This window comes from Exiguobacterium sp. s70 (assembly GCF_018618315.1).
In the GTDB taxonomy this organism is placed as follows: Bacteria; Bacillota; Bacilli; order Exiguobacteriales; family Exiguobacteriaceae; genus Exiguobacterium; species Exiguobacterium chiriqhucha.
Genome location: NZ_JACSLV010000003.1, coordinates 112,655 through 169,107 on the forward strand (window position 1 = coordinate 112,655; position 56,453 = coordinate 169,107).

Below are 56,453 nucleotides of genomic sequence, written 5' to 3' on the forward strand. Positions count from 1 at the left end.
TATACGGAAAACCGAATCGAACAGACGACGTCATCGCTCGAGAACATTAGTGAACGTCGCACGAACGCGACCGAACTATTCGAGACGTGGCAGTCGATGCAATATGAAATGCGTGGCTATGTCATCCTCGGCGACGAGGCGATGCTCGCCCGCGTGAAAGAAAAACAAGACTTAATTGAGATTCAGACCGCATGGTTCGAGACGAACGCGGTCACTGAAAAAGAGAAGACGTATGCCAGCGACGCACGGACACTATTCTCGGCTTATCAACAACGCGTCATGCCGAGCCTAGAGCGATATGTCATCGCCAAACGCGAAGGGACGGTCACCGAACCGTTCTTGAAAATGCCGACACTTGGCAAAGTGACGCCGCAAGCGGAACCGCCTGCCGACCGCAAATTCAAAATCAACTCGAAAAGTGCCGCTGACATGAGCGCGAGCATCGTCGATATGGAGACGGTGTTCACCGAATACCGCAACTCGTTGAATGAAGAAGAGAATCAGTTGCGGGAGCAACTCGCCACTCATACAAAGTGGGCGCAAGTGCTCTGGCTCCTCTCCCTCCTCGCCGTGTTGCTCGTCCTCTTTATCGCTGCTCGCCCTTATGTGAAACGATTGACCGGTCAACTGCAGAACTTGATTATCAACAGTGATCGACTGGCGGATGAACGGATCATTCCGATTCCAGCGGCTGTCTCTTCGCGAAACGAGGTCGGACAATTGACGAACTCATTCCGTCAAATGGCCTCTTCGCTCGCGACACAACGCAACCAAGTCGAGGAAGAACGTGAGAAGACGGCGCGCCTCCTGCACTCGATTCGTGATGCGGTCATTTATGTCGAGCATACGACACATGAGAAGTTCGCCAACCAGGCCCTCTTCATCATGTTCAATCAAGCCGCCACGAAACGGAGCGAGATGGACTTGTATCGCTTGGATGCTGATTTAGAGGAACTCGGTCTTCAAGTCGATCAGAAAGACTCGTTCTTCTCATTCATGCGCCGTGCGTTTGATGGCGAGAGTATGGAAGAAAGTGTGACGTTCTCGATGAATCAAGAAGAACGCTTCATCCAGATGTATGCCGAGAAAATCCACTTGCGTGGCACCCGTCATGGCACGATGCTCGTCTTCCGGGATGTGACGCAAGAGACCGAAGTCGACCGCTTGAAAACGGAACTCGTGTCGACCGTCTCGCACGAACTGCGCACACCGCTCACGAGCATCATCGGCTTCACCGAGCTGCTTCGCTATCGGACGATGCCTGCTGAGCGAATCGATCAATATTTAGGGATGATTCACCAAGAGACGCTCCGTCTCGAGGACTTGATTTCCAACTTGCTCGACGTGCAACGGATGGAATCCGGTAAACAGACGTACCATAGCCGACCTGAGAGTTTGCATACGATTTTGAAAGAGACGATCGCCATCCATCAAGGCGCGAGCGAACATCATCAGCTCGCCCTCGAATGTGATACGAATCTGTATGTATACGGTGATCGGGATCGCCTGAGTCAACTGTTCACGAACTTGCTCCACAACGCGATCAAATATTCACCAGAAGGCGGAAAAGTCGCCGTCTGTGTCACGAATGACAAGTCCGATGTCATCGAGATTTCGATTCAGGACACCGGCATCGGCATTCCGACGTCGGCGCTGCCGAAACTGTTCGACAAGTTTTATCGCGTCGACAACTCGGCCAGTCGTAAAATCGGTGGCACGGGCCTCGGCCTCGCCATCTGTAAAGAAATTGCCGAAGGACACGGCGGAACGATTCGCGTCGATTCGAGCGTCGGCCACGGCTCGACATTCACCATCATCTTGCCGAAATACGCGGCGGAAGATCAACTAAGCAGTTAATAGACAAAGGGAGACGCCGCTTGACGCGGAGCCTCCCTTTTATCATTGCACTTTATTTTCAGGACCGAATGATGGATAGAGCGACAAGCCCCCGTCCGCGAAAATCGTCGCGCCGGTGACGTATGATGACTCGTCTGAAGCAAGCCATGCCGCAACGGCCGCAATCTGTTCCGGACGACCAATCTCATGAGTCGGGATGAGCGCCTCGAGCCCTTTCTTCTCTTCAGGGTCTTGCATCGTCTCTTCATTGATTGGTGTGTCGATGGCGCCTGGTGCGATGCCATTGACACGAATTTTGTTCGGTGCGTACTCGAGGGCGACCGATTTCGTGAACATCTTCACGCCACCTTTACTCGCCGCATAATGCGTATAGCCTGGACGTGGAATCACTTCGTGCACCGATGACATGTTGATGATGTTCCCTTGAATCTCATGGTCGACAAAGTATTTGAGGGCGGCACGTACACCGAGGAACGTTCCCGTCAAATTCGTGTCGATGATTTTCTTCCAGTTATCGAGTTCCATCTCGTGCGTCTTCGCCTCGACCTGTACGCCGGCATTGTTGACGAAAATGTCCATCTTCCCGAACTCCGATACGGCCGTTTCAATCATCTTCTCGGCGAGACCCTCTTCGGCGACGTCCCCTTTGACCGCGACCGCTTTCCCGCCAGCAGCCTCGATGCCTTCAATGACCTTGTTCATCTCGTCCTCGCTGCTACGATAATTCAAGACGACATGAACCCCTTCCTTCGCATATCGTTCCGCGATGGCGCGCCCGAGTCCTTTCGAACTCCCGGTGATGACCGCGACTTTTCCTTTTAGTTCTGGATAGTTAGCCATATCAATTCCTCCTTCGTCTCTTCTCGATTTGTAGTTCCCTCATTCCCCTCTTGTCGAAACCTTTCCGCCTGTTTTTTGAATATTTTTGGTAAATCCACTATACTGAAACAAACTATTCGTTTTCAGGGATTCTCCTGAACGACATACGACTTAACGTTAATGGAGGTGACTCCCCGATTTTTGGGGGAATTTTTGGACAGTCCCATGTTACTCAGCTTATTGATCGTCGCCTTGCTCATTTTTATGACCGCCTTTTTCGTGGCGGCTGAATTCTCCATCGTTAAAGTGCGCGGTGCCCGACTCGACCAACTCGTGCTCGAAGGGAACCGACGGGCCTCTGTCGCCAAGAAAGTGATTGAGAATCTCGATGACTCGCTATCGGCCTCACAGTTTGGCATCACACTCGCCGCCCTCGGGCTAGGCTGGATTGGTGCGGACCAAATCGAAGGGATGATTCAACCGCTCGTCGACCGCTTGAACGTCTCATCGTCGCTCGCGACCATCCTATCTTTCTTGATTGCCTTCTTGCTGATTGCCTTCTTACACGTCGTCATTGGGGAACTCGTCCCGAAAACGCTTGCTGTGCATGAAGCCGAACGCTTGACGTTACTCGTCGCCCGACCGCTCTATTTCTTCACGAAATTACTGTATCCGTTTATCCATGTGTTGAACGGGACGGCCCGGTTGACGTTGCGCTTGTTCGGCGTGCAGACGACCGCGCAAGAGACGGCGCACTCGGAAGAAGAACTTAAGATCATCATGACCGAGAGCTTCCGCAGCGGAGAAATTAACGAGAATGAGCTCGCCTACGTTCAAAACATCTTCTCCTTCGACGAACGGATCGCCAAGGACGCGATGGTCCCACGAATGAACATGGTGACCATCGACGAAGAAGACTCGATTGAGACGATTATCGCTACCGTCCAAGAACATCAATACACCCGTTATCCGGTCACGCGTGATGGCGACCGCGATGACGTGCTTGGTTTCATCAATGCCAAACAATTATTCACCGCTCAACTCGTCAAAAGCGATGCCCCGTTCGAGACGTTCATTCATCAGCTGCCGCTCGTGACGGAATTCACACCGCTCCAAGAAGCGATGGTGAAAATGCAGAACGCGCGGACGATGATGTGTCTCGTCATCGATGAGTACGGCGGTACGGCCGGTCTTCTCACGATCGAGGACATCCTCGAGGAAATCGTCGGAGAGATTCGTGACGAGTTCGACCGTGACGAACAGGCTGAAATCACCGAGGTCACACCCGGTCATTACCGCTTGTCCGGTCTCGTCTTGACGCAAGAGATTGAAGAACGGTTCGGCATCGAAATCGAAGATGACGTCGATACAATCGGCGGCTTCGTCTTATCGCAAAAAGCGAATGCCCGCACCGGTGAACGGTTCGTCTTACCGGGCGAACATGAACTGATCGTCCGTGAAATCGACAATCACCGCGTCGTTTTCGTCGATTTGATTTTAGCCCATAAAGACGAGATTCAACCTGAACTCGACTGACTCAATGGACCGCCCTCCCCGATTTTTCGGGGAGGGCTTTTCGTGGAGCGGTCGAACTGTCGCTATATTTTCATGTCTTGTCGTGATATACTGCACATATGTTGCTAATTTGAGTGCGTGTCACTCATTGACACAACATCACCGAACAGTTCATCAATGTTCGGTCCAACAACTACAGAAAGAAGGTTACGCATGGAACGTAAACTATTTTTAATTGACGGAAACTCCATGCTGGCCAGTGCCTACTATGGTGCCGCCGCGAGCCGAACGAAAAAAGGACGCGAGGTATCTAAAAACGATCGGAGTGCCGTCATCGGTATGACCGGCCTCATCCGGACGATTCTACGCAGACATCGTCCGACTCATTTCGTCGTCGTGTGGGACGTCTCACGTGAAACATTATGGCGCCGCGAGCTCTATCCAGGCTATAAACGCCGTCGCCGCCAGACACCACCCGAGTTGAAAGCACAAATGGAACTCATGCGCCAATTGCTTGAAGAGAGCGGCATTCCGCAATATCAAGTCGAAGGCTATGAAGGTGAAGATTTGATTGCTCATATCGCTCGGAAGTTCAGCTGTAGCGCCCCTGTCGTCATTATGACGAAAGACAAGGACTTGCTTCAGCTCGTGAGCCCACGCATCACCGTCTGGCTTCAAACGCAAGAGCTGCAACAAATGCAGGCTCGTTGCGACATCAAAGACAATCGCCCGCTCCCGCTCAAGCGACATCTCGAGATTCGCCCTGAGGAGATTGCGGCATTGTACGAGGGATTGAAGCCAAAACAGCTCTCAGCAGTCAAAGCATTGACAGGAGACCGTTCAGACGGGATTCCACCTGTGGCCGGATTAGATGAAAGTCAATCGGTCCAGTTAATCAAACGCTTCGGTTCGCTCGATAAGCTCTATACGGCGCTCAGCGTCAAAGGCGATAAACGACAATTGATCAATGAAACGATCGCGGCACTGACGTCAGAAGAAGTGCCCCGTAACTTGAGACGCACACGTAAAAAGGCCGAGCGCAACATGGAGCTCGTCCGTCTCGATGTCACGGTGCCAGAACTTGAACACTTGAAACTCGCTCATCTTGAGCTCAGTATCAATTCAAAACGTGTCGAACAAGCGTATCAAAAGCGCGGCATTCGCCTCTCGTTTGATTCAAGTCAAAAGAAAATTTCAGCACGCTAAAAAAGCGCGGACATTAGTCCACGCTTTTTATATTGACCGTGATGCCGTCGTCATCGGTGAGCGACCATTCCGATGTCGTCCCGCCGAGTTCGCGATTCGTGGCCGTATCGACCAAGAGCGTCCACGCCTCCAGACCGGCCTCTTGTCCCATCGGCTGGCTTGGTCGGGCCCAGACGTTCGCGCCAATGTGGTGATGATACCCGTCGGCCGCTAAAAATAAGGCGCCCGGATACGAATCGGTCGTCACCTTGAAACCGAGACGATTTTGATAGAATAATTTTGCCGCTTCTAGGGAACGTACTTTGAAGTGGACATGCCCCATCGTCGTCCCGTTCGGAAGACCCGTGAACGGACGGTCGGCCGCCGCCTCGAGCATCGATTCATATTCAACTGGGTCCGTCGACATCTTCACATGACCGTTCGCTTCATATTCCCACTGCTCGCGGGGACGATCGGCATAGAGCTCGATGCCGTTACCTTCCGGGTCGCTCAAATAGAACGCCTCACTGACCAAATGATCTCCTTGTCCGACTTCAATCCGTTGTTCAATCAAATGACGAAGGATCCGTCCGAGTTCGACGCGGTTTGGCAATAGGATCGCCATATGGAACAAGCCAGCTGTTCGTGGATTTGGACGCACGCCGCTCACTTCATGTAAGACGACGAGCGCCATTTCCTTCGTTCCGAGCGTGACGCGATGTTCTGACGTCTCGAGTACATCCATTCCGATGACGCGCTCATAATATGTTTTCATCGTTTCTAAATCGCTGACGCGCAATGTGACGGCGCCGAGTTTAATGTTTGTTAAGTTCATCCTTGATCACCTCTTTCTCAGTATACCCGCTAAGTAGAATCGACAGAAGACGGCACAAAAAGGTGGTATAGTTACCTCAAGGATACTGTAGAGAGGAGTGAGACTGATGCCATTGATTTCAAGTTGCGAAGTCGATACCGCGCTCGAGCTGATCACGGGGAAATGGAAACCGTCGATTTTACTCGCGCTCATTAATGGGGACACGTTACGGTTCAGCGAATTGAAACGCTCGCTCCCAAATATCAGTCAAAAGATTTTGACGGCACAGCTTCGCGATTTAGAGGAGCAAGACATCATCATCCGCACCGTCTATCCCGAAGTTCCGCCTCGTGTGGACTATCGCTTGAGCGAGTATGGGAAGACGTTGATTCCGGTGCTCGAGACGATGAACGATTGGGGCATCCAACACGCAGAACGCATGCGTCAAAAATAATTGTCCACATGTGGATAACCCGTTTCCGCATTCCCACCTATCACTTATCCACAGGAGGCTCACATGATTCGTTATCCACAATTGACCGGACATCACTTCGGTGTGACGGCCCCTTCGTCTGGCGTTCCCGCTGAATTACATGGACTGCTCCATGAGGCCGAGGCGACATTCACCCGCCACGGGTTCACGCTCCAATTCGAGCCATCGGTCTGGACGCAAGACAAAGCAAAATCGGCACCAGCAGAAGTCCGGGCCGATGAATTGACCCGGTTGTTCCACAATGATGCAATCGATTTGATTATCCCGCCATGGGGCGGCGTCCTCTTGATTGAGTTGCTAGACGCTATCGACTGGGACGCGCTCCCACCGAAATGGATGCTTGGCTATTCGGACGTCAGCTTATTCCTATTCGTGTACACGCTCAAGACCGGTATCGCTTCGGCCCACGGGACGAACCTTGTCGACCTACGCGGCGAAGAATGGGACGCGACAAGCTCGCGTTGGCTCGATGTCGTATCAGCAAAAGAAGGCGAGACGGTCATCCAGCTCGCCTCGGAACAGTTCCAAAAAGAGTGGCAGCATGAGAACCCAAGCCCGCACGTCTATCATTTGACCGAACCGACGGAGTGGAAATCATTCGGTGGGACAGAGGCGACCGGACGACTGCTTGGCGGCTGTATCGATGTCTTGTTGCATACCATCGGCACACCATATGGAGATGTCGCCACGTTCCAACAGACCCATTTGGACGGGGAGCCGATTCTTTGGTATTTCGAGAACGCCGAGCTCGATGTTACGGCACTCAAACGGACCCTGCTTCAAATGAAGTGGGCCGGTTGGTTTGATCATACGTCTGGCATTTTGTTCGGGCGCAGTGCGGCCCAACAGCCCGTCCAAGGCTACACGGCAGAAGACGTGTATGCGGAACTGCAGTACTTGCTCGACGTCCCTGTCATTTACGATATCGACTGCGGGCACGTCCCGCCGCAAATGACACTCATCAACGGTGCCCACGCCTCGATTCAAGTCGAGGACGGCAAAGGGACACTCATTCAAACGTTCAAGGGCTGACGCGTCAGCCCTTGATTTTTTTGATGAGCGACATCAGATGGCTGCGGAAACGACCTTCCGGGAACAGACCCACTTCTCGTTCGATCAACGGGACCCATTCATCCCCACACCCGTGACTCGTTCCAATTAATAACCCTTCGAAATAAATCGCTTGATCGACAAATCCATGCTTCGACCATTGATCATGATGCTCCAACAGTTTCAAAAACGATTGCCGGGCTGCCTCTGTCTCACCGGTCAAGGCGAAATAGACACCTTTACTCATCTCGAACGCCGCGATGAATTCTGTATTTCCGTCTAGCAGTTGGTTCATGACCACAATCTGTTGATGGAGCAGCTCCGTCTTCCGATATTCAATCGCATAGAGCGCTTCCGTCATCGCCAAGCGTATTTTCATCGTCACGTCGTCCGTGAAATTCGTGTATTGTTTCGCTTTTTGCAGCGCATCGACAATCGCCGCTTCATCTTTCAAATAGAGGGCACAAATCGCAATCGTTCGATACACATCGTCGACCCGATAATACATTTTCGTTCGTTTCATATAATCGAGCGTGTCCTCGAGACGACGAATCGCGCCCGGTAAATCGTCGTCATACAACATATTTCGGAACACCATCAACATGCTGAATTCGACGCGGGTCTTCGTCTTCATGCTTCTCGAATCAATCAATTCAATCGTATCGATCCGTTCAATTGCCTCATCAAACCGATTCCACATAAGCAGATAAAACGCTTGGCTGATGCGGGCCATAATCAATTCTTCTTTCTCCTCGAGCCGCTCAAACACCGCGATTGCCCGATCATACCACTCCAACAGTTGTTGTTGATTCCCACTATAAAATACACTGTCCGCGAGTAACGTGTACGCCTTCCCTTGCCATACCGAGTTCATCTCAACGTCCACGTAAGGGAGGAGCGCCTTCTGAACGGCCTCGTCTTCCCATGAGTGGAGACCTCCTTGCGTATATTCAATCTCCTCGACGATTTTCTGTAAGTCCTCCTCGCGAGGATCGACGAGCAATGACTGTACCGACACGTCGAGTCGTTTCGCGATTTCACGAAGACTGCGCATCGACGTCTCTGCTTTGCCGTTCTCAATCATACTGAGCATCGATTTCGTGATGATGCCTTCAGCGAGCTGGCTTTGCGTCAGTTTTTTTTCTTTGCGTAACGCTTTAATCCGTTGTCCAATCATAGAGCACCTCTTAAAAGTTAAATTTAATTGAACTTATTGTATACAAATCGAGTGTCATCGTTTACTATAAAGTTAAATCAGATTGAACTTAACTGTAAAGGAGAATCGATATGACGACCACTTCATCAAACTTGTATGTATTATTGCTCGGAAAATTCATGTCGTTGTTTGCATCCAGTCTCTTCACGTTCGTCGCGGGACTGACGGTTCTGACGACGTCCGGTTCGGGACTACAGTTCGCACTCGTCTTGCTTGCCGGCACAGTGCCACGTGTCTTATTATCTCCGTTTGCTGGGGCGTTTGCCGACAAACTGGATCGCAAGCGCGTGATCATTACGATGGAGTCCGTGAACGCCTTATTATTTTTAGCTGCCGGCATCGCGAGTCTCGTCTGGACGTTCGGCGTTCCTGCTTTCTTGATTATCACATGTCTGCTCTCTGTCGTCTCGACTTTCTTATCCGTCACATTATCGAGTTCGATTCCATTCTTGTTCGACGAAGACGGACTCCAACGCGCCAATTCCCTCATTCAAAGTACCATCTCCATCTCAAGCATCGGCACGCCGCTGCTCGCCGGGGCACTGTTCACGTTACTTCCGGTATCAGCGTTTCTCTTCAGCTCGTCTCTCTTATTTATGATCGCCGCTCTTGTCGCCTCTCGTCTCCACTTTAAAGCGTACGACCATGTCCCCAGCGAGCAATCGACTTGGTCCGAGGTCCGGTCTGGCTTCCGCTACTTGAAACGCCAGCGCGTACTTTGGACGTTGACCCTCTTGGCCGCCTTGCTCAATTTCTTTTTTGTTGCCACCGAAGTGCTGTTCCCGATTGCCGCCCTACAAGAAATCGGCGTCAGCCCGCTTCAATTCGGATTTTTAGAAAGCATGTTCGCCGTCGGATTTTTAGTCGCCTCGCTCGCCCATGCATTGCCGGTCTTTCAAATCAAACATCGGCTAGCCACGACCCGAACCGCGCTGATCATTATGAGTTGCCTCTTTATCGGACCGGCCGTCCCGCTCTATTTCGACTTCTCAGTCACACCAGCTATCGTCTTCTTCGCTGGTTTCGCCTTATTAAGCGGGTTCTTCATCATCCGTGTCAATATCCCCATCCAGCTCTATTTACAGACGAACACGGAACCGAGTTATCTCGGTCGCGTGATTGGTGTCCTCGAATCCCTCGCGATGGGCATCACACCGTTCGGCTTCATCGTGTTTGGCCTATTAAGCGAATGGATGCCGGTCGCTTCACTCTATACGATTTGCATGCTCTGCCTGCTCACCATCACGTTGTTCGCGATGTATCGGATCCGTCACGACATCACTGCCGAAAAAGCCGCTGTGTCAGCGCAAGCAGAGAGTGCATGAACGCAAAAAAGACATCGAACCTCAATTCGATGTCTTTTCTGTAGATGGTAGGACTCGTTTCTCTAACAAGAACGGTCCGAACGGGATAACGGATGCCATAACCGCGAGGACCAACACTTTGAAGCCCCAGTTGAAACGCCATGCCATATAGACGGCTGCCGCCACATAAGCGACGAACAAGAAACCGTGGGCCGCGCCGACGATGCTGACGGCAAGCGGCATGCCCGCCAAGTACTTGAGCGGCATCGCGATGAGCAACAAGAGTAAGAAAGACATCCCCTCTGTGTATCCGAGCCATTTATAACGTGTTGCGTTCATATTCGTTCTCCTTTTCAATCGTTGCTACGTCCATCGTAGCCGAAAGAGGTGATGTTTGTCACAGGAGAACGTCATAAAGTCGTTATGCTATTTGACGATTTGGTGAACGATGTAGCACTTTCGTTTCAACAAACTTGCGTAAGAACAATCCGTCGACGCCAAGTTTACCAGCATTATAGCCGGCGACAAGAATGAGGACCGAGACAATCAACATCGTCGGGTTCGTGCTGACCGTGCCTGAGAGCAAGAACGCCATGTTCATGACGAGACCGAAGAAGGCGGCGCTACGTGTGAGGGCACCAACCAAGAGTCCAAGACCCACTAGGAATTCACCGTATGGGATCAACACATCGAACAAGGCAGCGTTCGGGATGGCGAAGTTTTCAAGGAATGCTGCCCACCAACCGGCTACAGCTGGGTGATCGCCTGTCGCCAGTGTCAGTGCGTTATTGAGGAAACCTTCTGAACCGAATCCGCCTGTGATCTTGCCCCAACCTGCTGTGAGCCAGTGATAGCCGAGCCAGACGCGAAGGACTGTCAAAATACCGGTGGCGACGTTGTGGTTCTGCCAAAATTTTGTGAACATGATAATTCCTCCTTAGAATGAGTGAATGATGACTTATATGTGATTACATTCACAATATACCATCCATGTTCATCTTTTCACATAGGTTAGGACAACAGTTCACGTTTCGTTCATATGTGTGTCACAGGTCAGTCACTTTTTGGAAATTGGTCAATTACAAAAGACGCCCACTCGGGACGTCTTTGTTTGAATTACAGGTTCACTTCTTGAGGCGGCTGTCCTTTTTTATTCATCACGCGCATCGATTGCGGCGAGATTTTTAAGATGACGAGTTTTGGATCATCTGGACCGTCGAACCAGCCTTCTAGTTTCTCGTTCCATACTTTTTCTTTCATCGATTCGTCATCGGATACCGTCGTCTCCCCCAAAATCTCGAGATATGTGTCCCCGACGCCATCGCCGTCATAGCCAATCAGAATATGCGTATACGGATTGTTCTTCAGTTCATCGACTTTATCCGTGTCTTTCGATGTTGCCGTGTAGAGTGTCAGCTCATCATGGAAAAAAGTCATATAACGGCTATGCGGCTTGCCTTTATAGACCGTCGCCATCGTGCCCACGTTACTATGATCTAAAATCTGTCTTGCCGTTTGCATTGCATCCATTCTGAAAAACCTCCTTGTGGTAGTCACTCGTATATTGATTCCCCTGGGACAAGTGATTAAACACGCGGACAACAAAAAACCTGCTCGCCGAAGCGAGCAGGTTATAAAATTCCTTAGAAAGGAAGATTAGATTTTTTCAACGTTAGAAGCTTGTGGTCCACGAGCTCCGTCAGTGATTTCGAAAGTTACTGCTTGGCCTTCTTCAAGTGTCTTGAAGCCGTCGCCTTGGATTGCTGAGAAGTGTACGAATACGTCGTCTCCGCCTTCCATTTCGATGAAGCCGTAACCTTTTTCTGAGTTAAACCATTTTACTTTACCTGTGTTCATAATGAACCCTCCTGAAATAAACGCTGTGCGTTCTAGTAGTGCCTTACTAGAAAAAACTGACCAATAAAAAATCACAAACCTCTAGGATTATCTTAAACGAAAAATAATCCAAAGCGTTTTGTGAATTATGTTTCCAGCTATTCTTAATTAAGCACATATAGAATATACCATGGATAAATGCTTCTGTCTACTAAATACTTCGGTTTGCTAAAAATACTTTTAAAACGGGTACATTCAATTGTAGTGAACGCTAGGAGGATGAACCATATGACTGCATACATTGATCGCTCGAATATCGCTGCCACCATCGCCCACCATTCGAACTGGGCGCTCGGTGATTTATTGAAAGAAACACTTGATTGGCATGAGGCGACACGACAGGCCCACTATCCCGACCAAGCGAAAACCTATCTCTCTCACCTGCCGATGACCGAACGCATCGTCCCAGTGACAAGTTCCTTGCCGCTCGAGACGGTCGATGGAATCGTCCGCCCGGTGTGGATGCGCCGGCTCGATGCCGAGCACTTGAACTTGAGACAAGCGACACGCCAACATATCGACGTCACCGACTACGGGGCCGTCGGGGATGGTTTGACGGATTGCACGCTCGCTTTCCGGCTCGCCCTCCGGTCGAACCGCCACGTCCACGTGCCGGCCGGCGTGTATGTCGTCCGCGGCATCCGCATCCCGTCGAACTGTGTGCTTGAAGGGGCAAGCCAGCAGGAAACGATCATCAAGCTCTCGGACCGAGCTCCGAAACATCGACGGTTGCTTCGAAATGCAACCCCGTTCGCCGGAAACCACCATATCGAAGTCGCACATTTGACGCTCGACTGGAACGTGGAGCGCCTCGGTGACGTCGACCGGACCTCGAGTGGCGATACCGCTTCGAGCGCGTTAACGTTCGCGCACGTCAAATTCGGTTGGATTCACCATGTCACGGCGAAAAACGCGGGACTGCATGCCTTCGATATCACATCTCCTCATTATCATTACTTAGGGGACGGGCTTCGCGCCAAAAAAGGGAGCCGGTACGTGTGGCTCGACCATTGCGAAGCAACGAATTACGGAGACGACGGCATTACGACCCATCATAGCGACGCCCTCTATATCACGAACTGTTACTGCCATCATCCACACGGACGGACCCACGCCCATGGCTTCTCGAACTCGAACGGGATCGAGATTGATGACGGGTCACGCCACGTCACACTCGTCAATAATATGAGCGAAGGTTGTTTCGGGGGCGTCGAAGTGAAGGCGCACGGAACGTCATCGGCCGCCCATGACGTCCACATATTCGGACACTTCTCGTATCACGACAATCGGTCGTTCAATTTCCGTCATATCAGCCATCACTTGGCCGATGACCCGCAGTCGAAGACGGCCCGCTTCCTGTCGGGCACGAATCTCGTGTCGATGGAACCGGTCCGCTCGAAGCTGTATACGAAATCTTCGGCACGCAGCCTCGTCGTGTCGGCGTATCAGGACGTATTGATTCATGGATTCACGGCCATCGGCAATCCGGATTACGACTATCGCGCCAATCCAGCCCTCGCCGTCCAATATAAATCTCGCAACGTACGCTTGAAACGGATTGCGACGAGCGGATTTGCATCGGGTCGGGCCGACATTGAACTGTTCGGCGGCGATAACCGGACCGACCACGTCACGATCGAGGACGTTATCTGTCGCAACTCGGCCCCGGTCGCCTTGAAAATTGGTGGCCAGTTGACGAATATTACGCTCCAGCGAATCGAAGGCGAACAAAAAAGTGGAGATGTGCTCATCTCCACGAGTAGTCCAATCGAGGCTCACGACTTGTTTGCTTACGGGTTCTCAGACCGTGTACGCAACGATGTTTGAGCCGCCTCGACGAGTTCATCGAGCATCGTCTCGTCTAAATTGAGCGAACTCACCGTCTGTTTTGCCATCATGCGGACGATGGCTTTGTCGAGAAAGCCCATCCGCTCGAAATCATAGCCGTTACCGACGACCTCGACAAAATAAGCGTGTGCACGCAACACTTCTCGATACGCGTCCTCGAGCTCTCGTTGCCGCTCGGCTGGGGTCGGCGTACCGGCACATAAATAAAGGCCGAGCGGTCGTTTGAGCAATTGAGCTTCGTTGATGTGCAGCCAAGCCGTCATCTCGTCTTGAATTTTACCCATCCGGATTGAGCTGCCGACAATCACATGGTCGACCGTCCCCCACTCGACGTCCGGTGCTTCGACCACGTTTTGAATGTGGACGTCTCCCGGAAGCCGCTCCGCCAACAGATGGGCGACTTTCTCACTCGTCCCGTAGCGGGTCGAATAAGCAATTAACGTATTCATCGTGTTTCCCCCTTTCGGTCAGACTCTACTATCCCTATTCCCGAAACGGGTCATCTTTACTAACGACACAACAAAAACTCGCCAAGGAGGCGAGTTTTTTTCGTCACACTTTATACACTTGCGCTTCGTACGGACGAAGCGTGAACGGCTCGATTGGTTCCATGTTGCCGATGACGCGTTCTGTCACGTCATACGGCAGCTCCCGCGTCACCGTCTCAGCTGAGAAGTTGCAGAGCACGAGCCACGTCTCGCCTTCGAACGTACGTGTGAAGGCGTATACCGCTTCATCGTCCGGCAGCAACAACTCATACTTCCCGTAAACGACAATCGGATGTTGTTTCCGGAGCTGAATCAATTGGCGATAGTAATGGAAGAGCGAGTCCGGATCGCGTCGTGCCGCTTCCGCGTTCACGGTCACATAGTTCGGGTTGACCCCGATCCAAGGCGTGCCGGACGTGAATCCGCCTTGCGCCTCGGCCGACCACTGGACCGGCGTCCGTGAGTTGTCGCGCCCACGTGCGTGAATGCCGCGGAAAATCTCATCATGCGTCAACAGTCCGTTCGTCGTGTAATCCCGATACGCGTTGAGCGTCTCGATATCGCGGTACTCATCGATCGAGTCGAACGCCACGTTCGTCATCCCGAACTCTTCACCTTGATAGATGTAAGGCGTCCCTTTCAACATGTGCAGGAGCGTCGCCAGCATCTTACCAGAGACGACACGGTATTCGTCCGAGTCGTTCCCGAACCGTGAGATGGCTCGCGGTTGATCATGGTTGCTCCAATAGAGACTGTTCCAGCCATCTTCCTCAAGACCTTCCTGCCAACGCGAGAAGATTGTCTTCAAATCCGTCAACTTCCAGTCCGTCGGGTTCCATTTGCCGAAACTGCCGTTGCCGACGTCGACGTGTTCGAAATGGAACACCATGTTCAACTCATCACGGTCTGTTCCCGTATATAGCTTCGCCTCATCGACGCTGACGCCAGGCATCTCACCGACCGTGATCGTATCGTATTTCGACAAGACCTCACGATTCATCTCCTGAATGAACTCATGGATGCGCGGTCCGTTGAAGAAGAACGGTGTGCCGTCCCCATAACCTGTCCCACGCGTCTCCCCGTCTGGATAGCTCGGATCTTTCGAGATCATGTTGATGACGTCCATCCGGAAACCATCGACCCCTTTATCGAGCCAGTACGTCATCAAATCGTATACTTCACGGCGCAACGTCTCTGACTCCCAGTTCAAGTCTGGTTGCTTTTTGCTGAACAGGTGCAAGTAGTATTCGTCGCTTGCCTCATCGTATTGCCACGCACTCCCTCCGAAGAAAGCGCCCCAGTTCGTTGGCGGCTGACCGTTCTCGCCTTTTTTCCAAATGTAGTAGTCCCGGTACGGGCTGTCTTTTGAGGAGCGCGATTCCATGAACCATTGGTGTTCGTCCGACGAATGGTTGACGACGAGGTCCATCATGATTTTGATGCCGTGACGATGCGCTTCTTCGAGCATCGCATCGAAATCGTCCATCGTTCCGAACTCATCCATGATGGCCCGGTAATCGCGGATATCGTATCCGTTGTCGTCGTTCGGTGAATCGTACACCGGCGATAGCCAGATGACATCGATTCCGAGTTCCGCCAAATACGACATCTTCTCGGTGATTCCAGGGATGTCCCCAATGCCGTCACCGTTCGAGTCATTAAAGCTGCGCGGGTAAATTTGATAGACGACCGCTTCTTTCCACCATTGTTTCATGTTTCATCCTCCTCATACGTTCTGTCGATTTCATCGTACCCGCTCGTCGCCTTGATTTCTATCCATGATATGATGAGAATATGCACGATTTTGCTATTAAGAAAGGATGATTCGATGGAAATTGGCTTTTGTGGCTATTCTTATCATACAACGACCTACACTTTTCCTTTCCCGAATCGATTGGAGACGTATTTGATTCGTTTGCAGACGGAAGGCACGGCGCGCATCGTCGTCAATGGGAAGACGCATACGGCACGGCCTGGCGATTTGTTACTCGTCAAACCCGGTGACGAGTACGAATTGCATGTCGACACTCCGGCAAGCGGGGACTATCACCTCTTCTGTGATGGTCCGACACTCGATGCATGGTGGGCGGCGATCGACCGTTCCCGCATCACGTCTATCTCAATCGACCCTCGCCTGCTGTCAATCTGGCAGCATATCACCGAAGAGGCGCGACGCCCGACGACTGAACAAAGTCCGGATTTGATTGAGACACTGATTGAAGCCTTGCTTCTCATGCTGGACCGTTCCGTCCAAGAAGTGCAAGCAAACGTGCGGCCCCCGGTCGTGTCACGCATGATGCGTTATATAGAAGGAAACGTCACAAGCGACTTCAAAGTGGCAGACGTCGCCGACGCGGTCGGGCTCAGTGTATCGCGGACCGTCCACTTGTTCAAAGAAGTGACGGGTATGACGATTGTCGCCTATGCCCAATCGATTCGACTCCAGCTCGCCGAAGAACAGATGCAGTACACCCAGCACTCTCTCGAACGGATCGCCGAGCTGTCCGGATTCCGCTCCTATCCATATTTTCATCGAATCTTTAAACGAAAATATGGCGTCGCACCAGGGGTTTATCGCACACTTCAACAAAAAAACGAAAAAAAATAAAAAAAGAGTGATCCATTTTTTGAACCGCTCCGTTAGATGGGTGTAAACAACGACAACCACTCAAAAAAAGGAGCGATTACCCATGAAGAAGAAAACAATGAACAAGATTGTAGCACCGGCACTCGCACTCGGCTTACTCGTACCATTGAATGCACAGGCAGCGGATCACGCGCCGACAGCAAGCACACCAGCAGGTGACTTACGAGCCACGCTCGACCAATTACTGTCTGAGCATTACGTCTTAGCCGTCACATCGATGATGAAAGCTTATGATGGAGCACCTGACGCCGAAGTCGCGATGAAGGCCCTCGATCAAAACGCACTCGACATGACACCGGCCATCGCTTCAATTTACGGTGATGAAGGTGCAGCCCAGTTCGAAGAAATCTTCGCTGGTCACAACGACTACTCAGCTGACTTCGTCGAAGCGGCTAAATCAGAAGACAAAGAGCTTCGCGCTGACGCTGAAGCTGAAGTCGATGAATTCGTCGAAGAGTTCTCAACATTCCTTGATGCAGCAACAGAAGGTAACTTACCAAAAGACGCAGCCGCTGACGTACTTGAGCTTCACGAAGACCAAGTTCTCTCAGTATTCGACAACTACGTCGCAGGTGATTACGAGTCGGCATACATGACGTACCGCGAAGGGTACAAGCTCATGTTCGACATCAGTAAAGCCCTCTCAGGCGCAATCGTCACACAGATGCCTGACAAGTTTGAAACTGCTGCTGACACACCGGCCGTCGAGCTTCGTTCAACATTGAACAGCCTTGCTGGTGAGCACTTCGCCCTCGCAGCAATCGGCATGCAAAAAGGCTACGATCAAGCAGAAGACTTCGACTACGTGAGCTGGGCTGAAGATCAGAACACACTCGATTTCAAAGCAGCCATCGGTTCAGTCTATGGTGACGAAGGTGCGGCCCAATTCGAAAAAGTATGGAACGGGAACCACATCACAGCCCAAGGTGACATCGTTGCCGCTACACTCGAAGGCGACGAAGCTAAAATTGAAGAAGCACGCATGAAGCTCGACCAGTTCGCTGTCGATTTCAGCACATTCCTCGATGCAGCGACAGAAGGTAACTTGCCACAAGAAGCTGGCCAAGAAGCCATCAAACAACATGAGGCCCTCGTGCTTCAAACGTTCGATCAGTATGTAGTTGGTGATGCGGATGCCGCTTGGATGTCATTCCGTGAAGGATACGCGTTCATGTTCGGTGTTGGTGAGACACTCGGTAACGCGATCGTGACACAAATGCCTGACAAGTTCGCTGAAACAACAATGCCTGAAGAGATGCCTGAAACAGGTCTCGGTGGTGCACAAGAACAATCAATGAACACGCTCTACGCTGGCCTTGCTGTACTTGGCGGAATCTTACTCGCCTTCGTAACGCTTCGCAACCGTAAAGTGTCTGAACAATAATTCAATAAGGAGGGAGCCCCATGAACAAGCGCCATTTGTTTCTGGCGCTCTCTCTCTTTTGTTTTGGCTTCTGGACGTGGACGAGCGCCCAAGAATCGTCGTCACCACCTGTAGAAGAAAAACAAATAGAGGAGAGCCCAGATTTATCGGCTGAATTCTCACTTCTACAGGAAGAGGTGAAGAAGCTCCGATTAGCCGAGGAAGAGGAAAGTGCCAAGGCCGCGACACCCGTCCAACTTCAAATTCCTAAAATCAAGGTCGACACCGCAATCGAACAGGTCGGCGTACTCGACAACGGACAGATGGGCGTCCCAAAAGACGAGAACCAAGTCGGTTGGTTCGAGCCGGGCGTCAAACCTGGTAGTAAAGGAAATGCCGTCATCGCAGGACACGTCGACAGCAAGACCGGCCCTGCCGTCTTCTATGAACTCAATCAGCTGAAGACAGGCGATGCCGTGACGATTATCGACGAGAACGGCAACACGTTGACGTTTCGTGTCACAAAAACAGAGAGTTATGATACGAAAAACGCACCAATTGAAGACATCTTCGGAGCGACCTCGAGTCGACATTTGAACTTGATCACGTGTTCCGGTACGTTCGGTGACGGCGGTTACGACGAGCGGTTCGTCGTCTATACCGAACTTGTCGATACCGAAATCAATACCGAAGTCGAACTCGACGCACCAACGAGCGTCGAACTCCGCGGGAACTTATTGACGTGGCACGCCGTCCGTGACGACGCCGTCATCGGCTATCGTGTCTACGAAATGGTCGACGGTGAAGCGACACATATCGAAAGTATCCCGTCGCACGCCCGGAAGAGCATCGAAGTCACGAACGAGCAGGCAGCTTATTATGTGACAGCGATCGATCAACTCGGGAACGAGTCGAGTCCTTCTCAAGAGACGAGGTAACTACAAAAGAACCCGCAGACGATTTATGTCTGCGGGTTCTTTTGTTTTACACGAAGCATGGAATCTGCGGGTTGAACGTCTTATTGTTCTCCGTCATGATCTGTTTTTTGATTTTGCCTTCGCCGAGATAGACGATACGGTCAGCGAGCGCCTCTGCGTCCTCTTCATCGTGGGTAACGAAAATTGTCGTCGTCCCCGTTTGTTTGAGGAGGCGGCGCAAATCGTCCCGAATGCGATGCTGGAGCGACGTGTCCAAGTTGCTGAACGGCTCATCCAAGATGAGGAGCGATGGTTTCGGTGCCAACGCACGCGCGAGCGCGACACGCTGTTGCTGACCACCACTGAGCTCGTACGGATAGCGATGACGGAACTCGGACAAGTTCACGAGCGTCAGCATCTCTTCGACACGCTCGTTCCGTTCTTTCCGGCTCAATTTATGCAGACCGAAGCGGATGTTCTTCTCAACGGTCATATGCGGGAAGAGCGCATAGTCTTGGAACACCATCCCGACACCACGCTGTTCAGGCGGCATGAACTGGCAATCGTCGCAACAGACACAGTCGTTGACGACGACGACGCCTTGATTCGGCATCTCGAGCCCTGCGATGAGTCGTAAAATCGTACTCTTCCCAGAACCGCTGTCACCGAGAAGCGAGACGATCTCACCTTTTGTGATTGAGATTGAGAATCCTTTAATCGTCTCGGCTTGCGCACCTTTATAGCTGAAGTGTAAATCGTTGATTTGAACAAACATTAGTCGGCCTCCTTATCAAGCACCTTATGGAACACAAAGATCAACAGTCCGCTCATGAGCACGATGACGATCGAGGCGAGCGCTGCCTCATGTATCTTCTCGTCACTGACATATTTGAACGCCTGTGTGGCGAGCGTCGAAAAGTTGAATGGCTGCAAGAACAGCGTCAGCGGCAATTCTTTCATAATATCGATAAAGACGAGGATGAACGCGCTCATGATCGCCCCTTTAATCATCGGGATATCGACCCGGAAGAACGTCTGTACCGTCCCCCATCCGAGCATGCGCGACGCTTCCGTGAACGACTTGCCGACTTTCTCAAATCCACTCTCGATCGAGTTATAGCCGATGGCGAGGAAGCGGATGACGTAGGCGAAGATGAGCATGATGAGCGTCGTCCTGAACACGAACGTCTGGCCTAAATCCAAGGCGAGCGCCACGTTCAGCACCCACTCATCAAGCAGCAAGAACAACGTGATGACGGCGATGGCGATGGCCGCTCCCGGGATCGAATAACCGAGCGTCGTCACTTTCGAGATGACGCGTGTCATGTTCGACGGGAACAGGCGCGTGTAGTTCGCGATGATGAGCGCGAACACGAGAATGATCACGGTCGCGATGAACGCCACGCTCACCGTGTTCCAGACGAGGCGGAAAAACTCGGCCGTGAACACTTGCTCGAACGTCAATACCGTCCAAGCGACGAGTTGTACGAACGGGATGAGAAACGCGACGGCGAAGATGGTCGCCACATAGCCGAACACGGCGTAGCGGTGCCACCCGGTCAATTGTCTCGGTTTGAGCGGCTTCACTTTTGTCGTCGCATAGCTGAACTGCTTCCGCCCCCGGACGAGCCGTTCCATCGTCAAGATGGCGATAACAAGAATCATGAGCGTCCCGGCGAGTTTGAGCGCCGAGGACGTATCTTTCATCCCGAACCATGTACTGAAGATGGCCGTGCTGAACGTCTGAATCCCGAAGTATTTGACGACCCCATAGTCGTTCAATACTTCCATCAAGACAAGGCTGACCCCACCGATGATGGCGACACGCGAAATCGGGATGACGACGGTGAAGAAGATGTCCCATGAGCCGCGGCCGAGGATGCGGGCGTTCTCAATCATCGAGGACGATTGATTGTGCAGGAAGGCCCGCGTGATCGTATAAATGTATGGATACAAGAACAGCGTGAAGATGAACACCGTGCCTTGAATCGTCATGATGTTGAAGTACGTCTGGTCGACGGTGATGCCGAACTCATTGCGCAGCGTCGTCTGGATGACGCCCGTATAGTTCAAGATTCCGTGATACGTGTATCCCCCGATATAAGGCGGGATAGCGAGCGGTAAGATGAGCGCCCATTTGAAGAACCGACGGAACGGAAAGTCATAGACGGTGACGAACCAAGCCAAGCTCGTCCCGATGATGGTCGTCAACAATCCGGTCGCGAGCATGATGAACAGCGTATTGCGCACATAAGTCGGTAACAAGTACTCGCGGATGTGTTGCCAGTTGTCGTTGACCGGTGCGAACAGTTCGACCAAGACGACGACGCCTGGCAGGACGATGAACACCAGCGCGATAAAGCTGAGGATGGCCCATCCATTCAGTTGTCGTTTCAGCGCGTACCAGTTCATGTCGTACAACTCCCGTTCTTTCGTTCAGTCACTTCCTGTCCCATCATATCAGGTTCAACGCTCTCGTTGTACCGCTAGCGTGTCAAGAAACGCAAAAATCTTCGGCCTGAACGTCTGTTCAAGCCGAAGTCTTCTTATTTCCAGCCCGCTTCGTTGAAGAGACGGATGGCTTCTTGTTGGTGTTCTCCAAGTGCCGAGAGGTTGATGTCCTGCTCTTTGAACTCACCCCATGATTGGAGGAGTTCGTTCGGTTCAACCGACTCGTTGACCGGATACTCATAGTTCGCGCTCGCGAACTGTTCTTGTGCTGACGGGTCAGACATGAATTCCATGAGTTTCTTCGCATTGTCTTCGTTCTTCGAGGCTTTTGTCATCGCGATTCCTGAGATGTTCACGTGTGTCCCCGTCGTATCTTGGTTCGGGAAGAAGACACCGAGTTGCTCAGCCACTTTCTTCTCTTCCGCGTCTTCCGAGTTCAACATGAGACCCATATAGTATGTGTTCATGATGGCGACATCACCTTCACCGGCCACGACTGCTTTCGCTTGGTCACGGTCGTTTCCTTGTGGGTCGCGTGCAAAGTTGTTGACCATACCTTTCGCCCACTCTTTTGCCTGGTCGACACCGTTCACTTCGATGAACGAGGCGAGGAGCGAGATGTTGTACATGTTCTCAGACGGACGGACGAGAACTTTGCCGTTCCACTGTTCTTCTGTGAGTGCTTCATACGTTGACAAGTCTTCTGGTTTCACGCGGTCTTTGGCGTAGACGATGACACGGGCCCGCTTCGTGAGACCGAACCATTCTTTGTCTGTGTCACGGTATTTCTCAGGGACGTTTGACTCAAGCACATCGCTATCGACCGCTTGCAGATGTCCCGCTTCTTTGGCTTGATACAAGTTCCCTGCATCCGCTGTGATGAAGAGATCGGCTTCCGTGTTGTCGCCTTCTGTGTTCAAACGCTCGAGCAACTCATCGCTTTTCCCTTCGACGACGTTGACTTTCACGCCTGTCTCTTCTTCGAACTGCTTGTAAAGCTCTTTATCGACATCATAGTGACGGCTCGAGTAAACATTGACGACTTTTGACTCTTCTGCTGTCTCGTTGTCGCTTGAAGTCGTCGTTTCTTCTGTGCTGGCGCAAGCCGCAAGAAGTGATGTCGTGAGCGCAGCCGAAAGGCCAAGTGCCATGTACTTTTTGTTCATTTCATAATCCCCCACTTATTCATCTCTAATATTGGTAATGATAATTACTCTCAGTTACTATCATCACTGATAATCATTCTCACGTCAACCTTTTTTTGAAATCGTTTACCACAGTTATAAACACATAACTTAACAGTTTTAACATCATCATGTCTTGACTTCAAAATGACTAGCCCCCTATAGTGAAAGAGAACAAACCGTCTGGTCGGTACAGAAAGGAGGCATGACATGACAAACCGATCAATGATCACGAAACAGAAATTGTTGGATGCCGCGACGGATATCATCATGGAGCATGGTGTACATCATCTTACATTAGATGAAGTCGCCAAGACGGCTGGCGTCTCGAAAGGTGGTCTCCTATATCATTATCCATCCAAAGAAGCGCTGTTGACCGCAATCGTCGAACGGCTCCAAACCGAGCAAAACGAGTTGTACGAGTCGCTTCAAGCCGACGGCAACGGTCCTGTCGAAGCGTTCGTTCGCCTGTTTGACGAGACGAAACTCCATCCCGAGCGTTCACCGATTCACATCGACGCCGAGAAAATGATTGCCTTCTTGACGCTATTCGCTGTCGACCAGGAATACGCCGAACGGTGGAAGCACGACCTCGACACGTTCTTCGCAGCGTTTCAACAGACGAGCGATCCCGTCGAGACGATGATTATCCGTTATGCACTCGAAGGGATGATGATGTCCGAGCACTTTAACGTCGGCATCGCCCCTCCCGCCCTAAAACAAGACATTATCGCTCGCTTGATCGAGCGAGCCCGGAACATCGATTCGGGTAAAACAGACTAACCCATCAGAGGAGAAATGAACCCCATGCAGAAAATCACGTCCTTCTCCGTCAACAACAAGTTCGCAGTCTGGTTGATGACGATCATCTTGACGGCCGCCGGAATTTTCGCCGGCTTGACGATGAAACTAGAAACGTTGCCTGACATCACGACACCGACCGTCTCGGTGACGACGATTTACCCAGGTGCTTCACCTGAACAAGTGCTCGATGAAGTCAGTACCGTGCTCGAAGAGCGCTTGAAGAGCTTGAACGGGGTCGAACAAGTTCGATCGTCTTCGTTCCAGAACGCTTCAAACATTCAAATCGATTACGATTTCAGCACCGATATGGAAGAAGCTGAACAACTCGTCAAAGACGCGCTCAGCAACGTCGAGTTGCCGGAAGCCGTCCAAGACCCGCAAGTGTCGCGTCTCAGCTTTGACGCATTCCCGGTCATCGGGGCAGCCGTCTCAGATGAGAGTCTCGATTTGGCCGAATTGACGAAATTGGTCGAAGATGAGTTACAACCGGCCCTTGAAGGGGTCGAAGGCGCTCAGACCGTCCAAATCGCCGGACAAGAGATTCGTCGTGTCGAGCTTCAGTTCGATGAGGAGGCACTCGCCGACTACAACTTGACGGAAGACACGGTCAAACAGTTGATTCAAGCGAACGATGCCCGCATCGCGCTCGGCCTGTATGAACTCGGTGATACGGAACAAGCCGTCGTCATCGACGGGAAGTCGGAGACGCTCGAAGCGTTCCGCGACCTCCAAATCCCGTATTCACCCGCACAAACGGAACAGCCGGTGCCAGGTGCGCCAACGGAACTTCCGACTGGCGAGACCCCACAAGTCCCGACTGAAGTGCCAGGTGCCGTCCCACCTGCCAACGTCCCGACAACCGTCCCGACCGTCGCCTTGAGCGAACTCGCGACGATTGAAGACCGCGGCGTCGAGGAATCGATTTCACGGTCGAACGGGGAACGTTCCATCGGGATTCAAGTGACGAAAACGCAAGACGCGAACACCGTCGATGTCGTCAACGCCGTCAAAGATGTGCTCGCCGACTTCGAAGCCGACTATGACACGGCCAACGTCACAGTCACGCTCGACCAAGGCCAACCGATTGAAGAATCGGTCGAGACGATGGTCTCGAAAGCGTTACTCGGTGGTCTGTTCGCCATCTTGATTATTCTCGTGTTCCTTCGTAACTTCCGCTCGACGATTATTGCGGTCATCTCCATCCCGCTCTCGCTCTTGATGGCGTTGATCGTCTTGAAACAGCTCGACATCACGCTCAACATCATGACGCTCGGCGCGATGACCGTCGCCATCGGGCGGGTCGTCGATGACTCTATCGTCGTCATTGAGAACATTTACCGTCGCCTCACACGTCCGAACGAGACATTGCGCGGCAAAGAACTGATTATCGCTGCGACGAAGGAAGTGTTCATTCCGATCGCGTCGTCGACAATCGTCACAATCGCCGTCTTCTTGCCGCTCGGTTTCGTCACAGGATTCGTCGGCGAGCTGTTCTTACCGTTCGCCTTGACCGTCGTCTTCGCCTTGCTCGCGTCGCTACTCGTCGCGATCACGGTCGTACCGATGATGGCCGACTCGTTCTTTAAGAACCGCGACAAATTGAAACCGGAAGAAGGACCAGGGAAGCTCGCCGAATGGTATCGCGGCGTCCTCAACTGGTCGCTCAACCATAAACTCGTCGTCTTTGGATTAGCGACGCTTCTCTTAATCGGAAGTTTCGCCCTCGTCCCAGCCATTGGGGTCAACTTCTTGAACCAAGAGTCTGAGAAGACGCTTTACGTCACGTTCGACCCAGAACCGGGCCAAACGCTTGATGATTCGATTGCGGCGGCCGAAATCGCCGAGACGTATTTCATGGAAGAGCAAGCGGACGCGACCGACGTTCAATTCACGGTCGGTGGCGAGAACCCGCTCAACCCTGGGAACAACAAACAAGGGATTTTCATCGTCCAGTACGATCCGGACACGGAAGATTTCGCCGATGTCAAAATCGCCGACGTCGAACGGTTGAATGAACTCGCCTCAGGCGGTGAGTGGAAAGAACAAGACTTCGCCGGCGGCGCCGGAACGAGCGGTGTGACGTATAACGTCTATGCCAACTCACTTGAAGAGCTTGAAGCAATCGTCCCGACATTCATTGAGACGATTGAAGAAGAGACGGATTACGTCCGTCAAGCAACGTCTGACCTTCGCGAATCGTACGTGCAATACACGTTCAACGTCGACCAGCAAGCTGCTGCTGAGGCAGGTGTCTCGGCCGCTCAGCTCGCCCAGACGATTGGACAGTTCCAAGCGCAAGAAAGCCCGCTTTCGACCGTGACAATCGATGACAAGCAGCTCGATGTCATCATCCCGACGGAACAAGTCACGTACGACAGCATTGAAGACTTGCAGGAACAAGAAGTGACAACACCGTTCGGCCCTCGCCCAATCTCGGACTTCATCGAAGTCGAGGAAGGAACGACACCGGATACGCTCGTCCAACGTGACGGGAAGCTCCTAGCTCGCGTCAACGTCGAGCTCAGCACCGACAAAGCGACGGAAGCTTCGGCTGCCATCGAGGAACGTGTATCTGATATCGAACTCCCGACTGGTGTCTCGTATGACGTCGGTGGGGTCACTGAACAGATTCAAGAATCGTTCACCCAGCTCGGTCTCGCCATGCTCGCGGCCGTCGCCATCGTCTACTTGGTGCTCGTCATCACGTTCGGTGGTGCTGTCACACCGTTCGTCGTCCTGTTCTCGCTTCCTTACGCGATTATCGGGGGGCTTGTCGCCCTTCTCATTACAGGCGAAACGATTTCGGTATCTGCCTTAATCGGTGCGCTCATGTTAATCGGGATTGTTGTCACGAACGCCATCGTCTTGATTGACCGCGTCATTCATAAAGAAGCGGCCGATCTCTCGACACGCGATGCCTTGCTCGAAGCAGCCGGTACGCGTCTCCGTCCGATTCTCATGACGGCGCTCGCGACGATCGGTGCCCTCGCACCGCTCGCTCTCGGCCTTGAAGGCGGCGCCTTGATCTCGAAAGGTCTCGGTGTGACCGTCATCGGCGGACTGACGAGTTCGACGCTGTTGACGCTCCTTATCGTCCCAATCGTGTATGAGTTCTTCGCACGGTTCCGTAAGAAAAAAGAAGCGTAATTCAAAAGAGAGTCGCCCATAAAGGGTCGACTCTCTTTTTGCGCTCAGTAACATTGCATGATGATTTCAGCTTCTTCAAACCGCTTGGCTCGGAGCGCTTCGATCGGAATCAGGAAATAGAGGATGCCGGCGTCGCCGAACATGATGTCAAGTTCATCGCTTGAGTCCATTTGGAATAAGAGAAACGGGTCACTGAATCGTTCCCCATGGGTCTCTTCAACCTCTTCAAACACATCATGTTGCACCTCGTCTGGATGACCGCCGACCGCATGCGCCTCTTCTTCATTGAATAACTCCTCAAACGCGGAATACTCGTCCTCACTCATCAGATCAAACAAGTCGTGATCGTTCTGCGCATAGCCTTCTTCGAATGCGACAGCCCTCTCGTTGAGTGCTTCGCCGACGCGGACCCTTACAAGCGCCGTCGCATCTGTATAGAGGACGCGCCAAAGGTGACGTTCGTCCGCGTCACCCCACGGTTGTTCGTCCAAATCATAGAAGAACGATAACATCCCTTCTTTCGGAAGCGCTTCGACCGATTCAAATCCAGTGAAGTCACTCAGCCGGAACTGTGCCAACAACGTCAAGTTCTCTCCAGGATGGTCCGACGCACTCGGCAAATCTGGGTAGCCGCCAAATTTCGAATGACCAATCGCGACTTCTTCTCGTGTCGTTCGGGGTTCAAGCTTCAAGTTAACGCGCTTCGTGAACGCCGCCAAGATGTCATCACCCTGTTCGAGCCCGTGCTGATCAATAAACTGTTTGATTGATTGAAGTTCCATTCGAACACCTCATTCGGATATGATAAAAGTAGTCTACCATACCGAACGTGTGTACCCTTTATCATTTTTTATATAGCCTTTATCTTGACCGAATGAATGAAACTTGAGAAAATGCATACGTTTTGAACTTATTCGCGAAAGGATGTCATATATGCAACGTCTCATCAAATGGGTGATTGGCCTTTCGCTCTTGTTTGGCTTGAGCTCACTCGGCAATTGGATCGTCGCTGCGCTTGATTTAAAAGTTCCTGGAAGCGTCATCGGAATGGTCCTCTTACTGCTCTTATTGATGACGAAACTGATCCGTGTCGAGTGGATTGAAGACAGCGCTGGTTTTTTGACAAAGCATCTCGCTTTCTTCTTTATCCCGATTGCGGTCGGACTCATGTCTTACAGTGATTTATTGAAGGCGGAAGGTGTGCCACTGTTTGCCGCCTTGATCATCAGTCTATTCGTTGGTCTCATCGTCACCGCACTCATCTCTGGAAGACGAGGTGAAGCCTCATGACATTATTTTGGGTGCTCGTCACCATCGGCGTCTACATGTTGAGCCGCAAACTATCGTTCAAATGGGCGTCCCCCTTCACAAACGTCGTCTTCTTGAGTACAGCGACATTGATTGTCATCTTGCTCTTGTCCGGACAGACGTACGACACGTACGCCCCGGCTCGAGACGCCATCACGACGCTGCTTGGACCAGCCACGGTCGCACTCGGATTACCACTCTATCGCAACTTGCCTATCTTGCTCGCTCGCGCGAAACGGGCGCTCGGGGCCATCATGCTCGGGACGCTGTCGACGATTTTCGTCGCTGTCGGGTTAGGGACCGCGCTCAAATTGACGGATCACGTCTTGCTCGCCTTGTCCGTCAAATCAGTGACGTCACCAATCGCCTTAGAATTGGCGCGGCAACTACAAGGTGACGCCGCACTCGCCGCGTCGGTCGCCGTCGCTTGCGGAATCCTCGGGGCCATGCTCGGTCCGATGATTCTCACGCGCTTCAACGTGACCGACCCGTTCACGCGCGGACTTGCGCTCGGGACGCTCAGCCACGGCATCGGGACGGCTCAAGCTGCGACGGAACACCCATTATCCGGTGCGACAGGGGGAGCGGCAATGGGTCTGTCTGCCATCTTCACGTCATTTGTGTTGCCATTTCTACTTCCTCTTCTGTTTTGATTCGGGAAGAAATCGGGCACGAAGAGAGGCCATCGCGCCTCTCTTTTTATTTTCAAACAATTTCGATACTTTTCAAAACGGCTCTCATGCTAAACTAAATGAGAACAGATTCATCAGAGGAGGCAGACCATGCAATCGAAATTGATTGAACGTTTAATCACGTATGCAAAAATTGATACACAGTCCGACTTCACGAGTGAGACGACTCCGTCGACGGCGAAACAATGGGATTTGATTCGCCATCTCGAGACCGAATTGAAAGCAATCGGGCTCGAGGACGTCGAGACGGATGAGTACGGTTACTTGTTCGCGACACTTCCGAGTAACGTCGACCATGATGTACCGACGATCGGCTTACTTGCCCACGTCGATACGGCGACCGACTTCACCGGGACGAACGTCAACCCGCAACTCGTCGCACATTACGAGGGTGGCGATATCGTCTTGAACGAGGCGCTCCAAGTCATCTTGTCGCCGCGTGACTTCCCGGAGCTCGACGGCTATGTGGGACATACGCTCATCACGACAGACGGCACGACCTTGCTCGGTGCCGATGACAAAGCCGGTATGGCCGAAATCGTCACTGCGGTCGAATACTTATTGGCCCATCCGGAGATTCCGCACGGACCGGTCCGGATCGCCTTCACACCGGACGAAGAAATTGGACGCGGCCCGCACAAGTTCGACGTCGCTCGCTTCAACGCCGACTTCGCCTATACGATGGACGGCGGTCCCCTCGGCGAACTCCAATATGAGAGCTTCAACGCCGCTGGTGCCACGGTCACGTTCCATGGGACGAACGTCCACCCGGGCAGTGCCAAAAACAAGATGGTCAACTCGATGAAATTGGCGATGGCATTCCACAACCGCCTTCCGGCTGATGAGGCCCCAGAGCATACGAGCGACTACGAAGGATTCTTCCATCTGAACGGTTTCTCTGGCGACGTGGAGACGACGACGCTGCAATACATTATCCGTGACCACGATCGCACGAAGTTCGAGGCGCGCAAAGCGTTGCTTGAAAAGCTCGTCGTCGAATGGAAACAGAAGTACGGCGAAGCGCGCGTTGACTTAAAAATGGACGACCAATACTACAACATGGCCGAGAAAATCGAGCCAGTGAAACACATCGTCGATACGGTCGCCGACGTCATGCGCGAACTTGGAATCGAACCGAAAATCGAACCGATTCGCGGTGGTACGGACGGTTCGCAACTATCGTATATGGGACTCCCGACCCCGAACATCTTCACGGGCGGCGAGAACTATCACGGCAAGTTCGAGTACGTCTCCGTCAACAACATGGAAAAAGCGACCCACGTCATCATCCAGACGCTCCGCACGTTCGCTGAACGCGCGCGAGCATAACACATGCGCCTCCAATCGTTCTCTTCTAGAATAGAGACATTGGAGGCGATTTTTTATGAAGCATACGTTTCAAATGAACCTCGACTGGACCGGCGGACGCAACGACGTCGGAACGATTGAGGCCGAACGGTTAAAGACACAAATCTCGATTCCCCCGGAAATGGATGGTCCGGGCATCGGGACGAACCCCGATGAGATGTTGCTCGGTGCTGCGGCGACCTGCTATATCATCACGCTCGCGGCTATGCTCGGGCGAAGCGAACTGCCACATCGCGGAATCACGATTGACGCCGAAGGCATCGTCGACGTGACGAACGGTGTCTTCACGTATGAGACGATTCGCTACACGACCCGCATCAACGTGCCGACAGATGCCACAGACCGTGATATCACGCTCGTCGAACGGATCGCCAAGAAAGCCAAGGACGGCTGCATGATTTCACGCGCCTTGGCCGGCAACGTCACGTTCGAGCTCAGCACGACGGTCACACGCGTCGACTGACGATGTATCGCTTCGCACTAGACCTGCAAGAAGGCATCATTTTGAAACGACGCAATCGGTTCGTGATGGATGTATTGATCGGCGACACCGTCGTCGCCTGCCACTGTCCGGTCACAGGCCGCATCGGTGACCTCGTCTTTGACGGGGTGCCTTGCCTCATCTCGACAACGAACGATCCGCGACGGAACACCGCCTTCACAGTAGAAGCCATCTCGATTGATGCAGACCGACAATGGATTGGGATTCATCAAGGTCGCGCCAACGATTTCGTCGCGTATTGCTTGGACACGGACGCATTACCGGTCTTTCCTTACTCGAAACATGTGGAACGCGAGCAAGTCATTGGCACGTCACGACTCGATTTCAAAGTTGATGGTGTCTATATGGAAGTGAAGGCACCACTCACCGAGTTGTTCGTGACGCCTCTCCCCCGCTTTGAACGCCGTGCGGTGACGAGACCGATCGAGACCGAACGATTAATTCGCCATCTCGAGACGTTGATTGCGACGTTGCCTGCAACCAAACGGGCCGTCCTGCTGTATGTCTTCTTATATGATGCGCCCGTCTTCACCGGCAATCCGAACCGGAAACAAGACGCGCGGATTCGTCAGCTGATTCGCGATGCGATCACGAATGGATTAGAAATTTGGCAAGTGAACGGCGACCTGTCCAGAGAAGGGATTCGTTTGATCCGATGTGTTGAGACAACGAATCATTTCAAGTAAAAAAGCCATCGCTGATGGCTTTTTTACTGTAATAACAGTGGGGTCACGTATGCCTCGATGACGGCCGAAATGGCGAGGAGCGGCACCGCGATGAAGAGAAACATCTTCACGCCTGCCACAAATAGCGCCTTGAACGTGACGTCCGTCTCTTTACCGCGCAGTTTCTTCCACACGTAACGGTTGAGCGATAATCCCATCGCCGCTCCGAGTAAGATGGCCGATATCTCCGTGACACCGTGGGGTAAAATGCCGAGCACGATGACCCGAATCACGGATTCGCCGGCAAACCCAACGAGCATGGCGACCAACCCGATGACCGCGGCGTTGATGACGACGAACACGTACGGGATGAAGAGTGGAATCATCCCGAGCAGGAAGGCGAACAGCGTGACACGCGTATTGTTCACGAACAAGGCAATCATCGTCTCATGGGCGCTCGAATCGAACGTCAAGCCCCTCGATTCAAACGTATCTCCGAGCTGCGCTAAAATCTCGTCTATTTGATCGGGTGCGATGAACGATCGAAACAAGAAATACGACCCGATACCCGTCACGAGGAAAATGACCCATAGACGGAAGAAATCTCTACGATAATAGTTCGACCACGCTTCTTTCAGCGGGAGCGTTGTTTTCATGACTGATTCCCCCTTTTATTCTCTATACGAATCAGGTTGCTGTTTGTTTCATTTTTACCCACGACTGCGCGTTTTCAAAAAACGTGATACAATACACGTCGTAAACTAATCAGAAAAACGAGGGATCCTATACATGATTACAGTAAATAACGTAAGTCTCCAATTCGGTGGACGCAAGTTGTTCGAAGACGTGAACATCAAGTTCACACCAGGCAACTGTTACGGCTTGATCGGTGCGAACGGCGCCGGGAAGTCAACATTCTTAAAAATTCTTGCCGGTGAGCAAGACACGACGACAGGTGACGTCAGCTTCTCGCCTGGCGAACGCCTCGCTGTCCTTAAACAGGACCATTATGCGTACGAAGATCAAGCGGTACTCGAGACGGTCATCATGGGCCACGAGCGCTTGTATCAAGTCATGAAAGAAAAAGACGCCATCTATATGAAGGAAGATTTCTCTGACGAAGATGGTATGCGCGCTGCTGAACTCGAAGGCGAATTCGCTGAGATGAACGGTTGGGAAGCCGAATCAGAAGCTGCCATGGTCCTTCAAGGACTCGGCATCACGGACGCGTCACACCACAAGCTCATGAGTGAGCTCACAGGTGGCGAGAAAGTTAAAGTTCTCCTTGCGCAAGCATTGTTTGGCAAACCTGACATTCTTCTCCTCGATGAGCCGACGAACGGTCTTGACCTTAAAGCGATTCAATGGCTCGAAGAGTTCTTAATCAACTTCGAGAACACCGTCATCGTCGTATCCCATGACCGTCACTTCTTGAACAAAGTATGTACGCACATGGCCGACCTCGACTTCGGTAAGATTCAATTGTACGTCGGGAACTACGACTTCTGGTACGAGTCGAGCCAACTTGCTTCACGCATGGCCAACGACCAGAACAAGAAAAAAGAAGAGAAGATTAAAGAACTTCAAAACTTCATCGCCCGTTTCAGCTCGAACGCCTCGAAGGCGCGTCAAGCGACGTCGCGTAAGAAGTTGCTCGATAAAATCACGCTCGACGATATCCGTCCATCGTCACGCCGTTATCCGTTCGTCGGTTTCTCGATGGAACGTGAAATCGGGAACGACGTGCTCTACGTCGACAACGTCTCGAAGACAATCGATGGCGTCAAAGTACTCGACAACGTCACGTTCTCATTGAACAAGACGGACAAAGTCGCATTCGTCGGCCGTTCGGACGTCGCCATCACGACACTCTTCAAAATCATCATGGGTGAGATGGAGCCTGACGCAGGTACGGTCAAATGGGGCGTCACGACGACACAGTCGTACTTCCCGAAAGACAACTCAGAATACTTCGAAGGCTCGGATAAGAGCATCTTGGATTGGTTACGCCAGTTCTCACCAGCAGACGAGTCGGATACGTTCCTTCGCGGCTTCCTCGGTCGTATGCTCTTCTCAGGCGAAGAAGTCATGAAGAAAGCATCTGTCCTCTCAGGGGGAGAGAAAGTGCGTTGCATGCTCTCGAAAATGATGCTGTCGAACTCGAACGTCCTCGTCCTCGACGATCCGACGAATCACTTGGACCTCGAGTCGATCACAGCGCTCAACAACGGGCTCGAGACGTTCAAAGGCGTACTCCTCTTTAGCTCGCATGACCATCAGCTCATCTCAACGATTGCCACGCGCATCATCGAAGTGACGCCGAACGGGATTGTCGACAAAGAAGCGACGTACGACGAGTTCCTCGAGAACGAATCGCTCCAACAACAAGTCGAATCACTTTATCAGAACGCATAAGAAAAACGATCGGCCGCGGCCGATCGTTTTTTATTTGACCTCGACGGTCTCCATGATGTGTTCATGGATGTCGTGTCCTTTTGTCACATGGACTTGAACGTTATACGTACCGGCCTCAAAGAATGTATGCTCACCCGCATAGTTTCCGCCTTCCGTTTCTTCGAGTTTCACCCACTCGTGTTTGTCTGCACCGTCTTTAAACACTTCAAGTTGAACATCCGCACCTGTCAACGCCTCATGCTCAATCTCGACGTTGACGGTGAACGGTTGGGCTTCCTCGGCGACCGCTTGTGTCGGGTCGAGGACAATGTCCGCTCCGGCGTGATGGTGATGATCTTCTTCAGCCTCTGCTTCCGCCGCTGTCTCTGGATGACCGACCGTCACGTTCGTCGTCGGCATCGTATGCATCGACCGAGCCGTTACATGCACTTGAACCGTATAGACCGCTTCTTCGGCAAACGACGTCTCCGCCTCATATACGCCGTCTTCTGTGAGCGTCGCTTTTGTCATCTCGCTCTCTTCCTTGGCACCGTTCTTCCAGACTTCGAACTTAATTTCGTCGGCGTCATCGACCGCTTTCCCGTCTTGTGTGACGCGAACCGCCAATGTGACCGCCTCGTCTTTATCGGCTGTCGCCGGCACGTTCAATTCTGCTTCTACCGGCTCCATCGATGGCGTGGTCTCGGCGCTTTTTGTTGTCTCATCTGTCCCGCACGCTCCGAGAACGAATAGACCGACCAGTCCAAACGTTACACCCAATCGTTTCATCATGGTGTTCATATTGAATCCCCCTATTCAATCGCTTACATTCTTCACACATTGTTCATGATAGCACCCTTTTTTCGGAAATGTGTGAGGATTGTGTGATATTTTCCGAGTTTACCACTCATAAATTGAACACAAATTTTGAGAGATATTATCCAAAAAATCCTTTGCCTTATTTTAGGATTGGACGATGTTTGCCATCAAAAGGGGGTATATAAAATATATACACAGCTCAATATATGGAAAGCCTTAACATCAAGATACATACACCCAAGAATGGAGGCGAAACCAAAATGAAGAGCAGGTTCGTACGTGTGTTAATGGCCTTGTTGATCATGTTGGCACCGTTAGTCGCTTATCCAAAATCGGCCGATGCCGCCGCGTCGAAATTCATCACGAGCGTGAACACGACGAGTAAAGTCGTTGCGTTGACGTTCGATGACGGAGCGGATGGTGCGAATACGAATAAGATTTTGGACATACTTGCCAAGAACAATGTCAAAGCCACTTTCTTTTTGACTGGATCGGGCGCCAATAACCATCCTCAATACATCAAAAACATCGCCGCTAAAGGTCACCAATTCGGTAACCATTCGTATACTCATCCAGACTTCACGAAGTTGACCGCCACGCAGATGAAATCGGAACTCGATCGGACGGAAGCGAAAATTAAATCGATTACCGGTAAAACAACAAAACCAATTTTCCGGGCCCCATTCGGCGCCGTTAACAGCGCCGTGTTGAGCGGAGTTGGTGCAGCAGGCTACGGCTACACGATTCAATGGAACATCGATACCGTCGACTGGAAAGGTGTCACCGCTAGTCAAATCAATACGAAAGTACAAGCGAATATCAAACCGGGCTCAATCGTCTTAATGCACACCGGTGCCGGCGCTCCGGGCACACCGCTCGCCTTGCCGACGATGATTTCGCAATTGAAAGCGAAGGGCTATAAATTCGTCACTGTCTCCCAACTCCTTGCTTATCGTTCTACTTCGACTGCCAAAACGTATACCGTCAAATCAGGTGATACCCTCTATAGCATCGCTCGTGCTTACGGCGTCACCGTCTCTGCCCTCGCCGCCGCCAATAAAATCACAAACTACAATTTGATTTATGTCGGACAAGTGCTCGTCATCCCAGGTACGACAACAACTCCGACGACAGTGAAGTACACCGTCAAATCGGGCGACACGCTCTATAAGATTGCGACGATGTATAATACGACCGTCGCCAAGATTGCCGCCGCCAACAATATTACGAACACGAGCTTGATTTACGTCGGGCAAGTGCTCACGATTCCACGTTAACCAAAAAGAAGTGTCCGCCACACATTCCGCGGGCACTTCTTTTATGTGCCAAGACATTCATCGACCATCGCGACCGCGACATGCGCGTCATTGACCCCGTGGACGAGGACACGGCCGTCTTTGAATAAGAGCATCCGATGATTCCGCCAGCGCCATTCTAACGTGAACGGTGTTCGCTTCACCGCAATGTCAGCACGTTCTAGCAGATTGGCGATAGGGGCCAGTCCTTCGATGGACCGACGGACTTGAACGACGTCACGTCCGCATAGAAGCGACGTCTGCTGTCGATTTGACACAAGGCTCGGATAGTCATGCGTCTGACAAGACGGGCAAGACACGTCGATGAGCCGCGCGACATCGAGTCGCTGCGACTGATTTTCCCACATGTCTTCAATCAAGAGCCGACGTTCCATCTTTTCAGGACGACCCGTCAAAAACTTCAACGCCTCGACGACTTGACGACTCGCCACGTGTTGTACAATCGGTGCCACCACTCCCGCTGTCGCACACGTCTGTCCAGCTAGTGGTAAGTGACGCATGAGGCAGCGAAGACATGGGGCCTCTCCCGGCATCACCGTGTAGTTCATGCCGTACGCCCCGACGCACGAGGCGAACATGAACGGAATGCCGCGGTCGAGTGCGAAATCGTTTAACAACAGCCGTGTCTCGACATTGTCTGTTGCGTCCAAAACGAGATCGACGTGAGGCAAGGCGCGAAGCCAATCCCACGAGACGTCGACGATTTGCGCGTCTAACTCGATGTCCGAGTTGATGACCCGTAAACGTTCGAGCGCGGCAATCGCTTTTGGCGTCTCACTGATCGCATCCTGTTCTACGTAAAGCGTCTGTCGCTGTAAGTTCGTCACCTCGACATAATCCCGGTCGACGAGGACGAGCGAGACACCGGCCCGCACAAGCTGATCACTTACGGCCGCACCGAGCGCACCGAGACCGATGACGAGCACCCGTTTCTCCATCAGACGTTCTTGGCCCTCCGCTCCGATGCCGTGGAACCGGGCCTGCCGCGCATAGCGCTCCGAGGCGTGTGTCATCGGACGTAATCCCCTGACTTCCCACCTTGTTTCTCGAGCAGATATGTCGGTCCGATGACGATCCCTTTATCGACGGCTTTTGTCATGTCATACACGGTCAAGGCGGCGACGGACGCGGCCGTCAACGCCTCCATCTCGACACCGGTATCACCTTTCGTCTTCACGAACGCCTCGATGATGAGCTGCGTCCCGTCCCACTCGAACGTCAAGTCGACTTTTTTCAAGGCGAGCGGGTGGCACATCGGGATGATGCGGCTCGTCTCTTTAGCGGCCATGATGCCAGCCACTTGGGCGACGGCGAGCACATCTCCTTTTGCAAGACCGCCGTCTGTGATGAGCTGTTTGAGTTCACGACTCAGTTCAACCGACGTACGGGCCCGAGCCGTCCGTGTCGTCTCTACTTTCCCGGATACATCGACCATCTGCGCCCGTCCTTGGTTGTTCATATGTGTTAATTCCATCGTTTACCCTCCGCTCACCATCGGGATGACGGCGACCGTGTCTCCGTCTTCAATCATGTAATCATCTGTCTCATAACGTTCATTGACCGCGAACATGAGACGTTCCGCTCCCGACACGCCACGTTCCATCAACCCTTCCCGCAACGAAGCGATTGTCGTCGGTGCCGATACCGTGTAAGACCGCATCGCGAGCTCCTCTGCCACATGGGCAAAACATAATACTTCTATCATGAGTACGTCACTCCTTCCGGGCGTCCGGGTAATTGTTCTTTTTGGTCACCAATCCATTTCGTGCCGTCGGTCCAGTGCTCCCGTTTCCAAATCGGGACAATCTCTTTGATCCGTTCGATAGCATAGCGATTTGCTTCATACGCGTCGGCTCGATGGGAAGAACTCGTCGCGATGACGACTGCTTCGTCCAGGATATCGAGACGTCCAATTCGGTGATGGATGGCTGTCAACGCACCAGGCCATCGTTCTGAGACTTCATGCCCGATTTGCTCGAGCATCTTCTCCGCCATCGGTACGTACGATTCGTACTCGAGGAGCTCAGTCTGTTTAGAACCGGTCATTTCCCGCACCGTTCCGATAAAGAGCACGACCGCACCGACATTTCGATGTCGGACCGTTTCGTAAAGTGCCATCGGCTCGAGCGGATGTTCATTTACTTGATACCACTTCATCTGCCATCCACCTTTCTACCATATCCAGCAAGCGTGCCCGGTCTGCCATAGCATCTCCGCGTGCAATGACGTTCATCAAACCAATCGGTTGTTCCTGTCCGTCTCGCACGAGCACCACTTTCGGATAGTCTTTTTGCTTATAACCTTCAATGAGTAAGATGTCGACGTGAGACTCATACAAGTTCAAGAGTAGTTCGAACGTGTCACCGGCTTGCCATTCGATTAACGTGCTGTCTTCACCAATCACACTCGATAACACCGCACCCGCCAAGGCGTGACGATGCGAGTCCGACATCGGTACGTCGATTGCTCCACCATGACCGTGATGTTTGATGACGCCGACACGGAGCCCCTTCGCCGACAACCGCGCTATCAAATCAGAAACGAACGATGTCTTGCCGCTATTTTGATAGCCGACCACTTGTAAAATCAAAGCTGATCGATGATTCGACATCGAACCGTGTCCCCCTTCTGAAACCCTCTCGTCCCGCCCGGCAAATGAATCAATGCATTGCACGTCGCGAGCGAAGAGACGATTCCCGATTTATCTTTACCACTCGGATGAACGACCGCCTGTCCGACCTCGTCGATTGTTATATGTCCACGTACAAATCGGTCAAACGGATTTGCTTTCGGGAAATCAGCACCAAGCGTCGCTTCGACGACCGGACGCTCTGCTTGCCCGAATAACGTCTTCATATACGTCCCGACAAATAGTTCCGTGCCGACGAAGCAGGCCGACGGATTGCCAGATAATCCGAATAACAGCCGACCTTCGAGGTGCGCGACTGTCGTGACGGACCCTGGCCGCATCCCGACTTTATTGAACAGTACTGTCGCTCCGAGCGCATCATACACATCGGGCAAATAATCGAAATCGCCGACCGATACCCCGCCTGTCGTGACGATGGCATCACTCGACTGAAGCGCTTCTTCGACCGCCCGCTTCGTCGAAGTGAACGTATCCGGCAAGATGCCGCCATATGTCGCTGTGCCACCGAGTTCCTCAATCTGAGCAAGAATCATATACGCATTCGAATTATAAATTTGACCGTCGCCTTTCTTGCGTCCCGGTTCGACGAGCTCGTCTCCGGTCGCGAATACGGTGATGTGCGGTTTCACGTACACGTCAATTTGTTCGTAGCCGAACGTCGCGAGCAAGGCGATCACGCCCGGATTGATGCGGGTGCCTCGGTCAACGATATTCGTCCCCATCGCCACATCTTCTCCGCGATAGGAGATATTGGCGTCACGGGCCGGTCGTTTGAACGTCACGACTCGTTCATCTGCTTGCACGAGCTCAAGCATGACAATCGCATCCGCCCCGTCTGGGATTTTAGCTCCGGTCATGATGCGAATCGCTTGGCCAGCGCATAGCGGTTCTCCGACGTGTCCAGCTCCCTGCACGTATTGAACAGGCAAGGTCACCGGTTCGTCGCGACTCGCAGTCAACAAGTCCGCGGACTGGACGGCAAAGCCGTCATACGGTGATTTATCGAACGCTGGAACGTCATGCGTCGCGACGAGGTCCATCGCTAAAATTCTTCCGTGCGCTCGATACAATGGCACCGTTTCCGTCTTGGCTCGCCCCGACATTTCTTCGACGAGTGCAATCGCCTCGTCGACGGCGAGCGGCTTTCGAAATAGGGTCGATCTCTTCTCCATCACTTCACTTCCTTCCAAGCAGTGCTTCATAATCATTTGGCGTATTCACATTTTTAAACCAGTCCCGTTCTTCGAACGAGACGATGGTCGCCTCGGTCAAATGAGGCATGACCGCCCGTTCACCTCGATGTAAGGCAGCCACAAACTGCGATTCCATCGCCCGTGGATAGAGGGCGATGAGCGGATGAATTCGATTGTCGGCGTAGGCGACGACCGGTTGATCTCTTCGCTCCATCGCTAGGCGTTCATAAACACTTGCTGGCACCAAGGGCGTATCGCACGCACAGACGGCGTACCAATCACTCGTAACGTGCCGCATGACAGTGACGATGCCTGCGATAGGGCCCATGCCTCGCCATTCCGTGTCGTCTTCGAGTTGATATGGGGTCGTCGACTGTCCGGCCGGAACGACGCTCCACTGGGTCGCCGTCGTCGTGGCAAGGATGTTCCTTGCTCGTTCTTCAAACGAGGCGTCTTTGTAGCGAGCTTGCCATTTAGGGGCGCCGAACCGACGCGATTGGCCGCCCGCCAAAACGATGCCAATCATCGCGTCGCTTCCCAGACGATGTGCGAAAGCTCGGGGAGAATCAAACGGGTCATCGCCAAGTCGACGGCGCCCCGTGACCCTGGCATCGAGAAGATGATTGTATCCCCGATACGTCCGGCGAGAGCGCGCGACAACATCGCGGCCGGTCCGATGTCGTCCGTGAAGCTGACGTGACGGAACAACTCGCCAAAGCCGACCATCTCCCGGTCGAGCAGTGGTCGAATCGTCTCGATGGTGACATCGCGCTTCGTAATTCCCGTCCCACCGGTCGTCAAGATGACATCCATCTTCTCATCAACCATTCGTCTGACGGCCGCCTCAATCTCTATCGGATCATCTTTCGTGATTTCACGGTATGTGACTGTGTGGGCCTCTGCTTTTAACAATGAGCAAATATGTTCTCCCGAAACGTCCGTATCGAGCGTGCGTGTATCCGAGATTGTTAAAATCGCGGCCCGGACACGCTTTGTATTTTCATGTACGTGATTGTGTGTCTGCATGGTTTTCACCCTCCGATGTAACTCATTTCAATCCGGTTGCGTGTCCGGTTCCCATTTCGTGATCGTTCTTCCGAATAGCGATCGTCGCGCACTTCCCATACCATTTTTAACGTCATCGCGATGAGGTCGTCACTCGCTCCGCTGCGAAGCAGCTCGCGAATATCTGTCCCTTCTTCCGCGAACAGGCACGTATACCATTTGCCATCGCTCGATAGCCGGCCTCGTGTACACGTCCCGCAGAACGGTTGACTGACCGAAGAGATAAAACCAACTTCTGCTCCATCATCGTAGCGATAACGTTTGGCCACCTCCCCGAGCGCCTCGGGAGCAAGTGGTTCGAGCAAGCCGTTCTGTTGGCGCAACACGCCGAGTATTGATTCAGACGATACGACATGTTCAACGTTCCACTCGTTCGCTGTGCCGACGTCCATGAACTCGATATAACGGAGCGTGATGTTCCGTTCTTTAAAATAGGCGGCCATCGGGGCGACTTCATGATCGTTCCAACCTTTCCGGACAACCATGTTCACTTTCACCTCGAGCCCTTGTCGTTTCGCCTCATCGATGCCTCGTAACACCGTTTCAGGCGACGTCCCGCGCCCGTTCATCATCCCAAACGTCTCGGCTGATAAGGCGTCTAGACTCACATTGACCCGGTCAAGCCCGGCTTGCTTCAACACCTTCGCCATCCGTTCTAAATACACGCCGTTCGTCGTCAATCCGATCGTTTCGATGGTCGTGACCGCCCGCAGGCGGCGAATCAACTCATCGAGATTCGCTCGAAGTAGCGGTTCGCCTCCGGTCAAGCGTACTTTCTTCACGCCATGCGGAGCGATAATCCGAACGAATCGCTCAATCTCATCGAATGATAACAACTCATCTCGCTTTAAAAATTGGTGGTGGCGAAACGCTTCTTCAGGCATGCAGTACCGGCATCGGAAGTTACATTTATCAATCACCGAGATACGCAAATCTTCCAACGGTCGTCTCCGACGATCGGTCCATGGTGTCATGTGGGTTCATCCTTTCTGTCAACGACAGAAGGGACCTCCTAAGTCCCTTCCCAAAAGTCAGCGAATCGGCTTTTCAGCACCGTTCCGCAAATAGTAATAAATTGTAGTGACGATTGAAATCGCGTAGAGTCCGAGCATGACGAACAACGCGCCATTGAACGAACCGACGAGTTCGAGCGACCAGCCGAACATTTTCGGAATGAAGAAGGCGCCGTAAGCGGCAAACGCTGCCGAGAATCCGACGACGGCCGGTGTCTTCGTTGCCACAAACACGTGGGGAATCATCGCAAACGTCGCACCGGAGTTGAGTCCGGTCGCGATGAACAGAACGACGAACGAGATGAAAAACATCGTCAAGTTGTCGTTCGTGATGGCCAGGATGACACTCATCGTCCCGAGCGCCATGACACCGAACACGACCAATGTCACTTTGGCCGCTCCGACCTTATCACTAATCCAACCTCCGAATGGACGTGAGGAAGCGCCGAGGAACGCACCAAGGAAGGCGAGTGCCAACAAGTCCGATTCAGGGAACTTTAATTTCAAAATCATCGGGAACGCAGCGGCATATCCGATGAACGAACCGAAGGCCGCCGTGTAGAGCAACGTTTGAATCCAAAAGTGCTTGTCTTTGAACACGCTCGCCTGTTCTCGAATCGATTGGCGTGCCGTCGGTAAGTTATCCATGAACAAGTAGGCACAGACTGTCAATATGATGGTCGGCACGACCCAAAGCAGCGCCGCGTTTTGGAGCCAAATCTGTTGCCCGGTCTCAGTCACGAGGGCGTTGCCGCCAATGAATCCGAATATACTCGTCGTGATGACAAGCGGTGTGATCAATTGAACGAGCGAGACGCCCAAGTTCCCGATGCCTCCGTTAATCCCAAGCGCCGTCCCTTTTTTCGCTTTCGGATAAAACGCACCGATATTGGCGTTTGACGACGAGAAGTTCCCCCCACCTAGTCCGCAAAGAGCGGCCAAAATCATGAACACCCAATACGGTGTGTTGACGTTTTGCACGGCGTAGGCGATACCAAGGAGCGGCAACAACAAAATCGACGTCGAGAAGATCGTCCAGTTCCGCCCGCCGAATATACTGTTCGCAAACGTGTAGAAAAAGCGCAACGACGCCCCGACAAGTCCAGGCAGTGCGGCCAACGTGAATAATTGGCCTTGAGTAAAGCTGAATCCAATCGAATTCAATTGGACGGCCGCGACCGACCACATCTGCCAAACGATGAACGCAAGCGTCAGGGCCGGGACTGAGACAAGTAGGTTGCGATTGGCGACTTGTTTCCCCGTCCCTTCCCAGAACCCCACGTCCTCTGGCTTCCACTCGGCGAGTGCATGCGACCCTTTGTCTAATTGTTGCATTGTCTATTCCTCCTCTAAACGGTTCAATTCGTATCCTAATCCCATCCTATCGACCCCTCCCTTAAAAAAGTGTGCCTTCTTTCACACTTATTTCGCATGTTGAGTTTTTTTATCGGCTTGTCATCAATCTGTGACAAAATCGCCTTTCTTTCGGTTCTGTGACATTGAACACAGAAAAACCCTCCCCGATTCCTTATCGTAAGGAATAGAGGAGGGATAACTGTGTCACATCTTATTCAAATTCATTGCGCATCCGAGGCTCGTTTGGCGCTGCAGCCATATTTCTTCAGTCAAGATGGGGCCCATGTGTTCCGCGTCTTCGGTGTCTCGATTGCCGAAGCGGCGTTCACGGAGACGGGCATCACCGTCACGTTCCCACTGGAAAGTCCGATGGAAGAACTGCAAGCCCTGCATGACTTGCTTGTCCGAATCGATACAAACCACGACGTGACGATCGATGATACCCAGGCGGTCATCGGCTACCTAGGGGACGGGACGGTGGTCACCGTCTATCGCCACTTCAAACGTTGGCTGGACTTTTTGTCCGCAGCGCGCGTTCGCTCGATGGAAGGTGTCGTCGTCGAAGTCCGTGCTAACGGGGTCAAGCTAGCCGAAGGAGTACTTCGGTCTTACGAGTTGATGGAAGATGGCGATTTTTATGTATCGGCCTGTACAATCGAGGCCGATGGGTTAGAACATTTCGAGGGCGAGCTATCACTTGCCGCCGTGATGTGATCAATCGATGACACAGACTGAAATGGGACAGTCCTCACAATGGTTGAGCTGTTTCAAGCGGTCGAGGTCATGAATGATGATTTGACGAGACGGGAGCGACAAAATCCCCTCTTGGGCGAGCTCGTTCAACATGCGGTTCACGCGTTCGCGCGACGTTCCGCAATAGTTGGCGAGCTCTTGATTTTTCAGTTTCAAGTCGATGAGAATGCCACCTTCGACTTCCACCCCATAGCTGTTCGCCATGCGAATGAGCGTCGAATAAAGCGCCCCTTTCTTCCCGTTCAACACCAAGTCTCTAAATTTCGTATGCTGCTTCCGCATATGTTCGTTAATCATAATCATGAACTCGCGGACGAACTCGGGATTCGATGACAAAATCATCGTTTCAATCCGTTCGATTTTGACCGCATAAATTTCACTGTCTTCTAACGCTTTCGCGTTAAACAGATATTTCGGATCGATTGCGAACAACGTCAATTCTCCGCAACAAGCCTCAGCGCTTAAACAACGTAACGTCAATTCTTTTCCATTTTCCGTCAATTTCGAAATTTGGATTAGTCCACTCTTTACAATATAAAATTCGGATGCGTCTTCTTGTTCCCGGAACAGAAACCCGCCTTTGGGGACATGAATGATTCGATGTGCCAATTTTTTTGTTTCCTCGAGCACCATCGATTTACTTGAATGAGCCATTTCCACCGACCTTCCTTAAAAACACGTTGCACCATATGAAAGCTTGCCTTCATTCTAAACACAAACCCCCTCGAAACGCAATCAACATTTGGAAGCGTTTCAAGGGGACGACTATTCTTTCGTACGATATTCAATTTTTTTCCAATATCGATATAATAAGGCGATCAATCCGACATTGATGATGGCGATGGCCATATATAGTCGCATCGAGGCATGATCATACACCATATAGCTCTCAATTGTATATTGCAACAGCACCATGTTCGTCGCGAGCAACACGACCAGTCCGATTAAACTCCAACCGTTACGCCCCATGATGAATCTCTCTTCCGACCGCAAAGATTTTCCCATTCTCAATCTCCAGTAGGATTTTAGGAAGCTCCCGTTGTGGCGGACCCGCTTGCGGCTGTCCATCCAGACCGAAGTAGCCGCGGTGGCATGGGCAGAGGAGCACATCTTCTTCCTCTACATAAAACACAGGACACTGCAGATGTGTACATTTGTTGTTATAGGCGACGAACTCACCGGTCTTTAAATGAACAAGCAACGATGGTTCCGTACCCGGATATTCAAATTCGAGTGATTTCCCTCGCTCGAGCGCCTCGACCGTCGTGATGAACTGACGGTCGGTTCTCGGCTCGCTTCGAACGAAGGTCGCGATATTGAACGGGACCGTCGCGAGACCGAGCGCGATGCCGGCCCCAAACGTCGATTTGATGAAGGCCCGTCGGTTCAGTTTCACATCATCGGCCCGACTCAAGTTATCGACAAGTGCGGATAACCGTTCCCGCTCTTTTGAATCTTTCGACATAAGTCATCTTCCTTTCTGCCTCAGTCGGAATAGACGCCAAAGAATTCAGGGACGTAATTCCATTTATCGTCTTGTGAAGGTTTTTTTCCTTCAATCATGTTCATTTGAACGCGCTGACGACGCAGTTGCATCATCTCGTCATGGTCAATGAAACGAATCGCATCTGACGGACAAACTGACGCACACATCGGCGCGATATCATGTTTGGAACGGTCGTAACACATGTCGCATTTATACATCTTGTTCTTCTCAAAATCGAACTTCGGAATCCCGAACGGACAAGCGAACGTACAGTTCCGGCAGCCGATACATTTTTCTTCGGAAGCCGATAAGACGACACCTTCTGGCGTGATTTGAATCGCATTGGCCGGACACACTTGAGCACAAGCTGGATTTTTACATTGCATACAGATCATCGGGAACGTCTGACGGTTCTCCGAGAAATCGATATAGTCCACGTAGTTGCGCTCAAGTCCGTCATGATCGCCACATTCGCGGCAAGCCGCCTGACAAGCTCGACAGCCGATACAGCGTTCAAATTCTAAATACATGACTTTATTCATTTCGTATGAACCTCCTCATCCATGACGTGACAGCTCGTCGCAATCGCATGGTCCGCCATGAACGGTACGCTCGAACCGAGTGGCACCGTCAACGGGTTAATGTGTAGCGGCGTATTCGCCGGTAACTTCTTCAGTTGAACCGCGCATACTTTGAACTCAGGCATGCGTGACATCGGATCGAGGCACGGATTCGTCAATTGATTGATGGCGAGCTCTTTGCCCCAATGGTAAGGGACAAAGACGGTATCGTTTCGAATCGCCTTCGTCAAACGCGCCTCGACGACCATCGCTCCGCGGCGTGTCCGCAGTTCGACTTTGTCACCTGTTTGTAGGCCATAACTTGAGGCGAGCTCGGGATGAATCTCCACGAACGGCAATTTTGACATCGTGCTCAAGAAATCGACACGACGCGTCTGGTTGCCCGACAAGTAATGGAAGACGACACGGCCTGTCGTGAGCGTGACCGGATATTCTTCATTCGCATATTCGCCGGCCGGTCGATACGTGACGACGGGCAAATTCGCTTTCCCGTTTGCCGTCCCAAACCGTTCTTTGAACATCGTCGGTGTGCCCGGATGGTCTTCAGACGGACACGGCCAGAAGACACCATATTCGTTGTCGATTCGTTCCCACGTGATTCCGGAGTAGTCGGCCGCTCCACCTTTTGTCGCGATGCGGAACTCCTCCCAAATGTCACGCGCCGTCTCGTACGGGAAGTACTGTCCGCGTCCCATCCGTTCAGCAATCCGCTTCATGATTTCCCAGTCTGGAAGCGAGTCTCCGAGAGGTTCGCGCACTTTCCGGATCCGAATGACACGTCCTTCTAGGTTCGTCGTCGTCCCTTCATCTTCGGCCCACGAACAAGCCGGCAAGACGACGTCCGCGAACTCGCAAGATTCTGACATGAAGAAGTCGCTGACGACGAAGAAATCGAGCTTATTGAAACTGTCCCACACGTACGGTAGGTTCGGTGCCGAGACGGCCGGATTCGAACACATGAGGTGCATCGCCCGAATCGTTCCCGCTTGAATCTCATCGAACATTTCGAATGCAGACACACCTGGTTTTGGCATCTCGGAAGGATCGATGCCCCAGACACCGCTCACATATTCGACGGCTTTCGGGTCAGTTAACTTCCGGTAGCCCGGTAACAAATCGGCTTTTTGTCCATGTTCCCGTCCGCCTTGGCCATTCCCTTGCCCGGTCATCGTAGCGACACCCGAGGCGAATTTTCCGACCATGCCGCGCAGAAGTGCCATCGACGTGTAAAGCGAGACGTTGTCGACGCCTTTTGACTGTTGTTCGACACCACGGGCAAACAACATGACCGACCGTGGGCTCTTTCCGTAAATGTGACCTGCCTTTTCAAGTTTTTCGATAGCAATCCCCGTCACATCACTCGTCCGTTCGAGCGTCCAGTCACGGACCGACGCCTTCAACTCTTCGTAGTTATCGCAACGCTCATCCACATACGCTTGATCGACATAATCGTGTTCGACTAAAAAGTTGAGCAGTCCCATCGCAAGCGCCGCATCCGTCCCCGGTTTCAAATCGAGGTGGACATCGGCGACACGCGCCATCGGAATCTCACGCGGGTCGGCGACGATGATTTTCGCGCCTTTGTCCTTCGCTTTCCAAATATGCTGCGTCGTCGTCGGATGACATTCGGCGATATTCGAACCGGCGACAAAGAACGTGTCGACATGCTCGAACTCCGTCCACGGGAGTGTCGCCCCGCGGTCAATCCCGAGTGTCTTTAAGAAACCGCCGGCGGCAGATGACATACAGAAGCGGCCGTTATAGTCGATGAATCGTGTGCCGAGTGCGACCCGCGCATACTTCCCGACGAGGTAACATTTCTCATTCGTCATCGAGACGCCGCCGAAGACAGACACCGCATCCTTTCCGTGCTCTCGTTGAATCCGTTTAAAGTTCGCTTCGATCACGTCGAGCGCTTCGTCCCATGTCGCTTTCTCAAACTTGCCATTCCGCTTGATGAGCGGTGTGAGGATACGGTCCGGATGCTCAATCGTTTGATAGGCTGTGACGCCTTTCGGGCAAAGCTTGCCTTTATTCACCGGGAAATCGTAGCGTGGTTCGACGCCTTTGACGGCCCCGGTCTTCTCATCGACCCGGATGTGCATGCCGCACTGCATCCCGCAGTAGCAACAATGGGTCGTAATCAGTTTCTCACCAGGTTTGATTAAGTTCTGTACTTCTGGCGACGTTAAAAAGTCACTCATCGTCTTCCCCTCCATAGAACGTCTCCGCTCTTCGTTTTGAAAATCCACTGACGTGATAGCCGTTAATCGTTTGAAGCGGATAATGCATCCCGTCACTTCCTGGCCGTCCAAGCGCCGAATCGAGCCGGGCCCGACGACGACAGGCGTGACAGAGGTCTTGGACCGTATGTGCCGCATCGACTTTCACGAGTTGGTCCGACCCTTCGAGCATTTGTTTTACTTGTTCAATCTCTTCAAGCGTCCCAGTCGGTTCTCCGCATTTAACGCACAGGTGTCTCATCTTTTGCCTCATCTTTCGTCTCCTTCGGCCGGCCGAACCCTGGCATCGACATGCCGGTATTCGTATCGACCGGGTGCGTCGATAACTGTCCATTCATCAAGTTCAACTGCATCTTCACACGCATCGAACGTCGACACGGTTGGCAGTAATCCGACAGCTGGGTCCCGTCACTGAGTCCGAGCTGAATCGTCTGTGCTTGTAAAATCGCTTGGACGTCCTCGACTTGATTGTCCGTTGCATAGCGTGTGCCACACCCAGCGCAGACACGCGTCTCATCCGCTTCGACTTCCCGGTAGTTCATCGGTACGCTGGCTGCCATTGGTCGGACCGGCAAGTGGAACAGTTTACCGAACGGGAAGTAGCATAAAAAGATGATGACGGTCAATTGATGGAACAAGGCGAGTTCATGATGAATGAAGCCGCCGAAGAATACGTACGACACGGTCAACAAGAGACCTGATACGGTGACGATGAGCAACATGAGGAGCGGTAAAATATCAAATTCGAATCGCTGGGTCACTTTCACGTCCTGGTCGTTAATCCGGCGATAGAGTGCCATGAGCACGCCGACGAGCAACATGAGCGCGGTGATGTTCAAGCCGTTATAGACAAGCTCGGCGAACAACCCATGCGCGGCCATTTTGATGGTCGGGATGTTGAAGACGATGATTTGATACGTCTCGATATCAATCAAATCAAAGCGCATCCATTGGAACGTCAAGCCGAACGTAATGGCGAACGACCCGAGGCATCCCCAGGCGATCAACATATGTTGGGTCCAGCGGTACCAGCCACGTTCCCAGATGAACTTCTGTAAGACGATGTTATTGACAGTTGTCGTGGCGACGGCTTTACTGGCCCGTTTCTTTTCTGCCTTCATTTGTTTGAGGCTCCGCTTCAATACTTGCGAAGTGGCCGGCCGTGCAAAGAATAACGTCAAACGAACGACCATCCCAATCATGCAAATGACGGCGGCGATATAGTAGCCGAACAACGCCATGTCCACGTGCTCAAATCCTGCCGACGCGATCCACGTCGAGAGCACCAAGGCGGTGAATCCTACGAACGACCACTTTGCAGCGGTCGAATAAAAATAACGATCGGACATATGTGTTCCCCCTTCTCTTTCCGAGCGACTTCATAGTTTCATCATAAAGATGACATCTCGACTTAACTGTTACTTTTTTCACAGATAAGCGATTCGAGACGTGACAGAATAATGAACGAAGGAGGCGTTCCCTTATGAAATCATCATTCAAAATCATGTTATTCCTCACCATCGCGGCCATGCTCGTCGTCTTTTCCATCGGGTTTGTCTTCGCTAACCGGGCGACGACCGAGCCAGACGTCGAAGGATATGTGATTGAAATAAATGAGTCTGACCGCACCGCACTCGTCATCAGCGGCATCACTGCAGAAGAAGCCACGCTCTCTCCTGACACTCTTTTCGCGCAAAGTGAACCGGGAGACGTAAGTTGGTTCAAGTTTCAAGTAAAGGCGACGTTCGAACAAATCGCTGTCGGGGACCACGTCCACATTTGGAAAAAGACCGGCCCAAGTATCTTAAATACTCCGAACCGGTCTTATGTGAAAAAAGTCGCTGTAATCGACTAATATTGACGTTTGCCGTAACGTTCGCTCAGCCATAGGACTAAAAACGCCAGGCCAACCAACCATCCACTCCAAATGAGCGCTTGCTTCATATCGCCGTTGATTGTCGCCATATAAATCGCAGTGGCAAGTGTCATCGTCTCGCCCGGAATGTTCCCGGCAATCATCATCGTGATCCCGAACTCGCCGATTGACCGTGCGAAACCAAGGACGAAACCGCTCGTCAACGCAGGTAGCAGCAGTGGAATCGTCACGTAAGTGAACAGTTGACGTTCTGACCCACCGAGCACGCGTCCGGCCTCATACCATTCCGCATCGAGTTGTTTGAGCCCGAGACGAATCGTTTGGTAGATGAGCGGAAACGCGGCCAAGGCGGACGCGATGACGTTCGCCTGTTTGGTGAACAAGATGGTGACGGGCAAGAACCCACCGATCCCGTTGTTCCCGAGGACCATCAAGGCGTATAACCCGATGACTGTCGGTGGCAAGATGAGCGGCAGTAAAAACACTGTCTCCAGCAACCGCTTTCCTTTAAATTGACGGTGATGCATGAAATAGGCCGCTCCGAAGGCGAGGACGAAGGCGCTCACCGTCGCCATCATCCCGACTTCGAATGTGAGTTGAAGTGGAGATTGCGTCATTTGGAAAATCCTTTCGCCAAAAAGTGAGCTTGGATCTCATTATCAAACAAACGCGCATAGATATCGCGGACGTATGGATCATGCGTTAAGCGAACTGCCGGATACGAAATCGCACCCGTCGCTTCAAATGGGACCGACTGAATCGACTCGATGTCCGTCGTGAGTTCCGTTTTATAAACGAATCCCGCATTGGCGTCACCTTGTTCGATGAGCGTCAGCACTTGTCTCACGTTTTGGGCGAACATGACTCGCGGCTCCACTTCCTCCCACACATCTTCCCCTTCGAGCGCCACTTTTGCGTAACGACCGGCCGGGACATTGATCGGATCACCGATGACGATGCGAGCACATGTATTTAAGTCGTCCCACGTCTCCGCGCACGGTTTCCCTTTCGGTGTTACGAGCCACAATTCGTTATGCAAGAACATATCCCGCTCTAGAATCGGGATTTGTAATCGGTCGACATCGTCAACGCTCGCGGCTAAAAAGATATCTGCCGGAGACCCGTGATTGATTTGTGCTCGCAAAGCGCCGCTCCCGTTCGTCACGACCCGAACATCAATCCCATCGAATTCCGCTTCAAGTTGTCGCTCGACCTCTTCCAAAGCCGGTCCTAAGCTCGCCGCTGCTAGGATGGTCACGGTGTCCTCCGAATCTGAACTCGACCAGACTTGACTTAGTAATAAGGCGACTGCCATCCCTATGATGACTCCACTCACCCGTTTCATGATTGATCACTCCTTTGCTTCTCTTTTATCGTAGCGATTGCTTCGCCTCCCATCTGTATCAAACGTCACAAAAATACACCCCTACGTCAGTAGAGGTGTGCCCTTATTAAGCGAACGTGCGCGCCCGCGGGAATAAAATGTTGTTCTCGAGATGAATATGTTCGAACGTATCCGATTCGAGCGCTTCTAACCGTTGATAGACAAGACGATACGTCCCACACGCACCTTCAGGCGGCGTATAGTCGTTCGTGATGTGCCGAAGCTCTTTCAAGATGTCACCCGCTGCTGCATGTTCTGACTCGAGCAAAGCCAAAATGTCATCAAGCTCCCGTCTCGTTTCAGCTGTCGGTGCCGTCTCATGACGAAGCAACGTCGGGAAGTCTTCCGTCTCTTCTTTGACGATATGTTGTTCAAGTTCCACTTTCAATTGATTGAACAATTGGTGAATGCGACCGAGGTGCGGATGATTTTGTCCGTGAACCCGGAACACTTTTGTCACATATGGTGTGAGCTGAGGCAATTCGTCCGTCAAAAACTGGTGATGCTTATAAATGATGTGCTCAATCAATTCCGAAGAAGAAGCGGCATCCCAATCGATGCTCTTCTCGTTCATCTCTTGCTTGCGTTGATAGAGCGCATTGACTTCTTCTAAAATATCTTCTGTCGACCGTTTCGATTTGTCAGTCGCTTCAGCGAGTGGTCGGTTGCCACCACAACAAAAATCGATTCGGTTCCGTTTGAAGATGTCTGCTGCTTGCGGGCATTGTTTGACGATTTCAGATACGTGCGTATCGCCCGTGAATGTCTGTGTCATCTGTCATAACCTCCATATTCGTTTTGACATGTTTAGCGTAGCAAGAGTTTGACGACAAAAATGTGAAATACGTCACATTTAGGTGAACGGGATTGCCTCGTTCCAAATTTGGACACAAAACAGCCCCTCATTTTGTGAGGGGCGTCGATTAATGGGAAGGCGTTTCAAACTGCTCTGCCTCTGTCGATCCGGCCAGTGCCGTCGTCGACGACTGGCCTCCAGAAATGACGAGTGACACTTCATCAAAGTACCCGGTCCCGACTTCGCGCTGGTGACGTGTCGCCGTATAGCCATGCTGCTCCGCCGAGAATTCAGCTTGCTGCAACTCGGAATAGGCAGCCATCCCGCGGGCTTTGTATCCGCGTGCGAGTTCGAACATTCCGAAGTTGAGCGAGTGGAAACCAGCGAGCGTGACGAATTGGAACTTGTACCCCATCGCACCAATTTCTTGTTGGAACGTTGCGATTTCCTCGTCTGACAGCTTCTTCTTCCAGTTGAACGAAGGTGAGCAGTTGTAAGCAAGCAGTTTGCCCGGATATTTCGCGTGAATCGCATTTGCGAATTGGCGTGCCTCATCCAAATCGGGCTCGGACGTCTCGCACCAGACGAGGTCGGCGTACGGTGCGTAGGCAAGACCACGCGCGATTGCCTGCTCGATGCCTGCCTCGGTGCGGTAAAACCCTTCCGGTGTCCGGTCACCGACGATGAACGGATGGTCGATTGGGTCGATGTCGCTCGTAATCAAATTCGCCGCGTGAGCATCCGTCCGGGCGACGATAATCGTCGACACCCCCATGACGTCTGCCGCGAGCCGAGCGGCAATCAAGTTTTTCACGGCCGTCTGTGTCGGTAGCAACACTTTCCCGCCGAGATGTCCGCACTTCTTCTCCGATGACAGTTGATCCTCAAGATGGACACCGGCTGCCCCCGCCTCAATCATCGCCTTCGTCAGTTCGAACACGTTGAGCACACCGCCGAAACCGGCCTCCATGTCAGCGACAATCGGGGCGAACCAATGCGTATCGCCTTTTCCTTCCGCCGTTTGGATTTGGTCGGCGCGTTGAAGCGCCTGATTGATTCGTTTGACGACGCTCGGCACCGAATTGGCCGGATACAGGCTTTGATCCGGATACATATGTCCCGACAAGTTCGCGTCGGCGGCAACTTGCCAACCGCTCAAATAGATGGCCTCAAGACCAGCCTTTACTTGCTGGATGGCCTGGTTCCCCGTCAACGCCCCGAGCGCGTGGACGTAGTCCCGCTCGTGGAGTAACTCCCATAACCGTTCCGCTCCTTTTGTCGCGAGCGTATGTTCAATCAACACCGATCCCCGAAGTCGCATCACGTCTTCAACTCCGTATGGACGTTCGACCCCAGTAAATCGTTCCGACTGTATCATTTCCTCAACTTGTGCGCGTTGTTCGTTCATATCCATTCCTCCTGTATTATATTAATTCATGATTTAATCATTTGTTATATAACAGTTGGTGCATGCTTAATCCAAGTATGCGCAGCACTCAAGCGCCGATTTGAAGGACGAGTGTTCCATGCCGCAGCAGCGACAGACGTTTTCTTCATCACGTTCTTCCGGTTTCCGGAACACGACGACTTCTTCAACTGGCTCTCTCATGATTTGGAGCGATCCGTCGGCCCGGTCGAGGACGAGGCGCATCAAATCGTTCCCATAGACGAACGCCGTGTTCGCGAGCGTCGCTGTCGATTCCCCTGAGATGATTCGACGGACGACCCAGCGTTCAATTAACTGTTCGCTTTCAATTTTTTTCGTTGTCATAATGATGCTCCTCCTTTTAAATTCGGTTCTAATGCAACTTGATCTAAAAATTCTCGACGGCGCCGGTGCAAAATCGGTTCCGTATATCCGTTCGGCGACTCGTCGCCTTCGAACACTAAATCTTTCGCCGCTTGATAGGCGATTGAACGCTCCACGTCAGGCGTCATCGGACGATAATGCGGGTCCGACGCGTTCTGCGCGTCGACGACACCGGCCATCCGGACGAGCGTCGCTTCCACTTGCTCTCGACTACAGACGCCATGATACAACCAGTTGGCCACGTGCTGACTCGAGATGCGGAGCGTCGCCCGGTCTTCCATTAAGCCGACATGATGAATATCGGGCACTTTCGAGCAGCCGACACCTTGTTCGACCCAACGTACGACATATCCGAGCAAGCCTTGCAAGTTATTCTCGAGCTCCTCGTTCACGTCTTCGTCCGTGTAGTCACGCGTGGCAAGTGGAATCTCAAGCAACCGACTTCGTTCCATCACATGATTGAACGAACGAGCGGCCACTTCGCGTTGGACGTCAAAGGCGTCGACTTGATGGTAATGGAGCGCATGAAGCGTGGCCGCCGTCGGTGATGGGACCCAGGCCGTCGTCGCCCCGGATCGGATATGATTGATTTTTTCGCGCATCATCTCGCCCATACGGTCCGGCATGGCCCACATTCCTTTCCCGATTTGTCCGCTTCGGTGGAATCCGGCGTCGAGTCCTACCCGGACGTTCGACCGTTCATACGCGTCGAGCCAAGCCGAGGCTTTCATCTCACCTTTTCGGCGCATCGGTCCGAGCGTGAGCGAGGAGTGAATCTCATCCCCGGTCCGGTCGAGGAAGCCTGTATTGATAAAGACGATGCGCTCTTTCACTCGTTCAATGCAGTTCTTTAGATTGAGCGACGTCCGACGCTCCTCGTCCATCACACCAACTTTAATCGTGTGACGCGGCAGCTCGAGCACATCTTCAATCGCGTCGAACAAATCGTTCGTGAAGGCGACTTCTTTCGAGCCATGCATTTTCGGTTTGACGATATAGATCGAACGTTCACGAGAATTTTGTCTAGCGTCGAGGTAACGGCTCGAGATGAGCGCTGTGAAAATCCCGTCCAGGATGCCCTCTGGCACTTCACGCCCTGCCTCATCAAGCATCAAATCCGTCGTCATCAAGTGTCCGACGTTGCGAATGAACAAGAGCGACCGTCCCGGTAGCGTGACTTCACGTCCTTCCGGTCCGATATAATGCCGGTCCGGGTTCAATTTCCGTGTGAGTCGTCTCCCGCCTTTCGTGAATGTCGCCTCGAGTGTTCCGTTCATGAGACCGAGCCAGTTCGAGTAGAGCTGGACTTTCTCTTCGGCGCACACGGCCGCGACCGAGTCCTCACAGTCGATGATGGCCGATAACGCTGATTCGAGCTCGATATCGACAAGTCCCGCTCGATCTGTTTTTCCGATTGGATGGTTCCGGTCAAACTTCAGCTCGACGTGAATCCCGTTGTGGACGAGCAGGAGCTTCTTCGGATCACTCGCCTCTCCGACGTAGCCGACGAGACAATCGTCTTGGAACGCGATGCGGTTCCCTTCGATGATGGCGTACGGCCTGCCCTCTGACACGAGATAACCGTCCGTTTCCTCATGTGAGCCTTCCCCGAGCGGAAACGTATCGTCGAGAAACTGTTTGGCGTAGGCGATGACCTTCGCCCCCCGTTCCGGATTATATCCAGCCGTCGGCTCCTCGTCCGTGTCGATGACGTCCGTTCCGTACAAGGCATCGTACAAGCTGCCCCAGCGAGCATTCGCTGCGTTCAACGCATAGCGCGCATTATCGAGCGGGACGACGAGTTGCGGACCGGCCTGGACGATTTCTGCGTCGACGTTCGTGACGTCGATCGTAAAGTCTGGAACGATTGGCTCGATGTAATTGATGTCTTGCAAAAATTGTTTGTATTGGTGCTGATCAAAGGTTGGTCCATGTTCCTTGTACCAGTTCTGTAACAGTCGTTCGTATGCTTCTCGTTCTCGCAACAATGCCTCGTTCCGTTCTGTGAAGTCGTCTAAAATTTGACCGACCCCAACCCAAAACTGTTGCCGTGAAGCCTCTTCGGGCAACACCCGCTCGGCAATCAAGTCGACCAGCGTACGATGGACACGGTATGTGCCGATTCTTACGTATTGTTCCAAACCATCACATCCTCCCGAATAATTGTTATATATCAGTTGAATAT

The 56,453-nt window shown here is 52.3% G+C and carries 59 protein-coding genes (1 of these 59 cut by a window edge); 21 read left to right on the forward strand and 38 right to left on the reverse strand.

Going from position 1 to position 56,453, the window contains the following annotated elements; translation table 11 throughout:
• Positions 1-1,857, forward strand: the 3' portion of a protein-coding gene (locus KNP84_RS09020) for a sensor histidine kinase (RefSeq protein WP_215114650.1). The gene continues 99 nt to the left of window position 1, outside the view; 1,857 of the gene's 1,956 nt are visible here — the last part of the coding sequence; the start codon falls outside the window, past its left edge; its stop codon occupies positions 1,855-1,857.
• Positions 1,858-1,899: 42 nt separating this feature from the next.
• On the opposite strand, the gene KNP84_RS09025 is transcribed toward KNP84_RS09020, so the two are convergent.
• Positions 1,900-2,697, reverse strand: a complete 798-nt coding sequence (locus KNP84_RS09025) for a glucose 1-dehydrogenase (RefSeq protein WP_029596296.1) — start codon at positions 2,695-2,697, stop codon at positions 1,900-1,902.
• Between the two features lie 204 nt (positions 2,698-2,901).
• On the opposite strand from KNP84_RS09025, the gene KNP84_RS09030 reads away from it, so the two are divergent.
• Together KNP84_RS09030 and KNP84_RS09035 are read left to right on the forward strand one after the other, a co-directional pair.
• Positions 2,902-4,212 (forward strand): hemolysin family protein, encoded by a 1,311-nt coding sequence (locus KNP84_RS09030; RefSeq protein WP_021068064.1) that lies wholly within the window; start codon positions 2,902-2,904, stop codon positions 4,210-4,212.
• A 192-nt stretch (positions 4,213-4,404) separates the two neighbouring features.
• Positions 4,405-5,397: a 5'-3' exonuclease gene (locus tag KNP84_RS09035; RefSeq protein WP_021068063.1), complete on the forward strand. Its 993-nt coding sequence runs from the start codon at positions 4,405-4,407 to the stop codon at positions 5,395-5,397.
• Positions 5,398-5,410: 13 nt separating this feature from the next.
• On the opposite strand, the gene KNP84_RS09040 is transcribed toward KNP84_RS09035, so the two are convergent.
• Positions 5,411-6,211, reverse strand: a complete 801-nt coding sequence (locus KNP84_RS09040; protein WP_029596298.1) for a VOC family protein — start codon at positions 6,209-6,211, stop codon at positions 5,411-5,413.
• 106 nt (positions 6,212-6,317) lie between these two features.
• Between KNP84_RS09040 and KNP84_RS09045 the strand changes: the two genes are divergently transcribed.
• Together KNP84_RS09045 and KNP84_RS09050 are read left to right on the forward strand one after the other, a co-directional pair.
• Positions 6,318-6,644, forward strand: a complete 327-nt coding sequence (locus KNP84_RS09045; RefSeq protein ID WP_215114651.1) for a winged helix-turn-helix transcriptional regulator — start codon at positions 6,318-6,320, stop codon at positions 6,642-6,644.
• 63 nt (positions 6,645-6,707) lie between these two features.
• A complete protein-coding gene (locus tag KNP84_RS09050) occupies positions 6,708-7,715 on the forward strand; it encodes a S66 family peptidase (RefSeq protein ID WP_215114652.1) in 1,008 nt (335 codons plus the stop codon).
• 4 nt (positions 7,716-7,719) lie between these two features.
• Here KNP84_RS09050 and KNP84_RS09055 read toward each other — a convergent pair whose 3' ends face one another.
• Positions 7,720-8,910: a helix-turn-helix domain-containing protein gene (locus KNP84_RS09055; RefSeq protein WP_029596300.1), complete on the reverse strand. Its 1,191-nt coding sequence runs from the start codon at positions 8,908-8,910 to the stop codon at positions 7,720-7,722.
• 110 nt (positions 8,911-9,020) lie between these two features.
• Between KNP84_RS09055 and KNP84_RS09060 the strand changes: the two genes are divergently transcribed.
• Positions 9,021-10,274, forward strand: a complete 1,254-nt coding sequence (locus KNP84_RS09060; protein WP_214715122.1) for an MFS transporter — start codon at positions 9,021-9,023, stop codon at positions 10,272-10,274.
• Positions 10,275-10,295: 21 nt separating this feature from the next.
• On the opposite strand, the gene KNP84_RS09065 is transcribed toward KNP84_RS09060, so the two are convergent.
• From KNP84_RS09065 to KNP84_RS09080, 4 genes are all read right to left on the reverse strand, one after another.
• Entirely contained in the window at positions 10,296-10,592 is a 297-nt protein-coding gene (locus KNP84_RS09065) for a DUF3817 domain-containing protein (RefSeq protein WP_215114653.1), read from the reverse strand.
• Between the two features lie 82 nt (positions 10,593-10,674).
• The gene (locus KNP84_RS09070; protein WP_214836741.1) at positions 10,675-11,178 is read right to left on the reverse strand and encodes a DoxX family protein; all 504 of its coding nucleotides are present in this window, start codon (positions 11,176-11,178) and stop codon (positions 10,675-10,677) included.
• Between the two features lie 191 nt (positions 11,179-11,369).
• The gene (locus KNP84_RS09075; RefSeq protein ID WP_021068055.1) at positions 11,370-11,783 is read right to left on the reverse strand and encodes a pyridoxamine 5'-phosphate oxidase family protein; all 414 of its coding nucleotides are present in this window, start codon (positions 11,781-11,783) and stop codon (positions 11,370-11,372) included.
• Between the two features lie 126 nt (positions 11,784-11,909).
• Positions 11,910-12,110: a cold-shock protein gene (locus KNP84_RS09080; RefSeq protein ID WP_016507985.1), complete on the reverse strand. Its 201-nt coding sequence runs from the start codon at positions 12,108-12,110 to the stop codon at positions 11,910-11,912.
• 267 nt (positions 12,111-12,377) lie between these two features.
• On the opposite strand from KNP84_RS09080, the gene KNP84_RS09085 reads away from it, so the two are divergent.
• Positions 12,378-13,976 carry a glycoside hydrolase family 55 protein gene (locus tag KNP84_RS09085; protein ID WP_215114654.1) on the forward strand — a complete coding sequence of 533 codons (1,599 nt, stop codon included), beginning with the start codon at positions 12,378-12,380 and terminating at the stop codon, positions 13,974-13,976.
• On the opposite strand, the gene KNP84_RS09090 is transcribed toward KNP84_RS09085, so the two are convergent.
• Both KNP84_RS09090 and KNP84_RS09095 read right to left on the reverse strand, forming a co-directional pair.
• Positions 13,940-14,446: a flavodoxin domain-containing protein gene (locus KNP84_RS09090; protein WP_021068053.1), complete on the reverse strand. Its 507-nt coding sequence runs from the start codon at positions 14,444-14,446 to the stop codon at positions 13,940-13,942. The genes KNP84_RS09085 and KNP84_RS09090 overlap by 37 nt on opposite strands.
• Before the next feature lie 103 nt (positions 14,447-14,549).
• Entirely contained in the window at positions 14,550-16,199 is a 1,650-nt protein-coding gene (locus KNP84_RS09095; RefSeq protein WP_215114655.1) for a glycoside hydrolase family 13 protein, read from the reverse strand.
• Positions 16,200-16,313: 114 nt separating this feature from the next.
• On the opposite strand from KNP84_RS09095, the gene KNP84_RS09100 reads away from it, so the two are divergent.
• From KNP84_RS09100 to KNP84_RS09110, 3 genes are all read left to right on the forward strand, one after another.
• Positions 16,314-17,093 (forward strand): helix-turn-helix domain-containing protein, encoded by a 780-nt coding sequence (locus KNP84_RS09100; RefSeq protein WP_214836731.1) that lies wholly within the window; start codon positions 16,314-16,316, stop codon positions 17,091-17,093.
• A gap of 82 nt (positions 17,094-17,175) precedes the next feature.
• A complete protein-coding gene (locus KNP84_RS09105) occupies positions 17,176-18,516 on the forward strand; it encodes a globin family protein (RefSeq protein WP_215114656.1) in 1,341 nt (446 codons plus the stop codon).
• Between the two features lie 20 nt (positions 18,517-18,536).
• On the forward strand, positions 18,537-19,433 hold the full coding sequence (locus tag KNP84_RS09110; protein WP_215114657.1) for a class F sortase: 897 nt from the start codon (positions 18,537-18,539) through the stop codon (positions 19,431-19,433).
• 46 nt (positions 19,434-19,479) lie between these two features.
• Here the strand turns inward: KNP84_RS09110 and KNP84_RS09115 are convergent, their stop codons facing one another.
• From KNP84_RS09115 to KNP84_RS09125, 3 genes are all read right to left on the reverse strand, one after another.
• Positions 19,480-20,187, reverse strand: a complete 708-nt coding sequence (locus tag KNP84_RS09115) for an ABC transporter ATP-binding protein (RefSeq protein ID WP_021068048.1) — start codon at positions 20,185-20,187, stop codon at positions 19,480-19,482.
• Positions 20,187-21,824, reverse strand: a complete 1,638-nt coding sequence (locus tag KNP84_RS09120; RefSeq protein WP_058765398.1) for an ABC transporter permease — start codon at positions 21,822-21,824, stop codon at positions 20,187-20,189. Before KNP84_RS09120 ends, KNP84_RS09115 begins: the two co-directional genes overlap by 1 nt.
• A 134-nt stretch (positions 21,825-21,958) precedes the next feature.
• Positions 21,959-23,029, reverse strand: a complete 1,071-nt coding sequence (locus tag KNP84_RS09125; protein ID WP_214801591.1) for a Fe(3+) ABC transporter substrate-binding protein — start codon at positions 23,027-23,029, stop codon at positions 21,959-21,961.
• A 228-nt stretch (positions 23,030-23,257) separates the two neighbouring features.
• Here KNP84_RS09125 and KNP84_RS09130 point away from each other — a divergent pair, with 228 nt between their 5' ends.
• Together KNP84_RS09130 and KNP84_RS09135 are read left to right on the forward strand one after the other, a co-directional pair.
• Positions 23,258-23,830 (forward strand): TetR/AcrR family transcriptional regulator, encoded by a 573-nt coding sequence (locus tag KNP84_RS09130; protein WP_021068045.1) that lies wholly within the window; start codon positions 23,258-23,260, stop codon positions 23,828-23,830.
• A 24-nt stretch (positions 23,831-23,854) separates the two neighbouring features.
• Entirely contained in the window at positions 23,855-26,998 is a 3,144-nt protein-coding gene (locus tag KNP84_RS09135) for an efflux RND transporter permease subunit (RefSeq protein WP_215114658.1), read from the forward strand.
• A gap of 44 nt (positions 26,999-27,042) precedes the next feature.
• Here the strand turns inward: KNP84_RS09135 and KNP84_RS09140 are convergent, their stop codons facing one another.
• Positions 27,043-27,780 carry a YwqG family protein gene (locus KNP84_RS09140; RefSeq protein WP_214801595.1) on the reverse strand — a complete coding sequence of 246 codons (738 nt, stop codon included), beginning with the start codon at positions 27,778-27,780 and terminating at the stop codon, positions 27,043-27,045.
• Positions 27,781-27,931: 151 nt separating this feature from the next.
• On the opposite strand from KNP84_RS09140, the gene KNP84_RS09145 reads away from it, so the two are divergent.
• The 5 genes from KNP84_RS09145 to KNP84_RS09165 all read left to right on the forward strand — a co-directional run bounded on the left by KNP84_RS09145 (position 27,932) and on the right by KNP84_RS09165 (position 31,554).
• Positions 27,932-28,288, forward strand: a complete 357-nt coding sequence (locus KNP84_RS09145) for a CidA/LrgA family protein (RefSeq protein ID WP_214836715.1) — start codon at positions 27,932-27,934, stop codon at positions 28,286-28,288.
• Positions 28,285-28,959: an LrgB family protein gene (locus KNP84_RS09150; protein ID WP_058765390.1), complete on the forward strand. Its 675-nt coding sequence runs from the start codon at positions 28,285-28,287 to the stop codon at positions 28,957-28,959. Before KNP84_RS09145 ends, KNP84_RS09150 begins: the two co-directional genes overlap by 4 nt.
• 129 nt (positions 28,960-29,088) lie before the next feature.
• On the forward strand, positions 29,089-30,327 hold the full coding sequence (gene pepT / locus KNP84_RS09155) for a peptidase T (protein WP_029596316.1): 1,239 nt from the start codon (positions 29,089-29,091) through the stop codon (positions 30,325-30,327).
• Between the two features lie 55 nt (positions 30,328-30,382).
• Entirely contained in the window at positions 30,383-30,829 is a 447-nt protein-coding gene (locus KNP84_RS09160; RefSeq protein WP_214801604.1) for an SACOL1771 family peroxiredoxin, read from the forward strand.
• Between the two features lie 2 nt (positions 30,830-30,831).
• On the forward strand, positions 30,832-31,554 hold the full coding sequence (locus tag KNP84_RS09165) for a DNA/RNA nuclease SfsA (RefSeq protein ID WP_215114659.1): 723 nt from the start codon (positions 30,832-30,834) through the stop codon (positions 31,552-31,554).
• Positions 31,555-31,577: 23 nt separating this feature from the next.
• On the opposite strand, the gene KNP84_RS09170 is transcribed toward KNP84_RS09165, so the two are convergent.
• Positions 31,578-32,189, reverse strand: a complete 612-nt coding sequence (locus KNP84_RS09170) for a stage II sporulation protein M (protein WP_021068038.1) — start codon at positions 32,187-32,189, stop codon at positions 31,578-31,580.
• A gap of 133 nt (positions 32,190-32,322) precedes the next feature.
• Between KNP84_RS09170 and KNP84_RS09175 the strand changes: the two genes are divergently transcribed.
• A complete protein-coding gene (locus tag KNP84_RS09175) occupies positions 32,323-33,948 on the forward strand; it encodes an ABC-F family ATP-binding cassette domain-containing protein (RefSeq protein ID WP_214753607.1) in 1,626 nt (541 codons plus the stop codon).
• Between the two features lie 30 nt (positions 33,949-33,978).
• On the opposite strand, the gene KNP84_RS09180 is transcribed toward KNP84_RS09175, so the two are convergent.
• On the reverse strand, positions 33,979-34,728 hold the full coding sequence (locus tag KNP84_RS09180) for a FixH family protein (RefSeq protein ID WP_214801610.1): 750 nt from the start codon (positions 34,726-34,728) through the stop codon (positions 33,979-33,981).
• Between the two features lie 305 nt (positions 34,729-35,033).
• Between KNP84_RS09180 and KNP84_RS09185 the strand changes: the two genes are divergently transcribed.
• Entirely contained in the window at positions 35,034-36,023 is a 990-nt protein-coding gene (locus KNP84_RS09185) for a LysM peptidoglycan-binding domain-containing protein (protein ID WP_353049105.1), read from the forward strand.
• 41 nt (positions 36,024-36,064) lie between these two features.
• On the opposite strand, the gene KNP84_RS09190 is transcribed toward KNP84_RS09185, so the two are convergent.
• The 10 genes from KNP84_RS09190 to KNP84_RS09235 are packed head-to-tail and all read right to left on the reverse strand — an operon-like array spanning position 36,065 to position 43,318.
• Entirely contained in the window at positions 36,065-37,075 is a 1,011-nt protein-coding gene (locus KNP84_RS09190; protein WP_215114660.1) for a ThiF family adenylyltransferase, read from the reverse strand.
• On the reverse strand, positions 37,072-37,536 hold the full coding sequence (moaC, locus tag KNP84_RS09195; protein WP_214801619.1) for a cyclic pyranopterin monophosphate synthase MoaC: 465 nt from the start codon (positions 37,534-37,536) through the stop codon (positions 37,072-37,074). Before moaC ends, KNP84_RS09190 begins: the two co-directional genes overlap by 4 nt.
• Before the next feature lie 3 nt (positions 37,537-37,539).
• Positions 37,540-37,767: a MoaD/ThiS family protein gene (locus tag KNP84_RS09200; protein WP_021068032.1), complete on the reverse strand. Its 228-nt coding sequence runs from the start codon at positions 37,765-37,767 to the stop codon at positions 37,540-37,542.
• Positions 37,764-38,219, reverse strand: a complete 456-nt coding sequence (locus tag KNP84_RS09205; RefSeq protein WP_021068031.1) for a molybdenum cofactor biosynthesis protein MoaE — start codon at positions 38,217-38,219, stop codon at positions 37,764-37,766. The genes KNP84_RS09200 and KNP84_RS09205 overlap by 4 nt, the downstream gene beginning before the upstream one ends.
• Positions 38,197-38,673, reverse strand: coding sequence for a molybdopterin-guanine dinucleotide biosynthesis protein B (gene mobB, locus KNP84_RS09210; RefSeq protein ID WP_214801622.1), 477 nt, complete (start codon positions 38,671-38,673; stop codon positions 38,197-38,199). Before mobB ends, KNP84_RS09205 begins: the two co-directional genes overlap by 23 nt.
• A complete protein-coding gene (locus KNP84_RS09215) occupies positions 38,649-39,884 on the reverse strand; it encodes a molybdopterin molybdotransferase MoeA (RefSeq protein ID WP_214801624.1) in 1,236 nt (411 codons plus the stop codon). Before KNP84_RS09215 ends, mobB begins: the two co-directional genes overlap by 25 nt.
• A gap of 4 nt (positions 39,885-39,888) precedes the next feature.
• The gene (locus KNP84_RS09220) at positions 39,889-40,431 is read right to left on the reverse strand and encodes a molybdenum cofactor guanylyltransferase (protein WP_214801627.1); all 543 of its coding nucleotides are present in this window, start codon (positions 40,429-40,431) and stop codon (positions 39,889-39,891) included.
• A complete protein-coding gene (locus tag KNP84_RS09225; protein WP_021068027.1) occupies positions 40,428-40,931 on the reverse strand; it encodes a MogA/MoaB family molybdenum cofactor biosynthesis protein in 504 nt (167 codons plus the stop codon). The genes KNP84_RS09220 and KNP84_RS09225 overlap by 4 nt, the downstream gene beginning before the upstream one ends.
• A 5-nt stretch (positions 40,932-40,936) precedes the next feature.
• Complete coding sequence (moaA, locus tag KNP84_RS09230) at positions 40,937-41,944, reverse strand: GTP 3',8-cyclase MoaA (RefSeq protein ID WP_058765377.1); 1,008 nt, start codon at positions 41,942-41,944, stop codon at positions 40,937-40,939.
• 57 nt (positions 41,945-42,001) lie between these two features.
• Positions 42,002-43,318, reverse strand: a complete 1,317-nt coding sequence (locus tag KNP84_RS09235) for an MFS transporter (RefSeq protein WP_021068025.1) — start codon at positions 43,316-43,318, stop codon at positions 42,002-42,004.
• A 222-nt stretch (positions 43,319-43,540) separates the two neighbouring features.
• On the opposite strand from KNP84_RS09235, the gene KNP84_RS09240 reads away from it, so the two are divergent.
• Positions 43,541-44,053, forward strand: coding sequence for a hypothetical protein (locus KNP84_RS09240; protein WP_021068024.1), 513 nt, complete (start codon positions 43,541-43,543; stop codon positions 44,051-44,053).
• Here the strand turns inward: KNP84_RS09240 and KNP84_RS09245 are convergent, their stop codons facing one another.
• The 7 genes from KNP84_RS09245 to KNP84_RS09275 form a co-directional block, all read right to left on the reverse strand.
• On the reverse strand, positions 44,054-44,746 hold the full coding sequence (locus KNP84_RS09245; protein WP_021068023.1) for a Crp/Fnr family transcriptional regulator: 693 nt from the start codon (positions 44,744-44,746) through the stop codon (positions 44,054-44,056).
• A 111-nt stretch (positions 44,747-44,857) separates the two neighbouring features.
• On the reverse strand, positions 44,858-45,061 hold the full coding sequence (locus KNP84_RS09250; protein ID WP_021068022.1) for a hypothetical protein: 204 nt from the start codon (positions 45,059-45,061) through the stop codon (positions 44,858-44,860).
• Entirely contained in the window at positions 45,051-45,557 is a 507-nt protein-coding gene (locus tag KNP84_RS09255; protein WP_215114661.1) for a QcrA and Rieske domain-containing protein, read from the reverse strand. Before KNP84_RS09255 ends, KNP84_RS09250 begins: the two co-directional genes overlap by 11 nt.
• 20 nt (positions 45,558-45,577) lie before the next feature.
• Positions 45,578-46,120 carry a 4Fe-4S dicluster domain-containing protein gene (locus KNP84_RS09260; RefSeq protein ID WP_021068020.1) on the reverse strand — a complete coding sequence of 181 codons (543 nt, stop codon included), beginning with the start codon at positions 46,118-46,120 and terminating at the stop codon, positions 45,578-45,580.
• Positions 46,117-48,363 carry a molybdopterin oxidoreductase family protein gene (locus KNP84_RS09265; RefSeq protein WP_058765372.1) on the reverse strand — a complete coding sequence of 749 codons (2,247 nt, stop codon included), beginning with the start codon at positions 48,361-48,363 and terminating at the stop codon, positions 46,117-46,119. The genes KNP84_RS09260 and KNP84_RS09265 overlap by 4 nt, the downstream gene beginning before the upstream one ends.
• The gene (locus tag KNP84_RS09270) at positions 48,356-48,643 is read right to left on the reverse strand and encodes a hypothetical protein (protein ID WP_021068018.1); all 288 of its coding nucleotides are present in this window, start codon (positions 48,641-48,643) and stop codon (positions 48,356-48,358) included. The genes KNP84_RS09265 and KNP84_RS09270 overlap by 8 nt, the downstream gene beginning before the upstream one ends.
• The gene (locus tag KNP84_RS09275; protein WP_058765370.1) at positions 48,624-49,751 is read right to left on the reverse strand and encodes an MFS transporter; all 1,128 of its coding nucleotides are present in this window, start codon (positions 49,749-49,751) and stop codon (positions 48,624-48,626) included. Before KNP84_RS09275 ends, KNP84_RS09270 begins: the two co-directional genes overlap by 20 nt.
• 134 nt (positions 49,752-49,885) lie before the next feature.
• Between KNP84_RS09275 and KNP84_RS09280 the strand changes: the two genes are divergently transcribed.
• Complete coding sequence (locus tag KNP84_RS09280) at positions 49,886-50,257, forward strand: DUF3221 domain-containing protein (RefSeq protein WP_214836682.1); 372 nt, start codon at positions 49,886-49,888, stop codon at positions 50,255-50,257.
• Here the strand turns inward: KNP84_RS09280 and modB are convergent.
• The 6 genes from modB to KNP84_RS09310 form a co-directional block, all read right to left on the reverse strand.
• Positions 50,254-50,895, reverse strand: coding sequence for a molybdate ABC transporter permease subunit (gene modB, locus KNP84_RS09285; protein ID WP_215114662.1), 642 nt, complete (start codon positions 50,893-50,895; stop codon positions 50,254-50,256). The genes KNP84_RS09280 and modB overlap by 4 nt on opposite strands.
• Positions 50,892-51,623: a molybdate ABC transporter substrate-binding protein gene (gene modA, locus KNP84_RS09290; RefSeq protein WP_214836675.1), complete on the reverse strand. Its 732-nt coding sequence runs from the start codon at positions 51,621-51,623 to the stop codon at positions 50,892-50,894. Before modA ends, modB begins: the two co-directional genes overlap by 4 nt.
• Before the next feature lie 106 nt (positions 51,624-51,729).
• The gene (gene ric / locus KNP84_RS09295; protein ID WP_214801649.1) at positions 51,730-52,437 is read right to left on the reverse strand and encodes an iron-sulfur cluster repair di-iron protein; all 708 of its coding nucleotides are present in this window, start codon (positions 52,435-52,437) and stop codon (positions 51,730-51,732) included.
• A 148-nt stretch (positions 52,438-52,585) separates the two neighbouring features.
• Complete coding sequence (aceA, locus tag KNP84_RS09300; protein ID WP_214836672.1) at positions 52,586-53,866, reverse strand: isocitrate lyase; 1,281 nt, start codon at positions 53,864-53,866, stop codon at positions 52,586-52,588.
• Between the two features lie 66 nt (positions 53,867-53,932).
• Positions 53,933-54,229 (reverse strand): hypothetical protein, encoded by a 297-nt coding sequence (locus tag KNP84_RS09305; protein WP_021068011.1) that lies wholly within the window; start codon positions 54,227-54,229, stop codon positions 53,933-53,935.
• Positions 54,226-56,409, reverse strand: a complete 2,184-nt coding sequence (locus tag KNP84_RS09310; RefSeq protein WP_215114663.1) for a malate synthase G — start codon at positions 56,407-56,409, stop codon at positions 54,226-54,228. Before KNP84_RS09310 ends, KNP84_RS09305 begins: the two co-directional genes overlap by 4 nt.
• Between the last annotated feature and the right edge of the window lie 44 nt (positions 56,410-56,453).

What these genes read in the sequence shown, in the direction of transcription:
- KNP84_RS09025 (WP_029596296.1), bottom strand. Translation starts at nt 2,697, where the DNA reads ATGGCTAACTATCCAGAACTAAAAGGAAAAGTCGCGGTCATCACCGGG.
- KNP84_RS09030 (WP_021068064.1), top strand. Translation starts at nt 2,902, where the DNA reads ATGTTACTCAGCTTATTGATCGTCGCCTTGCTCATTTTTATGACCGCC.
- KNP84_RS09035 (WP_021068063.1), top strand. Translation starts at nt 4,405, where the DNA reads ATGGAACGTAAACTATTTTTAATTGACGGAAACTCCATGCTGGCCAGT.
- KNP84_RS09040 (WP_029596298.1), bottom strand. Translation starts at nt 6,211, where the DNA reads ATGAACTTAACAAACATTAAACTCGGCGCCGTCACATTGCGCGTCAGC.
- KNP84_RS09045 (WP_215114651.1), top strand. Translation starts at nt 6,318, where the DNA reads ATGCCATTGATTTCAAGTTGCGAAGTCGATACCGCGCTCGAGCTGATC.
- KNP84_RS09050 (WP_215114652.1), top strand. Translation starts at nt 6,708, where the DNA reads ATGATTCGTTATCCACAATTGACCGGACATCACTTCGGTGTGACGGCC.
- KNP84_RS09055 (WP_029596300.1), bottom strand. Translation starts at nt 8,910, where the DNA reads ATGATTGGACAACGGATTAAAGCGTTACGCAAAGAAAAAAAACTGACG.
- KNP84_RS09060 (WP_214715122.1), top strand. Translation starts at nt 9,021, where the DNA reads ATGACGACCACTTCATCAAACTTGTATGTATTATTGCTCGGAAAATTC.
- KNP84_RS09065 (WP_215114653.1), bottom strand. Translation starts at nt 10,592, where the DNA reads ATGAACGCAACACGTTATAAATGGCTCGGATACACAGAGGGGATGTCT.
- KNP84_RS09070 (WP_214836741.1), bottom strand. Translation starts at nt 11,178, where the DNA reads ATGTTCACAAAATTTTGGCAGAACCACAACGTCGCCACCGGTATTTTG.
- KNP84_RS09075 (WP_021068055.1), bottom strand. Translation starts at nt 11,783, where the DNA reads ATGGATGCAATGCAAACGGCAAGACAGATTTTAGATCATAGTAACGTG.
- KNP84_RS09080 (WP_016507985.1), bottom strand. Translation starts at nt 12,110, where the DNA reads ATGAACACAGGTAAAGTAAAATGGTTTAACTCAGAAAAAGGTTACGGC.
- KNP84_RS09085 (WP_215114654.1), top strand. Translation starts at nt 12,378, where the DNA reads ATGACTGCATACATTGATCGCTCGAATATCGCTGCCACCATCGCCCAC.
- KNP84_RS09090 (WP_021068053.1), bottom strand. Translation starts at nt 14,446, where the DNA reads ATGAATACGTTAATTGCTTATTCGACCCGCTACGGGACGAGTGAGAAA.
- KNP84_RS09095 (WP_215114655.1), bottom strand. Translation starts at nt 16,199, where the DNA reads ATGAAACAATGGTGGAAAGAAGCGGTCGTCTATCAAATTTACCCGCGC.
- KNP84_RS09100 (WP_214836731.1), top strand. Translation starts at nt 16,314, where the DNA reads ATGGAAATTGGCTTTTGTGGCTATTCTTATCATACAACGACCTACACT.
- KNP84_RS09105 (WP_215114656.1), top strand. Translation starts at nt 17,176, where the DNA reads ATGAAGAAGAAAACAATGAACAAGATTGTAGCACCGGCACTCGCACTC.
- KNP84_RS09110 (WP_215114657.1), top strand. Translation starts at nt 18,537, where the DNA reads ATGAACAAGCGCCATTTGTTTCTGGCGCTCTCTCTCTTTTGTTTTGGC.
- KNP84_RS09115 (WP_021068048.1), bottom strand. Translation starts at nt 20,187, where the DNA reads ATGTTTGTTCAAATCAACGATTTACACTTCAGCTATAAAGGTGCGCAA.
- KNP84_RS09120 (WP_058765398.1), bottom strand. Translation starts at nt 21,824, where the DNA reads ATGAACTGGTACGCGCTGAAACGACAACTGAATGGATGGGCCATCCTC.
- KNP84_RS09125 (WP_214801591.1), bottom strand. Translation starts at nt 23,029, where the DNA reads ATGAACAAAAAGTACATGGCACTTGGCCTTTCGGCTGCGCTCACGACA.
- KNP84_RS09130 (WP_021068045.1), top strand. Translation starts at nt 23,258, where the DNA reads ATGACAAACCGATCAATGATCACGAAACAGAAATTGTTGGATGCCGCG.
- KNP84_RS09135 (WP_215114658.1), top strand. Translation starts at nt 23,855, where the DNA reads ATGCAGAAAATCACGTCCTTCTCCGTCAACAACAAGTTCGCAGTCTGG.
- KNP84_RS09140 (WP_214801595.1), bottom strand. Translation starts at nt 27,780, where the DNA reads ATGGAACTTCAATCAATCAAACAGTTTATTGATCAGCACGGGCTCGAA.
- KNP84_RS09145 (WP_214836715.1), top strand. Translation starts at nt 27,932, where the DNA reads ATGCAACGTCTCATCAAATGGGTGATTGGCCTTTCGCTCTTGTTTGGC.
- KNP84_RS09150 (WP_058765390.1), top strand. Translation starts at nt 28,285, where the DNA reads ATGACATTATTTTGGGTGCTCGTCACCATCGGCGTCTACATGTTGAGC.
- pepT (WP_029596316.1), top strand. Translation starts at nt 29,089, where the DNA reads ATGCAATCGAAATTGATTGAACGTTTAATCACGTATGCAAAAATTGAT.
- KNP84_RS09160 (WP_214801604.1), top strand. Translation starts at nt 30,383, where the DNA reads ATGAAGCATACGTTTCAAATGAACCTCGACTGGACCGGCGGACGCAAC.
- KNP84_RS09165 (WP_215114659.1), top strand. Translation starts at nt 30,832, where the DNA reads ATGTATCGCTTCGCACTAGACCTGCAAGAAGGCATCATTTTGAAACGA.
- KNP84_RS09170 (WP_021068038.1), bottom strand. Translation starts at nt 32,189, where the DNA reads ATGAAAACAACGCTCCCGCTGAAAGAAGCGTGGTCGAACTATTATCGT.
- KNP84_RS09175 (WP_214753607.1), top strand. Translation starts at nt 32,323, where the DNA reads ATGATTACAGTAAATAACGTAAGTCTCCAATTCGGTGGACGCAAGTTG.
- KNP84_RS09180 (WP_214801610.1), bottom strand. Translation starts at nt 34,728, where the DNA reads ATGAACACCATGATGAAACGATTGGGTGTAACGTTTGGACTGGTCGGT.
- KNP84_RS09185 (WP_353049105.1), top strand. Translation starts at nt 35,034, where the DNA reads ATGGCCTTGTTGATCATGTTGGCACCGTTAGTCGCTTATCCAAAATCG.
- KNP84_RS09190 (WP_215114660.1), bottom strand. Translation starts at nt 37,075, where the DNA reads ATGACACACGCCTCGGAGCGCTATGCGCGGCAGGCCCGGTTCCACGGC.
- moaC (WP_214801619.1), bottom strand. Translation starts at nt 37,536, where the DNA reads ATGGAATTAACACATATGAACAACCAAGGACGGGCGCAGATGGTCGAT.
- KNP84_RS09200 (WP_021068032.1), bottom strand. Translation starts at nt 37,767, where the DNA reads ATGATAGAAGTATTATGTTTTGCCCATGTGGCAGAGGAGCTCGCGATG.
- KNP84_RS09205 (WP_021068031.1), bottom strand. Translation starts at nt 38,219, where the DNA reads ATGAAGTGGTATCAAGTAAATGAACATCCGCTCGAGCCGATGGCACTT.
- mobB (WP_214801622.1), bottom strand. Translation starts at nt 38,673, where the DNA reads ATGTCGAATCATCGATCAGCTTTGATTTTACAAGTGGTCGGCTATCAA.
- KNP84_RS09215 (WP_214801624.1), bottom strand. Translation starts at nt 39,884, where the DNA reads ATGGAGAAGAGATCGACCCTATTTCGAAAGCCGCTCGCCGTCGACGAG.
- KNP84_RS09220 (WP_214801627.1), bottom strand. Translation starts at nt 40,431, where the DNA reads ATGATTGGCATCGTTTTGGCGGGCGGCCAATCGCGTCGGTTCGGCGCC.
- KNP84_RS09225 (WP_021068027.1), bottom strand. Translation starts at nt 40,931, where the DNA reads ATGCAGACACACAATCACGTACATGAAAATACAAAGCGTGTCCGGGCC.
- moaA (WP_058765377.1), bottom strand. Translation starts at nt 41,944, where the DNA reads ATGACACCATGGACCGATCGTCGGAGACGACCGTTGGAAGATTTGCGT.
- KNP84_RS09235 (WP_021068025.1), bottom strand. Translation starts at nt 43,318, where the DNA reads ATGCAACAATTAGACAAAGGGTCGCATGCACTCGCCGAGTGGAAGCCA.
- KNP84_RS09245 (WP_021068023.1), bottom strand. Translation starts at nt 44,746, where the DNA reads ATGGCTCATTCAAGTAAATCGATGGTGCTCGAGGAAACAAAAAAATTG.
- KNP84_RS09250 (WP_021068022.1), bottom strand. Translation starts at nt 45,061, where the DNA reads ATGGGGCGTAACGGTTGGAGTTTAATCGGACTGGTCGTGTTGCTCGCG.
- KNP84_RS09255 (WP_215114661.1), bottom strand. Translation starts at nt 45,557, where the DNA reads ATGTCGAAAGATTCAAAAGAGCGGGAACGGTTATCCGCACTTGTCGAT.
- KNP84_RS09260 (WP_021068020.1), bottom strand. Translation starts at nt 46,120, where the DNA reads ATGAATAAAGTCATGTATTTAGAATTTGAACGCTGTATCGGCTGTCGA.
- KNP84_RS09265 (WP_058765372.1), bottom strand. Translation starts at nt 48,363, where the DNA reads ATGAGTGACTTTTTAACGTCGCCAGAAGTACAGAACTTAATCAAACCT.
- KNP84_RS09270 (WP_021068018.1), bottom strand. Translation starts at nt 48,643, where the DNA reads ATGAGACACCTGTGCGTTAAATGCGGAGAACCGACTGGGACGCTTGAA.
- KNP84_RS09275 (WP_058765370.1), bottom strand. Translation starts at nt 49,751, where the DNA reads ATGTCCGATCGTTATTTTTATTCGACCGCTGCAAAGTGGTCGTTCGTA.
- KNP84_RS09280 (WP_214836682.1), top strand. Translation starts at nt 49,886, where the DNA reads ATGAAATCATCATTCAAAATCATGTTATTCCTCACCATCGCGGCCATG.
- modB (WP_215114662.1), bottom strand. Translation starts at nt 50,895, where the DNA reads ATGACGCAATCTCCACTTCAACTCACATTCGAAGTCGGGATGATGGCG.
- modA (WP_214836675.1), bottom strand. Translation starts at nt 51,623, where the DNA reads ATGAAACGGGTGAGTGGAGTCATCATAGGGATGGCAGTCGCCTTATTA.
- ric (WP_214801649.1), bottom strand. Translation starts at nt 52,437, where the DNA reads ATGACACAGACATTCACGGGCGATACGCACGTATCTGAAATCGTCAAA.
- aceA (WP_214836672.1), bottom strand. Translation starts at nt 53,866, where the DNA reads ATGAACGAACAACGCGCACAAGTTGAGGAAATGATACAGTCGGAACGA.
- KNP84_RS09305 (WP_021068011.1), bottom strand. Translation starts at nt 54,229, where the DNA reads ATGACAACGAAAAAAATTGAAAGCGAACAGTTAATTGAACGCTGGGTC.